The sequence below is a fragment of the Bordetella genomosp. 9 genome, assembly GCF_002119725.1.
Classification (GTDB): domain Bacteria; phylum Pseudomonadota; class Gammaproteobacteria; order Burkholderiales; family Burkholderiaceae_B; genus Bordetella_C.
On record NZ_CP021109.1, the window covers coordinates 2,891,768 to 2,946,927 of the forward strand.

General features: G+C 66.3%; 55 protein-coding genes and 2 tRNA genes (2 of these 57 running past the window's edge). 27 read left to right on the forward strand and 30 right to left on the reverse strand.

Features of this window, described 5'->3' with window-relative positions:
• The 11 genes from CAL13_RS13235 to CAL13_RS13285 form a co-directional block, all read left to right on the forward strand.
• Positions 1-283, forward strand: partial view of an acyl-CoA thioesterase gene (locus CAL13_RS13235; RefSeq protein ID WP_086072639.1) — the 3' portion only. It extends 143 nt beyond the left edge of the window; only the last 283 of its 426 coding nucleotides appear in the window; the start codon falls outside the window, past its left edge; the stop codon is at positions 281-283.
• The gene (locus CAL13_RS13240; RefSeq protein WP_086072640.1) at positions 280-894 is read left to right on the forward strand and encodes a LolA family protein; all 615 of its coding nucleotides are present in this window, start codon (positions 280-282) and stop codon (positions 892-894) included. Before CAL13_RS13235 ends, CAL13_RS13240 begins: the two co-directional genes overlap by 4 nt.
• Positions 866-3,250 carry an MMPL family transporter gene (locus CAL13_RS13245; RefSeq protein ID WP_232467658.1) on the forward strand — a complete coding sequence of 795 codons (2,385 nt, stop codon included), beginning with the start codon at positions 866-868 and terminating at the stop codon, positions 3,248-3,250. Before CAL13_RS13240 ends, CAL13_RS13245 begins: the two co-directional genes overlap by 29 nt.
• Positions 3,247-4,524, forward strand: coding sequence for an NAD(P)/FAD-dependent oxidoreductase (locus CAL13_RS13250; RefSeq protein ID WP_086072641.1), 1,278 nt, complete (start codon positions 3,247-3,249; stop codon positions 4,522-4,524). The genes CAL13_RS13245 and CAL13_RS13250 overlap by 4 nt, the downstream gene beginning before the upstream one ends.
• Positions 4,521-5,081, forward strand: a complete 561-nt coding sequence (locus tag CAL13_RS13255) for a hypothetical protein (protein ID WP_086057815.1) — start codon at positions 4,521-4,523, stop codon at positions 5,079-5,081. The genes CAL13_RS13250 and CAL13_RS13255 overlap by 4 nt, the downstream gene beginning before the upstream one ends.
• The gene (locus tag CAL13_RS13260; protein ID WP_232467659.1) at positions 5,078-6,313 is read left to right on the forward strand and encodes a beta-ketoacyl-ACP synthase; all 1,236 of its coding nucleotides are present in this window, start codon (positions 5,078-5,080) and stop codon (positions 6,311-6,313) included. The genes CAL13_RS13255 and CAL13_RS13260 overlap by 4 nt, the downstream gene beginning before the upstream one ends.
• Positions 6,310-6,816 carry an ApeP family dehydratase gene (locus tag CAL13_RS13265; protein ID WP_086057817.1) on the forward strand — a complete coding sequence of 169 codons (507 nt, stop codon included), beginning with the start codon at positions 6,310-6,312 and terminating at the stop codon, positions 6,814-6,816. The genes CAL13_RS13260 and CAL13_RS13265 overlap by 4 nt, the downstream gene beginning before the upstream one ends.
• Complete coding sequence (gene fabG, locus CAL13_RS13270) at positions 6,813-7,559, forward strand: 3-oxoacyl-ACP reductase FabG (protein WP_086057818.1); 747 nt, start codon at positions 6,813-6,815, stop codon at positions 7,557-7,559. Before CAL13_RS13265 ends, fabG begins: the two co-directional genes overlap by 4 nt.
• Positions 7,559-8,785, forward strand: a complete 1,227-nt coding sequence (locus CAL13_RS13275) for a beta-ketoacyl-ACP synthase (RefSeq protein ID WP_086072643.1) — start codon at positions 7,559-7,561, stop codon at positions 8,783-8,785. The genes fabG and CAL13_RS13275 overlap by 1 nt, the downstream gene beginning before the upstream one ends.
• 33 nt (positions 8,786-8,818) lie before the next feature.
• Entirely contained in the window at positions 8,819-9,259 is a 441-nt protein-coding gene (locus CAL13_RS13280) for an excinuclease (RefSeq protein ID WP_086057820.1), read from the forward strand.
• Between the two features lie 100 nt (positions 9,260-9,359).
• Positions 9,360-9,821, forward strand: a complete 462-nt coding sequence (locus tag CAL13_RS13285) for a GatB/YqeY domain-containing protein (protein ID WP_086057821.1) — start codon at positions 9,360-9,362, stop codon at positions 9,819-9,821.
• Positions 9,822-9,831: 10 nt separating this feature from the next.
• Here CAL13_RS13285 and dinB read toward each other — a convergent pair whose 3' ends face one another.
• Positions 9,832-10,911: a DNA polymerase IV gene (gene dinB, locus CAL13_RS13290; protein ID WP_420042395.1), complete on the reverse strand. Its 1,080-nt coding sequence runs from the start codon at positions 10,909-10,911 to the stop codon at positions 9,832-9,834.
• Between the two features lie 95 nt (positions 10,912-11,006).
• Here dinB and CAL13_RS13295 point away from each other — a divergent pair, with 95 nt between their 5' ends.
• On the forward strand, positions 11,007-11,420 hold the full coding sequence (locus tag CAL13_RS13295; protein WP_086059454.1) for a PaaI family thioesterase: 414 nt from the start codon (positions 11,007-11,009) through the stop codon (positions 11,418-11,420).
• A 21-nt stretch (positions 11,421-11,441) separates the two neighbouring features.
• On the opposite strand, the gene CAL13_RS13300 is transcribed toward CAL13_RS13295, so the two are convergent.
• A complete protein-coding gene (locus CAL13_RS13300) occupies positions 11,442-11,882 on the reverse strand; it encodes a BPTD_2524 family lipoprotein (protein WP_086057822.1) in 441 nt (146 codons plus the stop codon).
• Positions 11,883-12,106: 224 nt separating this feature from the next.
• Between CAL13_RS13300 and CAL13_RS13305 the strand changes: the two genes are divergently transcribed.
• Positions 12,107-14,008, forward strand: coding sequence for an alpha/beta hydrolase family protein (locus CAL13_RS13305; protein WP_420042453.1), 1,902 nt, complete (start codon positions 12,107-12,109; stop codon positions 14,006-14,008).
• Positions 14,009-14,111: 103 nt separating this feature from the next.
• Here CAL13_RS13305 and CAL13_RS13310 read toward each other — a convergent pair whose 3' ends face one another.
• Positions 14,112-15,359, reverse strand: a complete 1,248-nt coding sequence (locus CAL13_RS13310; RefSeq protein ID WP_086072646.1) for an MFS transporter — start codon at positions 15,357-15,359, stop codon at positions 14,112-14,114.
• 219 nt (positions 15,360-15,578) lie between these two features.
• Here CAL13_RS13310 and CAL13_RS13315 point away from each other — a divergent pair, with 219 nt between their 5' ends.
• Entirely contained in the window at positions 15,579-16,388 is an 810-nt protein-coding gene (locus tag CAL13_RS13315; protein WP_086072647.1) for an AraC family transcriptional regulator, read from the forward strand.
• 149 nt (positions 16,389-16,537) lie between these two features.
• Positions 16,538-19,138 (forward strand): penicillin-binding protein 1A, encoded by a 2,601-nt coding sequence (locus CAL13_RS13320; RefSeq protein ID WP_086072648.1) that lies wholly within the window; start codon positions 16,538-16,540, stop codon positions 19,136-19,138.
• 3 nt (positions 19,139-19,141) lie between these two features.
• Here CAL13_RS13320 and CAL13_RS13325 read toward each other — a convergent pair whose 3' ends face one another.
• Positions 19,142-19,873, reverse strand: coding sequence for a metallophosphoesterase (locus CAL13_RS13325; RefSeq protein ID WP_086072649.1), 732 nt, complete (start codon positions 19,871-19,873; stop codon positions 19,142-19,144).
• 114 nt (positions 19,874-19,987) lie between these two features.
• On the opposite strand from CAL13_RS13325, the gene CAL13_RS13330 reads away from it, so the two are divergent.
• Positions 19,988-20,863 (forward strand): NAD(P)-dependent oxidoreductase, encoded by an 876-nt coding sequence (locus CAL13_RS13330; protein WP_086072650.1) that lies wholly within the window; start codon positions 19,988-19,990, stop codon positions 20,861-20,863.
• Between the two features lie 3 nt (positions 20,864-20,866).
• On the forward strand, positions 20,867-22,726 hold the full coding sequence (locus CAL13_RS13335; RefSeq protein ID WP_086072651.1) for an ABCB family ABC transporter ATP-binding protein/permease: 1,860 nt from the start codon (positions 20,867-20,869) through the stop codon (positions 22,724-22,726).
• Positions 22,727-22,823: 97 nt separating this feature from the next.
• Here CAL13_RS13335 and CAL13_RS13340 read toward each other — a convergent pair whose 3' ends face one another.
• The 4 genes from CAL13_RS13340 to CAL13_RS13355 form a co-directional block, all read right to left on the reverse strand.
• Entirely contained in the window at positions 22,824-23,504 is a 681-nt protein-coding gene (locus CAL13_RS13340) for a nucleotidyltransferase family protein (protein WP_198297848.1), read from the reverse strand.
• A gap of 82 nt (positions 23,505-23,586) precedes the next feature.
• Positions 23,587-23,832 carry a hypothetical protein gene (locus CAL13_RS13345; RefSeq protein WP_086072653.1) on the reverse strand — a complete coding sequence of 82 codons (246 nt, stop codon included), beginning with the start codon at positions 23,830-23,832 and terminating at the stop codon, positions 23,587-23,589.
• A 131-nt stretch (positions 23,833-23,963) separates the two neighbouring features.
• Positions 23,964-25,082, reverse strand: a complete 1,119-nt coding sequence (locus tag CAL13_RS13350; protein WP_086073645.1) for an AGE family epimerase/isomerase — start codon at positions 25,080-25,082, stop codon at positions 23,964-23,966.
• A gap of 10 nt (positions 25,083-25,092) precedes the next feature.
• Positions 25,093-25,317, reverse strand: a complete 225-nt coding sequence (locus tag CAL13_RS13355; RefSeq protein WP_086072654.1) for a hypothetical protein — start codon at positions 25,315-25,317, stop codon at positions 25,093-25,095.
• A 167-nt stretch (positions 25,318-25,484) separates the two neighbouring features.
• Here CAL13_RS13355 and hpaI point away from each other — a divergent pair, with 167 nt between their 5' ends.
• A complete protein-coding gene (gene hpaI, locus CAL13_RS13360) occupies positions 25,485-26,291 on the forward strand; it encodes a 4-hydroxy-2-oxoheptanedioate aldolase (protein ID WP_086072655.1) in 807 nt (268 codons plus the stop codon).
• Between the two features lie 38 nt (positions 26,292-26,329).
• Positions 26,330-26,740: a hypothetical protein gene (locus tag CAL13_RS13365; RefSeq protein ID WP_086072656.1), complete on the forward strand. Its 411-nt coding sequence runs from the start codon at positions 26,330-26,332 to the stop codon at positions 26,738-26,740.
• 33 nt (positions 26,741-26,773) lie between these two features.
• Here the strand turns inward: CAL13_RS13365 and CAL13_RS13370 are convergent, their stop codons facing one another.
• The gene (locus tag CAL13_RS13370; protein ID WP_086057835.1) at positions 26,774-26,995 is read right to left on the reverse strand and encodes a hypothetical protein; all 222 of its coding nucleotides are present in this window, start codon (positions 26,993-26,995) and stop codon (positions 26,774-26,776) included.
• A 600-nt stretch (positions 26,996-27,595) separates the two neighbouring features.
• Positions 27,596-27,781 carry a glycine zipper 2TM domain-containing protein gene (locus CAL13_RS13375; RefSeq protein WP_086072657.1) on the reverse strand — a complete coding sequence of 62 codons (186 nt, stop codon included), beginning with the start codon at positions 27,779-27,781 and terminating at the stop codon, positions 27,596-27,598.
• A gap of 168 nt (positions 27,782-27,949) precedes the next feature.
• Between CAL13_RS13375 and CAL13_RS13380 the strand changes: the two genes are divergently transcribed.
• The 3 genes from CAL13_RS13380 to CAL13_RS13390 all read left to right on the forward strand — a co-directional run bounded on the left by CAL13_RS13380 (position 27,950) and on the right by CAL13_RS13390 (position 31,074).
• Entirely contained in the window at positions 27,950-29,365 is a 1,416-nt protein-coding gene (locus CAL13_RS13380) for an RAD55 family ATPase (protein WP_198297643.1), read from the forward strand.
• 34 nt (positions 29,366-29,399) lie between these two features.
• Positions 29,400-29,762 (forward strand): response regulator, encoded by a 363-nt coding sequence (locus CAL13_RS13385; RefSeq protein ID WP_086072658.1) that lies wholly within the window; start codon positions 29,400-29,402, stop codon positions 29,760-29,762.
• A gap of 220 nt (positions 29,763-29,982) precedes the next feature.
• Positions 29,983-31,074, forward strand: a complete 1,092-nt coding sequence (locus CAL13_RS13390) for a porin (RefSeq protein WP_086057839.1) — start codon at positions 29,983-29,985, stop codon at positions 31,072-31,074.
• Positions 31,075-31,287: 213 nt separating this feature from the next.
• On the opposite strand, the gene CAL13_RS13395 is transcribed toward CAL13_RS13390, so the two are convergent.
• The 9 genes from CAL13_RS13395 to CAL13_RS13435 form a co-directional block, all read right to left on the reverse strand.
• Positions 31,288-31,364 (reverse strand) — tRNA-Pro (locus CAL13_RS13395).
• Between the two features lie 42 nt (positions 31,365-31,406).
• Complete coding sequence (locus CAL13_RS13400; RefSeq protein ID WP_086072659.1) at positions 31,407-31,853, reverse strand: MerR family transcriptional regulator; 447 nt, start codon at positions 31,851-31,853, stop codon at positions 31,407-31,409.
• 54 nt (positions 31,854-31,907) lie between these two features.
• Positions 31,908-32,237 (reverse strand): integration host factor subunit alpha, encoded by a 330-nt coding sequence (locus CAL13_RS13405; protein WP_086057840.1) that lies wholly within the window; start codon positions 32,235-32,237, stop codon positions 31,908-31,910.
• A gap of 25 nt (positions 32,238-32,262) precedes the next feature.
• The gene (gene pheT, locus CAL13_RS13410; RefSeq protein WP_086072660.1) at positions 32,263-34,680 is read right to left on the reverse strand and encodes a phenylalanine--tRNA ligase subunit beta; all 2,418 of its coding nucleotides are present in this window, start codon (positions 34,678-34,680) and stop codon (positions 32,263-32,265) included.
• 13 nt (positions 34,681-34,693) lie between these two features.
• Positions 34,694-35,716 (reverse strand): phenylalanine--tRNA ligase subunit alpha, encoded by a 1,023-nt coding sequence (gene pheS / locus CAL13_RS13415; RefSeq protein WP_086057842.1) that lies wholly within the window; start codon positions 35,714-35,716, stop codon positions 34,694-34,696.
• A 105-nt stretch (positions 35,717-35,821) separates the two neighbouring features.
• Complete coding sequence (gene rplT / locus CAL13_RS13420) at positions 35,822-36,181, reverse strand: 50S ribosomal protein L20 (RefSeq protein WP_086057843.1); 360 nt, start codon at positions 36,179-36,181, stop codon at positions 35,822-35,824.
• A 19-nt stretch (positions 36,182-36,200) separates the two neighbouring features.
• Entirely contained in the window at positions 36,201-36,398 is a 198-nt protein-coding gene (rpmI, locus tag CAL13_RS13425) for a 50S ribosomal protein L35 (protein ID WP_006387997.1), read from the reverse strand.
• Positions 36,399-36,846: 448 nt separating this feature from the next.
• The gene (locus tag CAL13_RS13430; RefSeq protein WP_086072661.1) at positions 36,847-38,364 is read right to left on the reverse strand and encodes a YifB family Mg chelatase-like AAA ATPase; all 1,518 of its coding nucleotides are present in this window, start codon (positions 38,362-38,364) and stop codon (positions 36,847-36,849) included.
• Positions 38,365-38,440: 76 nt separating this feature from the next.
• On the reverse strand, positions 38,441-38,728 hold the full coding sequence (locus CAL13_RS13435; protein ID WP_086057845.1) for an accessory factor UbiK family protein: 288 nt from the start codon (positions 38,726-38,728) through the stop codon (positions 38,441-38,443).
• 270 nt (positions 38,729-38,998) lie between these two features.
• On the opposite strand from CAL13_RS13435, the gene CAL13_RS13440 reads away from it, so the two are divergent.
• Both CAL13_RS13440 and amt read left to right on the forward strand, forming a co-directional pair.
• Positions 38,999-39,337, forward strand: a complete 339-nt coding sequence (locus CAL13_RS13440) for a P-II family nitrogen regulator (protein WP_086057846.1) — start codon at positions 38,999-39,001, stop codon at positions 39,335-39,337.
• Between the two features lie 33 nt (positions 39,338-39,370).
• On the forward strand, positions 39,371-40,609 hold the full coding sequence (gene amt / locus CAL13_RS13445) for an ammonium transporter (RefSeq protein WP_086057847.1): 1,239 nt from the start codon (positions 39,371-39,373) through the stop codon (positions 40,607-40,609).
• Between the two features lie 171 nt (positions 40,610-40,780).
• On the opposite strand, the gene ptsP is transcribed toward amt, so the two are convergent.
• The 6 genes from ptsP to thrS all read right to left on the reverse strand — a co-directional run bounded on the left by ptsP (position 40,781) and on the right by thrS (position 46,891).
• The gene (gene ptsP / locus CAL13_RS13450; protein WP_232462622.1) at positions 40,781-42,436 is read right to left on the reverse strand and encodes a phosphoenolpyruvate--protein phosphotransferase; all 1,656 of its coding nucleotides are present in this window, start codon (positions 42,434-42,436) and stop codon (positions 40,781-40,783) included.
• Between the two features lie 157 nt (positions 42,437-42,593).
• Positions 42,594-42,863: an HPr family phosphocarrier protein gene (locus CAL13_RS13455; RefSeq protein ID WP_086057848.1), complete on the reverse strand. Its 270-nt coding sequence runs from the start codon at positions 42,861-42,863 to the stop codon at positions 42,594-42,596.
• A 72-nt stretch (positions 42,864-42,935) separates the two neighbouring features.
• The gene (locus CAL13_RS13460) at positions 42,936-43,334 is read right to left on the reverse strand and encodes a PTS sugar transporter subunit IIA (protein WP_086057849.1); all 399 of its coding nucleotides are present in this window, start codon (positions 43,332-43,334) and stop codon (positions 42,936-42,938) included.
• 13 nt (positions 43,335-43,347) lie between these two features.
• Positions 43,348-44,307, reverse strand: a complete 960-nt coding sequence (gene gshB, locus CAL13_RS13465; protein WP_086072662.1) for a glutathione synthase — start codon at positions 44,305-44,307, stop codon at positions 43,348-43,350.
• A 65-nt stretch (positions 44,308-44,372) separates the two neighbouring features.
• Positions 44,373-44,921 (reverse strand): translation initiation factor IF-3, encoded by a 549-nt coding sequence (gene infC / locus CAL13_RS13470; protein WP_086057851.1) that lies wholly within the window; start codon positions 44,919-44,921, stop codon positions 44,373-44,375.
• Between the two features lie 20 nt (positions 44,922-44,941).
• Positions 44,942-46,891: a threonine--tRNA ligase gene (gene thrS, locus CAL13_RS13475; RefSeq protein WP_086057852.1), complete on the reverse strand. Its 1,950-nt coding sequence runs from the start codon at positions 46,889-46,891 to the stop codon at positions 44,942-44,944.
• Between the two features lie 462 nt (positions 46,892-47,353).
• Between thrS and CAL13_RS13480 the strand changes: the two genes are divergently transcribed.
• Genes CAL13_RS13480 through CAL13_RS13490 form a run of 3 tightly spaced genes read left to right on the forward strand, consistent with a single transcriptional unit; the run spans position 47,354 to position 50,288 of the window.
• On the forward strand, positions 47,354-48,097 hold the full coding sequence (locus tag CAL13_RS13480; RefSeq protein WP_086057853.1) for a response regulator transcription factor: 744 nt from the start codon (positions 47,354-47,356) through the stop codon (positions 48,095-48,097).
• A gap of 13 nt (positions 48,098-48,110) precedes the next feature.
• Positions 48,111-49,835: an ATP-binding protein gene (locus tag CAL13_RS13485; RefSeq protein WP_086072663.1), complete on the forward strand. Its 1,725-nt coding sequence runs from the start codon at positions 48,111-48,113 to the stop codon at positions 49,833-49,835.
• 21 nt (positions 49,836-49,856) lie between these two features.
• Positions 49,857-50,288, forward strand: a complete 432-nt coding sequence (locus CAL13_RS13490; RefSeq protein ID WP_086072664.1) for a hypothetical protein — start codon at positions 49,857-49,859, stop codon at positions 50,286-50,288.
• 38 nt (positions 50,289-50,326) lie between these two features.
• Here CAL13_RS13490 and CAL13_RS13495 read toward each other — a convergent pair whose 3' ends face one another.
• The 5 genes from CAL13_RS13495 to CAL13_RS13515 all read right to left on the reverse strand — a co-directional run.
• Positions 50,327-51,841, reverse strand: a complete 1,515-nt coding sequence (locus CAL13_RS13495; protein WP_157664875.1) for an EAL domain-containing protein — start codon at positions 51,839-51,841, stop codon at positions 50,327-50,329.
• Between the two features lie 458 nt (positions 51,842-52,299).
• Positions 52,300-52,376: transfer RNA gene (locus CAL13_RS13500), tRNA-Val, on the reverse strand.
• A gap of 67 nt (positions 52,377-52,443) precedes the next feature.
• The gene (locus tag CAL13_RS13505; protein WP_086073646.1) at positions 52,444-53,100 is read right to left on the reverse strand and encodes a phosphoribosylanthranilate isomerase; all 657 of its coding nucleotides are present in this window, start codon (positions 53,098-53,100) and stop codon (positions 52,444-52,446) included.
• 156 nt (positions 53,101-53,256) lie between these two features.
• Complete coding sequence (truA, locus tag CAL13_RS13510; RefSeq protein WP_086057857.1) at positions 53,257-54,051, reverse strand: tRNA pseudouridine(38-40) synthase TruA; 795 nt, start codon at positions 54,049-54,051, stop codon at positions 53,257-53,259.
• A gap of 3 nt (positions 54,052-54,054) precedes the next feature.
• Positions 54,055-55,160, reverse strand: the 3' portion of a protein-coding gene (locus CAL13_RS13515) for a FimV/HubP family polar landmark protein (protein WP_086072666.1). It continues 1,228 nt past the right edge of the window; the window shows 1,106 of its 2,334 coding nt (coding positions 1,229-2,334); its start codon lies off the right edge, out of view; its stop codon occupies positions 54,055-54,057.

Here is a 55,160-nt window from a genome sequence, read left to right on the forward strand (position 1 = left end):
CGGGTATGACGCCATGCTGGCTTCCGGCTATGCCTGGCCGGTCATCGATCTGCAATTGCGCTACATGAACCCCGCCGTTTTCGGCCAGCGCCTGACTGTGCGCGCCGATCTGGTGGAGTGGGAGAATCGCTTGAAAATCCATTACCTGATTACCGATGCGCAAAGCGGCACGCGTTTGACGCGCGCCAGTACCGTGCAAGTCGCCGTGCGGCTGGACAACCGCGAAATGCAGCTGGCGTCGCCGGCGCCGCTGCTCGAGGCCGTGCGCGGGGTGCTTGCATGACCCTGCCAAGCGTCATCCGCCGCATCGCGGCCGCCGCCCTGCTGGCGGCCTGCGCCCCCAATGCATGGGCGTTCGACCTGAGCGACCTGCAGTCGCAGCTGCGGGCCGCGCCCGTGGTGCGGGGCCAGTTCGTGCAGCAGAAATACCTGCGCTCGCTGCCCCAGCCGCTGACCAGTACGGGATTGTTCACGCTTTCGGCCGGCGACGGCCTGCTGCGGGGGCTGCGCGCGCCCTTGCATCAGGACCTGCTGCTGACGCCCGCCGGCGTGTTCCGCCGGGACGACGGCGGCAAATGGCAGGCCCTGCCGCAGGCCGTGGGAGCCAGCCGCGAAACCCGTATGTTCCTCACGGTACTGACCGGCGACACCCAGGCGCTGCAGGACAACTTCGACATTGCGCTGAGCGGCACGGCCGGCGACTGGCAATTGGTCTTGACGCCGAAGTCCGCCTTGCTCAAGCAAATCTTCACCGACATCCGCATTGCCGGCGGCAAGCTCGTCCAGCGCATCGAATTGCGCGAGACCCAGGGCGACCGAACCGTCATGGAAATGAAGAACGCGCGTGCCGACACCAAGCTGGACGATGATGAGAGCCGCGATTTCAACCCCTGAACGAGGCGCCGCGCGCGAAAAACGCCTGACCCTCCTGTTCCGCCTGGTCCTCGTCCTGGTCGTCGGCCTGGGACTGTGGCAATGCCGCCATGGCTGGCCCGTGTCCTCGAGCATGATGGACCTGGTCCCCGCCGCGCAGGGCGACGCGCTTCGCCAGCGCGCGGACGAACGCATACAAGCGCCGCTGCAGCGGGAAGTGATCGCGCTGGTCGGCGCGCCCGACCGCGAGCGCGCTGCGGAGCTGGCGCGCGGCGTGGGGCATCTATGGCGGCACAGCGGGCTGTTCGATGACGTGCAGGTCGATGTGGACGCGGACATAGACCAGATCCGCCGGCAGTTGCTCGCGCAGCCCCTGGCGCTGATTCCGCCCCACGCCCGCGAAAGGCTGGTCAAGGATCCTGCGGCATACGCGGCCCGACGGGTGCGGGAATTGGCGGATCCCTTCTCCACCACCGGTCTGGTTTCGGCCAATGACGATCTGCTGGGGCTGGCCCATGCCGCGGAACGGGCCCTGCGCCCTGCGGGCGCGGTGCAGCTGGACCCGGGCAGCGGCACGCTGGTGGCGCACGATGGCGGCAAGGACTGGGTGCTGGTGCGCGCGCGGACCCGCGGCGACGCATTCGACGGCGCATCGCCCCGGCAGGTCGCGCAATTGACCGGCCAGACCCGCGACGCCATCACGCGCGATGGCGGCCAGCTGCTCGTGGCCGGCGGGCCGCTGTACGCGGCCGAAGGGCGCGCGCGTGCCGCCGGCGAAAGCACCTGGATCGGCATCGTCTCGGTGCTCGGCATCATCGCCCTGCTGATGCTGACGCTGCGCGGCGCGCGATCCCTGCTTGCCTTCGTCCCCGTGGCGGTGGGGCTGCTGTGCGGCACGGTTGCCTGCGTGACGATATTCGGCGCCATCCACGTGCTGACGCTCGTCATCGGCGCCAGCCTGATCGGCATCGCCATCGATTTTCCTCTGCATCTGCTCAGCAAGCGGTACGGCATGCCGGATTGGGCAGCCTGGCCGGCGTTGCGCCGCGTGCTGCCGGGACTTACCGTCAGCCTTGCCGCCACGCTGGTGGGCTATCTGGCCCTGGTCTTCACGCCGTTTCCGGCATTGACGCAGACCGCCGTGTTTTCCGCGGCGGGTCTGCTGGGCGCATACGCCTGCACGGTATGCGAGCTGCCCAATTGGCTGCGGGGCTGGCAGCCGCGGCCTTTTCCGCCGCTGCTGCGTTTGGCCGACGCGCTGCTGCGCCGCCTTGCGGGCTGGCAGCGGTATCGCAGCCTGCCCTGGCTGGCCGCCGGCGTGGCGCTGGTCAGCCTGGCCGGCGTGCTGCATCTGCGCATGCATGACGATCTGCGGCAATGGCTGTCGCTGCCGGCCCCGTTGCTGCGGGACGCGCAGGAAGTCGCCCGCATCACCGGCATCCAGCCCACCAGCCAATATTTCTTTGTGCGGGCGCCGGACGCCGGCACGCTATGGCAACGCGGGCAGGCCTTGGACGCGCGGCTCGACGAACTGGTGAAAACAGGCGCGCTGCAATCCTATCTGTCGCTGAACCAGCTCGCGGCCCCGGAAGCGGCGCAACAGGCCGTGCGCAACGCCATGCGCGATGCCAACTGGCGGGCCCGCCTGACGCCTTCGTTCGAAGCCGTCGGCATTCCCTCCGAAGCCGTACTGGCGCAAGTTGACGCACTGGCCGATCGCCCGCCGGTCGGCATCGACGACGTGCTCGCGGGACCGGTCGGACAAAGCCGCCGCATGCTCTGGCTCGGCAGGCATGAAGGCGAGGTGGCCGCCATGGTGTCACTGCAGGGGCTGCGCGATACGGTGGCCGCCGCAAAGGCCGCCGATGGCCTGGAGGGCGTTTCCTACATCGACCGCAGCGGCGAACTCAACGACAGCTTCACTGCGACACGGATTCGCGCCGCTGAACTGAAGCTGCTGTCATACGTCGTGGCGGGCGCGCTGCTGTGGCTCATTCTGGGCCGCGCCGCCACCTGGCGGTTGCTGGCCGTGCCGCTGGCCGCCACGGGGTGCACGCTGGGCGCGCTGGGCCTGCTTGGACAGCCGCTGACCCTGTTCAGCCTGTTCGGGCTGCTGCTGGTGTCCGCGATCGGACTGGACTACGCCATCGCCATGTACGAACGGGTAGCGGGCGCGGCCGCCAGCTTCGTCGGCATTCTCCTGGCGGCGCTGACGACCATCCTGTCGTTCGGCCTGCTGGCCTTCAGCACCACCCCGGCGATCGCCAATTTTGGGCTGTCGGTGGGCATAGGCGTCGCCTTCTGTGTCCTGTGGGCGCCGTGGGTGCGCCCCGCCGGCGACGGCGCAACGGCTTTATCGGAGAGTGGATATCCATGAGTCCGGAAAGCCGCGAAGTCGTCATCATTGGGGCCGGCCCGGCCGGCGCCGTGGCCGCCGCCCTGTTGCGCCGGAAAGGACACCAGGTGCTGGTGCTGGAGAAACAGCATTTCCCCCGCTTTTCCATCGGTGAAAGCCTGCTGGCGCATTGCATGGAGTTCATTGACGAAGCCGGCATGCTGCCCGCCGTGCGGGCAGCCGGCTTTCAGGTCAAGAACGGCGCGGCCTTCGCTTGGGGCGACCGCTACACGGCTTTCGACTTCCGCGACAAATTTTCTCCGGGTCCCGGCACCACGTTCCAGGTGCCGCGCGCGCGATTCGACAAGATCCTTGCCGACGAGGCCGCGCGTCAGGGCGCGGAGATCCGCTACGGGCAGGACGTCATTGCGGCGGATTTCCGCGGGCCCGAGCCCGTGCTGGCGGTGCGCGAGGCCGCCGGCGATGACGCCGCGGTGCGGCATATCCGCGCGCGTTTCGTGCTCGACGCCAGTGGATACGGACGCGTGCTGGCGCGGCTGCTTCGCCTGGAGCGGCCCAGCGGCCTGCCGCCGCGCAAGGCCATCTTCACTCACGTGGAAGATCGCATCGACGATCCCGGTTTCGACCGCGAGAAGATCCTTGTCAGCGTACATCCCGGCGAACCTGGCATCTGGTACTGGCTGATCCCGTTCTCCGATGGCCGCTGTTCGCTCGGCGTGGTGGCAGGAGAAGCCTCGATCGCGGGAGCCGCCGATCCGATGGCGACGCTGCGCGCCCTGGTCGATGCCGCGCCCAACCTGCGGCGGATCCTGTCCAACGCGGTTTGGGACACCCCCGCCAAGGCCATCGGCGGCTATGCGGCCAGCGTGACGGCCCTGCACGGACGCGGCTATGCCCTGCTCGGCAACGCCGCGGAGTTTCTGGATCCCGTGTTTTCATCGGGCGTCACCATCGCGCTGCATTCCGCCCGGTTGGCCGTTGACGCGCTGCATCGGCAGCTGTGCGGCGAAACCGTGGACTGGGGCCGGGCCTTCGCGCAGCCGCTGATGCAAGGCGTGGAGACGTTCCGCACCTACGTGGAGGGCTGGTACAGCGGCGCCTTCCGCGACGTGGTGTTCTACGAACGCGCCCAGCCCGGCATCCGCCGGATGATTGCCTCCATCCTGGCCGGCTACGCCTGGGACCGCAACAACCCGTTCGTGGCCGAACATGCGCGGCGACTGCGCATGCTGGCCGAAATCTGCGGGCACGCGCCGCCCGCGCCCGCCGCAAGGCCGGAGCAGAGCTTGTCATGACGCATTTCCTTCATCACCTCCTGCGCCGTCTGGCCCGCCCTTGCGCGCTGCTGTGCCTGGCCTGGCTGGCCGGTTGCGCCAGCGCGCCGCCGGCGCCCGTCGCGCCGCGGGATCTCCATTTGCCGCGCCGCGCCCACGTCACCATGCAAAGCCCCGGCCAGCCGCGCCTGGACGGGCTGCTGATCGTGCAGGCCGAAGGCGGGGATGCGACCCGCTGGTCTCTTTTCGATCCCTTCGGCATGCCGATGGCGCGCCAGATCCTGCGGGATGGCAAATGGCGCAACGATGGCTTCATGCGTCCCAACGGCGAGGCCAGCGATATGTTCTCCGCCATTCTGTTCGCCTGGACGCCCGTGGCGTCCCTGCCGTCAGCCTATGCGGGCATGGATTGGCGCGACGAGCCGCTTGCAGGCGGCGGACGTGCGCGCGTGATGAACGAAGTCTGCAATCTGCGCTGGCGGGTGACCTGGCAGCCCGGCGCGCCCGCGGACCGCTTCACCATCGTTACGGCCGGCGGCGCGACATGGCAGGTCGAACCGCTGGGAGACGCCCCGTGACGGCCGATACCAAAGCCGCGGCCGGCGCACGGGCGACCGCCTGGCTGGGAAAGCCCGGCATCATCTGCGCCCTGGGCCGGGGCATCGGCGCCGTGGCCCAGGCCGCCCTGCGCGGCGACGCCGCCGGCATGCTGGCGCAGGACGGATGGATCGCGGGCAAGCGCATCGTCGTCGGCATGGCGGCGGCCGACCTGCCGGCGCTTCCCGCAGGGATGCCGTCGCATTACGACAGCCGCAACAACCGCCTGCTGATGGACGCCGCCATCCAGATCGAGCCCGCTTTGCGCGGCGCCATCCGGCGTCACGGCGCCTGCCGGGTCGCCATCGTGCTGGGCAGCAGCACCTCCGGCGTCAGCGAAAACGCCGCCGCCTACCGCACCCTGGCGGCCGAAGGCGTCTGGCCGCCGGAATACGATTACCGCCGCCAGGCGCTCGCCTCGCCGGCCGCATTTCTGTCGGATTGGCTGGGCACGACGGGACCGGCCTACACGCTTTCCACCGCATGCACTTCCAGCGCCCGCGCGCTGTTGTCGGCAAAACGCCTGCTCGCAATGGGGGCTTGCGATGCCGTGATCTGCGGCGGCGTGGATGCGCTGTGTCCGCTGACCATCAACGGCTTCGCCGCGCTGGAAGCCCTCGCGGCCGGGTTGTGCAACCCGTTCTCCGCGCACCGCGACGGCATCAACATCGGCGAAGGCGCCGCGTTGTTCCTCGTGGAGCGCGAACGCCCGGACACCGAAGCCGTGGCGCTGCTGGGCGGCGGCGGCAGCTCGGACGCCTGGCACATGTCGGCGCCCGACCCCACCGGCGCGGGCGCCGCGCGAGCCATGCGGGCGGCGCTGGCCGACGCCGGCATCGACGCCGGCCAGGTCGGCTGGATCAATCTGCATGGCACGGCCACGCCCCACAACGACGCCATGGAAAGCCAGGCGGTACGGGACGTCTTTCCCTCCGACGTCCTTTGCGCCTCCACGAAACCCCTGACCGGCCATACGCTGGCGGCGGCCGGCGCCATCGAGGCGGCACTGTGCTGGGCCGTGGTCGCCGGCAGTTGCCTGGACGGACGTTTGCCGCCGCATCGCTGGGACGGCGTGGCCGATCCCGCCTTGCCCGCCCTGCGCATGACGCAGCCGGGACAGCGCCTGCCCGCGGGCCGGCCGCGCATCGTTCTCAGCAACTCCTTCGCCTTCGGCGGCAGCAATGCCGCCCTCGTTTTCGGAGACCAGCCATGACCGCATGCGTATGGCCGGTCGCGCGGTTGCTGCCGCACGCCGGCGACGCCATCCTGATCGACGCGGTACAGGACTGGGATGCCGTCAGTGTGACCGCCAGCGCCGTCGTCCGGCCCGGCACCCCGTACAGCGACGAAGACGGCAGCCTGCCGCCGTGGATCGGGCTGGAGATCATGGCCCAGGCCATCGGCGCGTGGGCGGGCTGCCAGGCCCTGAGCGCAGGAACCGAGGCGGGGCTGGGCTTCCTTCTCGGCACGCGCCGCTACGACTGCCGCGTCGAGCGCTTTCTTCCCGGCACGCGGCTGGACGTGCGTGCCGTCCAATCGATGCATGACCCCGGCGGCATGGGCATATTCGAATGCGAACTGAGCGCCGGCGGCCAACGGCTGGCCCATGCGCGCTTGAATGTGTACCGCCCCGCCGACGGACGTGAGTTCACACGCGAGACCGCGCCCGGCGGCAATCCGCCGTCAGCCCGCCCCCAGGACCAGGCAGCGCCATGACCGACTCCCAGACACCTTCCCTGCCGGTCCTGGTGACCGGATCCAGCCGCGGCATCGGCCGCGCCATCGCGCTCACGCTGGCCCGCCAGGGCTACACGCCCGTCATCCATTGCCGTGCGCGCCGCGACGAAGCGGACGCGGTCTGCGCCGCCGCGCGCGACCTCGGCCAACCGGCGCGCGTGCTGCAGTTCGACGTGCGCGACCGCGCGGGCGCCGCGGCGGCGCTGGACGCCGACATCGCCGCGCATGGCGCCTACTACGGTGTCGTACTCAATGCCGGGCTCACGCGCGACGGCGCCTTCCCCGCACTCACCGGCGACGACTGGGACGACGTCCTGCGCACCAATCTGGACGGGTTCTACAACGTGCTGCATCCCGTCGTCATGCCGATGATCCGCCGACGCCAGCCCGGCCGCATCGTCTGCCTGACGTCCGTTTCGGGCGTCATGGGCAACCGCGGCCAGGTCAATTACAGCGCCTCCAAGGCCGGCCTGATCGGCGCGGCCAAGGCGTTGGCGCTGGAACTCGCCAAGCGCCGCATCACCGTCAACTGCGTTGCCCCCGGGCTGATCGGCACTGACATGATCGACGAACACGTTCCCGTGGACGAAATCCTCAAAGCCATACCGGCCCAGCGCATGGGTACGCCCGACGAAGTGGCGGCGGCCGTCGCCTTCTTCCTTTCACCGGCCGCCGCCTACATCACGCGCCAGGTGCTGGGCGTGAACGGAGGACTCTGCTGATGAAGCGCGTGGTCGTTACCGGCATGGCCGGCCTCTGCGCCCTGGGCGATGACTGGGCCACGGTGCGCGCGGCCTTCCAGCGCGGACGGAACGCCGTGCGGCGCATGCCCGAATGGGACCGCTTCACGGAAATGGGCACGCGGCTGGCGGCGCCCCTGCCTGCTTTCGCGCCGCCGGCGCATTGGACCCGCAAGCAACTGCGCAGTATGGGGCGTGTATCGCAGCTTGCGGTGCGCGGCGCCGAGCTGGCGCTGACCGATGCCGGCCTGCTGGACGACGCGAACATCGCCGACGGCCGCATGGGCGTCGCCTGCGGTTCGTCCACCGGCAGCACCGCCGAGATCAAGGCATTCGGGAACATGCTTCTGAATGGCGTCACGGACGACCTCAGCGCCAACTCCTACGTCCGTATGATGCCCCACACCACCGCAGCGAACATCGGCATCTTCTTCGGCCTGAAAGGCCGCATCATCCCGACCTCCAGCGCCTGCACCTCCGGCAGCCAGGGCATCGGCTATGCGTACGAGGCCATCCGCTATGGCAAGCAGGCGCTGATGCTCGCCGGCGGCGCCGAAGAGCTCTGCCCCAGCGAGGCGCTGGTGTTCGACGCCCTTTACGCGACCAGCCAGCAGAACGAAGCGCCCGAGCGCACGCCCCGGCCCTACGACGTCGCCCGCGACGGATTGGTGATCGGCGAAGGCGCCGGCATGCTCGTGCTGGAAGACCTCGATCACGCACTGGCCCGCGGCGCGCGCATTCACGCGGAAATCGTCGGTTTCGGCTGCAATTCCGACGGCACGCACATTACCCGCCCCGAAGCCGCCACCATGCGCATCGCCATGGAGCTGGCCTTGCGCGATGCGGGCCTGCCGCCCACCGCCATCGGTTATGTGAACGGACACGGCACCGCCACCGAACAGGGCGACATCGCCGAAACCCAGGCCACCGAAGCCGTCTTTGGCGAAGGCATGGCGATCAGCTCGCAGAAAAGCTATCTCGGCCATACGTTGGGCGCCTGCGGCGCGCTGGAGTCCTGGTTCAGCATCGAGATGCTGAAGAGCGATTGGTACGCGCCCACGCTGAACCTCGACACCCCCGATCCGCGTTGCGGCAGGCTCGACTATCTGCGCGGCCAGGGGCGCACGCTCGCCAACGAGTTCGTCATGAACAACAACTTCGCCTTCGGCGGCATCAACACGTCCCTGATCTTCCGCCGCTGGCCCTGACTTTCCCTCACACCTGTCCAAGGAGCTTTGCCGATGTTCCCCAGCCTCAAACCCCTGGCCTGCCTGGCGCTCGCGCTCGCGATCGTGCCCGCGGCGCACGCCAACGACCGCAAGGTGATGAAGCCTTTCCAGGAAGCGGTCCGGAACGCGACGGCGGCGGGTAAGCTGGACGGCACGGTCAAGTTCTACCTGGCCGGGTCCGGCCCCAGCGGCCAGGTGGTGCAGGCGAACGTCGTGACCAACCGAAAAACCAACGCCTTCGGCAAGAGCGACGACAAAGCCTGCGATTGGGCCGCGCAATCCGCGCTGATTTCGCTGCAGGACGCTGCGAAGAAAGCCGGCGCCAATGCGGTTGTCAACATCGTTAGCTACTACAAGAAAGACGTGAATGACGACCCGGCGAACTATGAATGCCATGCGGGCGCCGTGATCGCCGGCGTGGCGCTCAAGGGCGATCTGGCCATCGTCAAGTAGCGGCCATGGCGGCGGCGCCACGCAGCGCCGGTTTACACTGACGCCTGTCGAACGGCCTGCACGGCCCTCCCTGTACTCACGCTTTCCACGAGGTTTTCCCATGAGCAATTCCTCGCTCAAAGACACCCTGGCCGCGGCCGTCAAGGACGCGATGCGCGCCAAGGCCACGGCCAGGCTCGCCACGCTGCGCTTCCTGTCCGCGGCGATCAAGCAGAAGGAAGTGGACGAGCGCCGCGAACTGAGCGACGCCGAGATCACCGCCATCATCGAAAAACAGGTGAAACAGCGCCGCGAATCCATCGCGGCGTTCGAGCAGGCCGGACGGACGGAAACCGCGGAACAGGAAAAGGCCGAACTCGCGGTATTGCAGGAATTCCTGCCGCAGGCGGCCTCGCCCGCCGAAATCGAGGCCGCGATCGCCGCCGCCATCGAGCAGGTGAACCAGCAGGGGGTGACCGGCCCGGCCGCCATGGGCAAGATCATGGCGATCCTGAAGCCCGCCCTGGCCGGCAAGGCCGACATGTCGGCCGTGTCCCAGCAGGTGAAGAGCCGGTTGGCGTAGGAAGTCGTCTTCAGTAGGGGGCGTCCGCGTCGAACAACGCCGCCTGGCGCTCCATCGTGTCTTGCTCGTCGGGGAAATTGCTCATCCCCACCCCCACCAGCCGGTAGCGCGTGCCGGCCGGCAGATCGACCCGGCCGCGCAGTTGCTTCGCCATCTCCGCCAGCATGTGCGCCGATCCCGGTGCGCGCGTCACCGTCTGGCTGCGCGTCAGTATCCGGAAGCGGTCGGTCTTCAACTTCAAGGTAATCGTGCGGCCGATGCCGCGCTTGCGCGTCGCCTGCTGCCACACCCGCTCGGCCAGCCGTCCGATGGCCTCATCCAGATCTCCCAGCAGCAGGTCGGTCTCGAAGGTCGTCTCCGCGCTCACCTGCTGGGCAAGCTGGTCCGCTTCCACCTGACGGTCATCGATGCCATGCGCCAGCTCGTGCAAGCGCCTGCCGTAGCGGCCGAAGTGATGCTCCAGCTCCGCCACCGGCCGCGTCTCCAGGTCGCCCACGGTGTGGATGCCCAGCTGCTCCAGCCGGGACTGGGTCACCTTGCCCACGCCCGGCACCTTGCGCACGGGCAAGGGGCGCAGAAAGGCCATGACGTCACGCGGCCGCACGACGAAGATGCCGTCGGGCTTGTTCCAATCCGAAGCAATCTTCGCCAGGAATTTGTTCGGCGCCACGCCGGCCGATGCCGTCAGGCCGACTTCTTCGCGGATCTGCCGGCGGATGGCCTGCGCGACCTCGGTGGCCGAGGCCAGCCCGGCCTTGTTCGTCGTGACGTCCAGATAGGCCTCGTCCAGCGACAGCGGCTCCACAATGTCCGTGTACCGGACGAAGATGTCCCGCACCTGCCGGGATACTTCGCGGTAGCGCGTAAAATCCGGCGGCACGTACACGGCCTGCGGACACAGGCGCAGGGCGCGGGCCACCGACATCGCCGAATGCACCCCGTACCGGCGCGCCTCGTAGGAAGCCGCGCAGACGACCGAACGCGGACCTTTCCAGGCGACCACCACCGGCAGCCCCTTCAGCGTAGGGTCATCGCGCTGCTCGACCGACGCATAGAACGCGTCCATGTCGATATGTACGATCTTGCGCATGGTGGAAGTCACCGTGTCGACGACTGTGTGTACGAATGCCGAAGTAAAGAACCCGCCATGGCGGCCTTGCCACAACCCGACCGAAAATGGACACGATGCACCGCGATACCCCGGCCTTCACGATGGATTATTTCGGGGCCACCATACCGCTGATGGAATTCCTGGGGCTCGTGCCCGAGCACATCGAGCCCGGCCTCGCGCGCACGCGATTGCCCTGGCGCGTGGAGCTTACCAATAGCCGCGGCGACGTGCACGGCGGCACGCTGATGAGCGTGCTGGACTTTACGCTGAGCGCCGCGGCGCGCGGCGGCCTGGAAGCCGGCACCAGCATGGCGACCATCGACATGACAACCAGCTTCTTCGCGCCGGCCACCGGCGAGCTTGCGATCGAAGCACGCTGCCTGAAACTCGGCCGTTCGATCGCCTTCTGCGAAGGCGAAATCCGCAACGCGGACGGCGAGATGGTCTGCAAGGCTTCCGGCACCTTTCGGGTCATCCGCCCGAAATAAAGAGGGTGGCCGCTGCCCGGGTCAGCGCCGGCTCCTCGCGGCGCGCTCGGCGTCCGTCGGCATGTACGACACGCAGGCCGGGATCTGGAACTGGATGGCATCGCGCATGGCGATCACCGCGTCCGCATTCCAGATGCCCTCGCCCCACATCGCGATGTGCACGTCGGTGTTGCCATCGTCGATGGCCGTCATGTCCACGCGGGCGATATCGTTGTCGGTGAACGGCGCCAGCACCTTCACCTGGGCCTTGCGGCCGACCGTATCCAGATTGCCCACCACCCGGTAGGCGTCGCGGCCCGTCAGGCATTCCTCGGCCTGCGCGCGCGCAACCTTGTAAGCCGCCTGATAATTGACCGCCAGCTTGTAGTCGCCGGAAGGCGACTGGCGGCCGGATGCGATGCCGAACGTGCAGCCGGCCAGGCCGGACGCCAGAATGGCGGCCGCGGCAAATCTCCTGAACATAGATCCTCCGATCAAGGGACGCGCAATTATCCCCCATCCGTCGCTGGCAGACCGCGCGGCGGCCGGTTCGACATCGCCGGCGCCGCTATGGCATCATCGGCCGTATATCCGGCTACGGCCGATTCGCGCCGCGCCGACCACGGGCCACATGCGCCCGGGCCGCGATCCGCCTGGGGCGGCGCGGCCACCGCTCCACATCCTGGGAGACCGCTTTGCTCAAGTTCATGACGCGCACCCTGCTGGCCGCTGCGCTGATCGGCGCCGCCGCCGGTGCCCCCGCCGCCACGCCGCGCCAATATCCCCTGAAGGATTTTTTCCGCAATCCCGACCGCGGTTTCTTCCGCCTTTCCGATGATGGCAAGATGCTCGCCTTCATGCGGCCCGTCAGCGTCGATGGACAGCCGCCGCGCATGAATATCTTCGTGCAATCGCTCGAGGGCGCCACGCCGGTGGGCGAGGCCCGCAAGATCACCAGCGAAAGCGCCCGCGACATCAGCGGCTATGTATGGAAGGGCTCGGATACCATCCTCTACGCCAAGGACTTCGGCGGCGACGAAAACTTCCACGTGCTGGCCGTCAATGTCCACAACGGCAAGGTGCTGGACCTGACGCCCTACGAGCATGTGCGCGCGGGCATCGAGGACGACCTGGAGGACGACCCCGACCACATACTGATCGGCCACAACCGCCGCGATCCCCAGGTGTTCGACGTGTATCGCGTCAACGTCCATACCGGCGAGTCGGTGCAGGTCGCGCAGAATCCCGGCAACGTGGTGGGCTGGCAGACCGATCATGCCGGCAAGGTGCGGGCGGCGCTAACCAGCGACGGCCTGAACACGACCCTGCTCTACCGCGACGACGAAGAACAGCCTTTCCGCCCGCTCATCACGACCGATTACCGCACCACCGTCAATCCGATCCTGTTCACCTTCGACAACAAGCAACTGTATGCCGTGAGCAATCGCGGCCGCGATACGGCGGCGCTCGTGCGCATCGATCCGTCGCAGCCGGACGTCGAGGAAATGCTGTTCGATCCGCGCCGCGCCGACCTGGGCGGCGTCGACTATTCGCGCCGCCGCAAGGTACTGACGGTCGCCACGTACGAAACCGACAAGCCGCAGCGCAAGTTCTTCGATATGCAGACCGAAGCCATCTACCGCAAGCTGGGCGAACGGCTGAAAGGCTACGAGTTCACGCTGCAGGGCCATTCGCGCGACGAAGACAAGTACATCGTCGCGGCCTACAACGACCGCACGCCGGGATCGCGCTACCTGTATGACGTCGAGACGGATGCCCTGGTCAAGCTGGCCGACATCAACCCGGCGCTGCCGGAGCAGGACATGGCGCCAATGCAGCCGGTCAGCTTCCAGAGCCGCGACGGCCTGACCCTGCACGGCTATCTCACCGTGCCGCTCGGCCGCGAACCGCGCAACCTGCCCTGCATCGTCAATCCGCACGGCGGGCCCTGGGCGCGCGACAGCTGGGGCTACAACCCCGAAGTGCAGTTTTTGGCCAATCGCGGCTTTTGCGTGCTGCAGATCAACTTCCGTGGCTCCACGGGTTACGGCCGCAAGTTCTGGGAGGCCGGCTTCGGCCAATGGGGCCTGTCCATGCAGGACGACATTACCGACGGCGTGCAGTGGCTGATCGCGCAAGGCATCGCGGATCCCAAGCGCATCGGCATCTATGGCGGCAGTTACGGCGGCTACGCCACGCTGGCCGGCGTCGCCTTCACGCCGGACCTCTACGCCGCCGCGGTGGACTACGTCGGCGTGTCCAATCTGTTCACTTTCATGAACACGATCCCGCCGTACTGGAAGCCCTTGCTGGAAAAAATGTACGACATGGTGGGGCATCCGGAAAAAGACAAGGAACGCCTCGCCGCCACATCGCCCGCGCTGCACGTGGACCGGATCAAAACGCCCCTGTTCATCGCTCAGGGCGCGAAGGATCCTCGCGTGAACAAGGGCGAGAGCGACCAGGTGGTGCAGGCCCTGCGCGCTCGCGGGGTGGAAGTGCAATACATGGTGAAGGACAACGAAGGCCACGGCTTCCATAACGACGAGAACAAATTCGAGTTCTACGCCGCGATGGAGAAATTCCTGACGCAGCACCTCAAGCCCTGAACCAGACGGGCGCCCGGCGGCATACCGCCGCCGGAGCGATTGCCTGGCGGCCGCCCGCCGGGGCGCTCGGCGCCCTAGGACCTGTCAACGCTAGGAGGAACCCCTAGCGCTTGTGTTCCTCCATATTCGGAAGAAATATCGCGGCCATCCCAAGAAAGGGCAGGAAGGAGCACAGCTTGTAGACGAATGCGATGCTGGTCATATCCGCGATATGCCCCAGCACCGCGGCGCCCACGCCGCCCATGCCGAAAGCGAAACCGAAGAACAGTCCCGCGATGGTCCCCACCTTGCCGGGCACCAGTTCCTGCGCGTACACCACGATGGCGGCGAAGGCGGACGCCAGCACCAGACCGATGATGGCCACCAGCACGGCGGTCCAGAACAGGTTGGCGTACGGCAGCATCAGCGTGAACGGCGCCACGCCCAGAATCGACGTCCAGATCACCGCCTTGCGTCCGACGCGGTCGCCGATCGGGCCCCCCGCCACCGTACCCACGGCCACCGCGGCAAGGAAAATGAACAGGTACAGCTGCGCGGAGCGCACCGGCAGCCCGAACTTATCCATCAGGTAGAAGGTGAAATAGCTGTTCAGGCTGGCCAGGTAGAAGTACTTGGAGAAAATCAGCACGGCCAGCACACCGAGCGCGCCGGCCACGCGTGCGCGGCTCAATGGCGCGGCCCCCCCAGCGCCCCGCGCCTTCGGCTTCAGGCGCCAGCGGTTGGCACCATACCAGCGGCCGATCCCGATCAGCACCAGCATGCCGAACAGGGCCGCGAGCGAAAACCAGGCCACGCTGCCCTGCCCGTGCGGGATGATCACCAGCGCGGCCAGCAACGGCCCCAGCGCGGAGCCGACGTTGCCGCCCACCTGGAACAAGGACTGCGCCAATCCGTGCCGTCCACCCGATGCCATGCGCGCCACGCGCGAAGACTCAGGATGGAACACGGAAGACCCCGTTCCCACGAGCACCGCTGCGATCAGCAGGAAAGGGTACGAAGGCGCCACGGACAGGAGCAGCAGCCCGACCAGCGTGAAGCCCATCCCGACCGGCAGCGAATAAGGCAGGGGCCGCTTATCGGTGTAAAGGCCCACGCAGGGTTGCAGCAGGGATGCGGCGATCTGGTAGGTCAGCGTGATCATGCCGATCTGGCTGAAGCTCAGCGAAAACCCGTCCTTGAGCATCGGGTAGATGGCCAACAGGATCGACTGGATCATGTCGTTCATCAGGTGCGCGATGCTGATGGCGCCCAGCACCTTGAAGGCGGTTTTATCCGAGGCCGGGGGCGAAGCGGCGGGCGCGCCGAGCGAGGCCGCGGGTGCGGGTGCGGCGTTGGAAGAGGAAGGGCTCATATTGGTGGCGGAGGGGAATGAAGAAAAGGGGTTCCATGGAAGTGTAATAAGTCATGCCCTCGCCGAAGTGACATTCATCGTCGAATAAGTGACACTAGCGGGTCGGGCGCATACGAAGGGGCGGCCGCGCCTGCCAGCGTGCCGCGCCTGCCAGCGTGCCGCGCCGCCCCCGCGGCCCAAGCCTGTCCTGCATACGTCCACGATTGCCTGCTCATCGCCATGCCCGCACGTTCGCCCGCCAGCCTGCCCGGCCGCAGTATCGACCCCGAGTACTACCAGGGCGTGCCGCGGCAGGTCACGGCCATGGCGAAGGAATTTCCCCCCGACGAGCGCACGCCGTTCCATCACCATGCGCGCAGCCAGCTGATCTACGCCGTGCGCGGCGTGATGCGCGTCAGCACCGCCCAAGGCGTCTGGGCGCTGCCTCCCCTGCGCGCGCTATGGATGCCGGCAGGCGTCGAACACCAGGTTGAGATGATCGGCGCGGTGTCCATGCGCACCCTTTTCGTCGCGCCGGACGCTGCCCAGGGCCTGTGGCGGGACTGTCGCGTGATCGAAGTCAGTCCCTTGCTACGGGAACTGATACTGAGCCTGGTGATGCTGCCCGTCGAATACCCCACGGACGGGCGCGCCGGCCATATCGCCGCGCTGACGCTGGCCGAATTGGCGGAAGCCAAGGTGCTTCCCATCCACATTCCCTGGCCCGCCGACCGGCGCCTGCAGGCGGTTTGCCGCGCGATCCTGGCGCGCCCCGGCCTTGAACGGACGATAGACGAATGGGGAGAGGAAGTGGGCGCCAGCGGCAGAACCCTGATCCGTCTTTTCCAGGCCGAACTGGGGCTGAACTATCGCCAATGGCTCCAGCAGGTGCGGCTGGCCGACGCGCTAGGCCGCCTGTCGCTGGGGCAGCCTGTCGCTCGGATCGCGGCGGATTTGGGCTACCGCAGCCCCAGCGCGTTCGCGGCAATGTTCCGCCGCGCCATGGGGGCCCCGCCCAACGCCTATCTGAACCAGGCCGCTTCGGACTGATCCGTTCCGATGCGGCTTGTAAGGCGCCGGTCAGCCAACCATCCGTCCCCGTTGAAGGACCGCGCCGCCGCGTCGGCGATAATGCGGGATCTTGAAACCTTCACCGGCAAGGGCGGGTCTATGCACCTCCGTCCCATTATCGCGAGCGAATGAGCAACAACGCGCAATCCAACCAGCACGCCCCTGGAAACGGCCCCGACAAAGGCCCCCGCTTCCGGCTGTCACGCCTGGCCGTGAAGGCCCTTATCGTGCTGGGCGGTCTTGGCGCATGCGGCGTGATCGCCCTGTGCCTGGCCATCGCGCTGGCCTGGCCCAGCCTGCCCGACCTGCACGCCATGACGGACTACCGGCCCCGCATCCCGTTGCGCGTTTACACCGCCGACAACGTCCTGATCGGCGAGTTCGGCGAAGAGCATCGCAACGTGCTGCGCTTCGATGAGATTCCCGACGTGATGAAGCACGCCGTGCTGGCGGCCGAGGACGACCGCTTCTACCAGCACGGCGGGGTCGATTGGACAGGCGTGCTGCGCGCCGTGCTGACCAACGCGCTCAGCCTTTCGAAGTCGCAGGGCGCCAGCACCATCACGATGCAGGTGGCGCGCAACTTCTATCTGTCGTCCGAGAAGACCTACACGCGCAAGCTCTACGAATTGCTGCTGACGTTCAAGATCGAGTCCGCGCTGACCAAGGACCAGATCCTCGAGCTGTACATGAACCAGATCTATCTGGGCCATCGCGCGTACGGCTTCGCGGCCGCGGCGCGCACGTACTTCGGCAAACCGCTGGCCGACGTGACGCCGGCCGAAGCGGCCATCCTCGCCGGCATTCCGAAGGCGCCGTCGCGCTACAACCCCATCACCAATCTGCCGCGCGCACAGGCGCGCCAGCACTACGTCCTGGCGCGCATGCGCGCGCTGGGCTATCTGGACGATGCCCAGTACCAGGCGGCGCTTGCCCAGCCGCTGAACGTGCGCGGCATGTCCTCGGAAGGCAACGGCAATGCCTTCCACGTGCACGGCGAGTATCCCGCCGAGCTGGCGCGCCAGCTGATGTACGGCATGTTCGGCGACAGCACCTATTCGCGCGGCCTGAACGTGTACACGACGATCAACTCCAAGGACCAGGAGGCGGCCTACCAGGCGGTGCGCGCCGGGATCCTGGACTACACGCGGCGCGCCCGCTACCCCGGCCCCGAAGACCAGATCGACCTGCCCGCCGATATCGAGAAGGATCCCCAGGCGCTGGACGACCTGATCGACGGTCTGCAGGACAAGTATCCCGACAGCGGCGACCTGTACTTGGGCGTAGTCCTGGCCGCCAGCCCCACGTCGATCACGGTGGCACGCGGCTCGCACGACATCATCACCATCGACGATAAGAAATCGCTGGCGGTGGTGGCGCGCGCGCTCAATCCCAAGGCCAAGGACGAAGAGCGCCTGCGCCGCGGTTCCGTGGTCTACGTGCACAAGAACGGCGACGAGTGGGAAGTCATCAACATGCCCACCCTGCAGGGCGCACTGGTGTCGCTGGCGCCGGACGACGGCGCCATCCGCGCGCTCATCGGGGGATTCGATTTCTACCGCGGCAGCTTCAACCGCGCGGTCCAGGCATGGCGGCAACCCGGCTCGAACATCAAGCCCTTCATCTACGCGGCGGGATTGGAACGCGGCCTCACGCCGGCCACGCAGATTTCGGACATGCCGTTCTCGCTCACCGCCGAGCAGACCGGATCCCGGCCATGGAATCCGAAGAACGACGGCAACGCCTACGAGCCCATGCTCACGCTGCGCCAGGCGCTGTACAAGTCGAAGAACATGGTCTCCATTCGGATCCTGCAGGCCATCACGCCCGCATACGGGCAGGAATTCCTGACCCGCTTCGGGTTCGAGAAAGACCGCTGGCCGGCCGTGCTGCCCATCGCGCTCGGCGCGGGTTCGGCCACGCCGCTGCAGGTCGCCAATGCCTATTCTGTATGGGCCAACGGCGGCTATCGGCTGACGCCTTTCCTGATCGACCGCGTCACGGACAGCAGCGGCAAGGTGCTGATGCAGGCCCAGCCGCAACACGCCGGCAACGAATCGAACCGGGTCATCGACCCCCGCGTGGCTTGGATCATGGACGACATGCTGCGCGGCGTGGCCACCTACGGCACGGCGGCGCGCGCGCACAAAGTCCTCAAGCGCGATGACGTGGGCGGCAAAACCGGCACAACCAACGATTCCGTGGACGTCTGGTTCTCCGGCTATACGCCCGCCCTCGCGACAACGGTGTGGATGGGCTTCGACCAGCCGAAATCGCTGGGCAATAACGAGTTCGGCGCTGGCCTGACCCTGTCGGCCTGGCTGGAGTACATGCAGACGGCGTTGAAAGGCGTGCCGGTCGCCCCGCGGCGCCCGATGCCGCCCAATATCCTGGTGGCCGACGGCGACTACTACCTGTCGGAGTTTCCGCCCGGCCAGGCCGTGGCTTCGCTGGACCTGCCCACCAACGACCCGCTGGGCGACTTCCTGAATCGCGGCGGAACGGGCGGCGTGCCGATGATGAATCCGCCTCAGCCCGCCCCCGCGCCGGCGCCCTCGCCCTCCGGCTCCGCGTTCCCGCCGATTCCGGTTCCCCAGGCGGACCGCTCCCCCGCCCCTGCGCCCAGGCCTGCGCCGGCCTCGGCCCCCGCCGCGCCGGCGATTCCGCCGATCCCCGTGCCCCGCGCGGACGGGCCGGCGCCGGCCACGGCCATGGCCGTGCGCCCCTAGGGCCTACACGGTTACGCGCGGCCGCACTTCGGGCTCGCGGTCCACCGATTCGGTGGGCCGCGTACGCAGCGTCGCCAGGTCCAGCAAGGTGAAATAGCCGCCCGGCATCCATCCGCCCGTGTCGATGTGATAGACGTTGCCCAGCACCACAGGCGCCGTCAGGGGCGTATGCCCGACCACCACGGCCCGCACGCCGCGCACCCCCGACGCATCGCGGTGCGCGAGCCTTTCGCGCGACCATTGGCAGACGCTGCGCGCCCGCTTGTAGCGGTCCTGGATGTAGCGCGCCAGCTTGCTCCAATCCCGCACGGGACAATCCGCGTGCACGATACCGACCACGCCGCCGTCGGTTTCCACCTCGATCGCCAGCGGCATCCTTGCATAGGTTTCGGCGTGGGTGCGCTGGGCTTCGGGCGACATCTCCAGGAACCAGCCGCCGCCGTTCACGCGCCAGTTGTCCGCGTCCACCATGCCTGTGCGCACATAGCGCACCGCGTAGTCCTCGTGGTTGCCCTGCACCGCGTGAAACCATGGCTGCGCCAGCCATTGCGGCGCTTCCTCGCATTCCGGGCCCCGGTCCGTCAGATCGCCTACCGAAAACAGGCGGTCGCGCGACGGATCGAAACCGACCTCGCGCAGCGCCCGGCGCAGGCGCGAAAAATGGCCGTGTATGTCTCCAACGGCCCAATCCCTGCCCGCGGTATTGCGGGGAAATCGCATGACATCGATCGGCATGGCCTTATTCCGTGCTTCGGCACGCCAGGGTACCGGCTTTCCGGTCCGTCCATCCCGGCGGCAAGGCGTGTACAGTCATCGGAATCCGGCCCAAACCGCAAGGAGGCTTTCCCGATGAAACCACGCGTCGCAATCGTCGCGCCCGGCGCCATGGGCAGCGCCATCGCGCAGCGGCTGAACGAACACGGATTCCAGGTATATACGTCGCTGACAGGCCGCAGCGCCGCCAGCGTGGCGCGCGCCCGGCAATGCGGTATGCACCATCGTCCGGATCCGGAATTGGCGCATGCCGACATTTTTCTGTCCATCGTCCCGCCGGCCGAAGCCATCGGTCTGGCGCGCCGCTTCGCGCCGCTGTTCCAGGCGCAAGGCCGCGCCCCGGTCTACGTCGATTGCAATGCCATCAACCCCGTCAACGCCCGCGAAGTCGGCCGCCTCATCCAGGAAAGCGGCGCGGCCTTCGTCGATGGCGGCATCATTGGCGGCCCGCCCCGCCCCGGCACGCCGGGGCCCGCGTTGTACTGTTCCGGCGCCGCCGCGCCCGCGGTGACCGCCTTGCGCGAAGGCGGCCTGCGCGTGCGCGTGCTTTCCGGCAACGCGGGCGATGCCTCCGCGCTCAAGATGTCGTATGCCGGGATCACCAAGGGCCTCGTGGCGCTTGCATCCACGATGATGCTGGGCGCCGTACGCAACGGGACCGCGCAAGCGCTGTACGACGAACTCGCCGAAAGCCAGCCGCACCTGCTCAAGCACTTCGCCCGCGCCGTGCCCGACATGTACGGCAAGGCCTATCGCTGGGTGGCCGAAATGGAGGAGATCGCCGGTTTTCTGGCGCCGGACGACACGGGACAGGACTTTTTCCGCAGCGCGGCCCGGCTGTACGAACGCCTGTCCCGCGACGATGGCCGAGGCGCGCAGGAGGTGGCCGCGCTCAGCGCCTTCCTGGCCGGCGGCGATGCCCCGGAACGCTCCCCCGCCGCCCCCGCCTGAGCCATGCCTCTATCCTTCTCCCGCGACGCATCCGGACGCGCCCCACGGGGCAGCATCGCCACGCTGCGGGCCCTCGGCCCTTATCTGTGGCCCGCCGGACACGCCAATCTCAAGGCGCGGGTGGTCGGCGCGGTCGTCTGCCTCATCCTGGCCAAGGCCGCTACCGTCTACACGCCGCTGCTTTACAAATCCGCGATCGACGCCCTCAGCCACGGCCGCGAAGCGGGCGCGGCGGCGCTTCCCGTCGGGCTGATCCTGGCTTATGGCGCCGCGCGCATCCTGTCGCTGCTGTTCTCGGAGCTGCGCGACGCGCTGTTCGCCAGGGTGGGGCAGCATGCGGTGCGCGAAGTCGGCCTGCAGGTGTTCCGCCATCTGCACGCCCTGTCGCTGCGTTTTCATCTGGGCCGGCATACCGGGGGCCTGACGCGCGCCATCGAGCGGGGCACGCGCGGCATCCAATCGCTGCTGCAATACCTGCTGTTCAGCGTATTGCCCACCTTTTTCGAGATCGGCCTCGTGTGCCTGCTGCTGTGGCATATGTTCGATGCCTGGCTGGCGCTGGCCACGGGCGTTACGGTGATCCTGTATCTGGCGTACACGTTGCTGATCACCGAGTGGCGCACCAAGTTCCGGCGCCGGATGAACGAGACCGATGCCGAGGCCAATACCAAGGCCGTGGAAAGTCTTTTGAACTACGAGACCGTCAAATACTTCGGCAACGAGGAACATGAAGCCCGGCGCTACGATGCGTCGCTTCAGCAATACCAGCGCGCCGCGGTCAAAAGCCAGGTCAGCCTGTCGCTGCTGAACACCGGCCAGGCGGTCATCATTTCCGTCGGCCTGACGCTGGTCATGTGGATGGCCGCGCGCGGCATCGCGCGCGGCCAATACACGCTGGGCGATTTCGTCCTGGTCAACACCTACCTGCTGCAGCTTTACGATCCGCTCAGCTTCTTCGGCTTCATCTATCGCGAGGTCAAGCAATCGCTCATCGACATGGAGCGCATGTTCGAACTGTTGGCCGAGGATCGCGAAATCCAGGATTTGCCCGGAGCGCCGGCGCTGCGGGTGCAAGGCGGGCAAGTGGAGTTCCGCCACGTGCGCTTCGGGTACGACCCGCGCCGGCCCATTCTGAAAGGGGTGGACTTCACCATTCCCGCGGGACGGACGTTGGCCGTGGTGGGACCCTCGGGCGCCGGCAAGTCGACCATCGCGCGCCTGTTGTTCCGCTTTTACGATGTGAACGACGGCGCCATTCTCATCGACGGGCAGGACATCCGCCAGGTGGCCCAGGCCAGCGTCCGCGCGGCGATCGGCATCGTGCCGCAGGACACGGTGCTGTTCAACGACACGATCCGCTACAACATCGCATACGGCCGCCCCGGCGCCACGCAGGCGGAGGTGGAAACGGCCGCACGCATGGCGCACGTGCATACGCTCGTCTCAAATATGCCCGATGGCTACGACACCATCGTGGGCGAGCGCGGCCTGAAGCTGTCCGGCGGCGAAAAGCAGCGGGTCGCCATCGCGCGCACCCTGCTGAAGAGACCGGCGCTGTTCGTCTTCGATGAAGCGACGAGCGCGCTGGACACGCATACCGAGCGTGAGATCCAGGCCAATCTGCGAGAGGTCAGCACGGGCCGCACGACGCTCATCATCGCGCACCGGCTGTCCACCATTGTGGATGCCGACGAAATCATCGTGCTGGACGATGGGCGCGTCGCGGAACGGGGCACGCATGCCTCCTTGCTGGCGCGCGACGGCGTGTACGCAAGCATGTGGCAGCGGCAGCAGCGCAGTGCGCTGCTCGCCCCGGCAGAGGGCCCGGCCTCCGGCGGGCGCACGGAAGACGCTGCGGCATGAATGAAGCACCGCGGGGATCAGATTTCCGGCACGGGTGCCGACGATGCCGCCGCCCAGGATCCGGTGGTTCTCCGCCCCGGCGGCCCTTGACGATTGCCTAGCGGAGGTCGCCGACCGTATCGACGTCGCGCAGCACGCCGGGGTCGTCGCATGACACCTCATGCACGCCTAGGCTGCGCAACAAGGCCCGCGCCCCTTCGTCGCCATCGAGCAAGGCGAGTTGCGGCAACAGGTCCCAGGCGAAAGCGACGGGATGGCCGCGCCGGCCGTGATGGACAGGCGCCGCGATGCGGTGGGCAGCGGCGGCCGTCGCCACCGCGCGCACGGCTCGAACCGGCACCCAGGGCATGTCGGCCAGCGCCACCACCACCCCGGCGGGGCGGCTCGAGGCCGATGCATCCGCCGCCGTGCCGTGCGTTTCCCCCACGGGGCCCGGTTGACGCTGTGCCGGGGGCATCGATGCCCCCGCAGCCTGGAGTGCGCGTGCCGCGCAGGCCAGGCTTGCCCCCATGCCGCGCACGGCGTCCGGCGTTTCCAGCACATCGCAACCCGCGTCCTCGAGCACCGCGCGCAACGCCGGCGCGCCGGGGCGGATCACCGCTATTACGGCGGGCAACGCCCGCAACAGGGTTTGGGCCGCGGCCGCGGCCACGGCACGCCCGTCCGGCAGCGTGGCAAGCAGCTTGTCCCCATCCGCCCCGCCAGCCGACGCGCGGAAGCGTTCACCCCGTCCGCCGGCAAGCAGCACGCCTGTAAAGCCGCTGGATAGTCGAATCATGTGCGCCGCGTCCATGCGGCGCAGTTTACTTGCGCCCGCCGGTGGCGGGGCCGCCCGCCCGGCAAGGCTTGCCGTCCAGCGGCTACTCGGGCAGGTGGTCCGGGATCCCGTTCTCGTCCACCCATTTCACGCTCGCCAGCGCGTTGCGCGCCGCGGACATGGCCTCGACGCCGCTGCGAAAGCGCCGGGACAAGTAGATCTCGAACGTCCGGGGCTCGGCGTCCGCGCCTTCCTTACGCGTTTCCATGAAGGCCCTGGCGGGTTCCCGCCCCTGAGGGGGGACCGAATACGCGTAAACGGTATAGCCGTTGATCAACTTCGGAGTCATCGCTGCTCCTGTTGGAACGAACCGGCCCGCGCCGGCGATGGCGCGCAGGATCGCAGAAAATCCAATAATCCGCAAGATTTCTCAACAAATAGAAACGCGCCCATCGCCATGGGCCGTGCCGCCCGCAGCGGTCAGCCCAATCCCGCTCCCGGCAGCGCGGCGTAGCAGGTCGCCAGGTGGTACGGCGTGGTCGATGGCATGTCGGTGCGCGCGAGACCTCCGGCAGCGTCCAGGGACTCATACCAGCCGCGTGCATGCAGGAAACGCTCGCGAAACCGTTCAAGCTGCCGCTTCAGATCCTGCAGCGATGCGGCATCCCCGCGCACCGCCAGGCTGCGCGCATATTCCGTCTGCGCCCAGATCCGTTGGGCGCCGTCAAGCACGCCCCCATCCAGGCCCAGGCTCGCGCACACCCCTTCCACGCCGGCCGACACGCCGTGCAGCCGCGCGTAATCCATGGCCCGCTCGCGCGAATGCCCCAACGGCGTCGCATCGAAAATGTCGGGCGCGCTTCTGGTCAGCGCATACCACTCGAACTGATGCCCCGGCTCGATGCGATTGTCCGGCTCGCGCACGGGAAGCTCGCAGATGCAACGCGACACCGGATCCTCGAAATGCCCGACGACCGCCTGGGCAATGCGGCGCAGCGCGGCCTCGTACTCGTGCGCGTCGTCCACCTCGCGCGCCGCCAGATACGCCTCGGTCAGATGCATGATCGGGTTCTGCAGTGCGCCTTGCCTGCCGCGGACGCCATCCGCCTCCAGCTGAGACCGGTACAGGCCTCCGGGCACGCCGAAGCGCGATTCGATCAGCGCCGTCGTTTCGCGCAACGATGCCAGCGCCCGGGCGTCCCGCGACCGCTTGTAATACGCCGCGCATGCGAACACGACGAAGGCATAGGTGTACAGGTCGTGATGCGTTTCCAGGGGCGCAGCGTCCGGGCCGATGCTATAGACCCAGCCGCCCGCCGCATGGCGGAAGCGCCGGTGCAGCGACTCGAACAAACGGCAGGCATGACCGAGGGCCGCCGGCGCCCGGCTGATGGAAAACACATACAGTTGGCGCGCGCACGCCATGGTGCGATAGCGTTGCGGCGGCAGGGGACGGCCGTCGGCGCTGTCCAGCGCCTCGTACGGCAGTCCCAATTCCGCGTTGAAGCCGCGGTCCAGCCACATCGGCAATATGACGCCGTCATAGTGCGCGCGCAGATTGTCGGCGATGGCCAGCAGCCCGGCGTCGTTAGGCCCCATGGCCAGCGGTTCAGGACGCACCGTACAGACCGCCGTGTTCCATATGCAGGGCCAGCCGGCCCTTATCGGTCACCACCAGCTCGCCGGCCGGACCGACTTCGATGCACCGCAAAGTGAGCAGCGCGTCGATGAAGCGCTGCGGAACGGCCTCGCCGCTTTCCTCGCCGCCCTGCTTTGCGGCGATCACGCCCAGCCAGTAGCCCAGCTCGCCCTTCTTGAATTGATGCAGCGCCATGCGGCTGCCTCCTGTCGCCGCCCACGCGGCATCCTGCAGTCCTCGACATCGTCCCGCCCGGCGGCCGGCGCGGCTCGGCCGCCGCGGCCTCGCGCCGGAGCGGCGCGGGTATCGCGTATTATCGTCGATCTCTTCCAACCCACACGGAGACAAGGGGTAGAGCCGGCATGGATATTCTCAGCAATTCGTTCAAACAGGCGCTGCGTGCGCGCAAACCGCAGATCGGTCTGTGGGCGACCCTGGCCCATCCCTATACCGCCGAGATCTGCGCCGGCGCCGGCTTCGATTGGCTGCTGATCGACGGCGAACACGCGCCCAACGAACTACAGAGCATGCTGGTCCAGCTGCAGGCCATCGCGCCCTATCCGGTCGCCCCGGTCATCCGCCCCCCCTGGAACGACTTCGTTCGCATCAAGCAGATCCTCGACATCGGTGCGCAGAATCTGTTGATCCCAATGATCCAGTCCGCCGAAGAGGCCGCTGCCGCGGTGGCGGCGGTGCGCTACCCGCCCGCGGGCATCCGTGGCATGGGAAGCGCCATCGCCCGCTCATCGCGCTGGAACCGCATACCCGACTATGTCCAGCGCGCCAACGATGAAATCTGCCTGCTGCTGCAGATCGAAACGCCGGCCGGCCTTGCCGCGCTGGACGACATCCTCGCCGTGGACGGTGTGGACGGCGTCTTCATCGGGCCGGCGGACCTGTCCGCCAGCATGGGACATTTGAACAACCCGGAACATCCGGAGGTGGCCGCCGCCATCGATGACGCCATCGGCCGCATCACGGCCGCCGGCAAAGCCGCGGGAATCCTGCACACCCGTCCCGAGCGGGCCAAGCACTTCCTTTCGCTGGGCGCCACCTTCGTCGCGGTCGGCGTCGATGCAAGTCTGCTTGCCCGCGCTGGCGAAGCGCTGGCCGCGCAGTTCGACCGCCAGCCGCGCTCGCCGGCCAGCCCTCAGGGCGGCCCGTATTGAATGCAATAATGCTGCCCTCTCGCCGCTTCGGAGGATTCATGAGTATTCGCACCAGGGGAGCAACGTCCTGCGCCGCCGCACGCGGCGCCGCGGCGCTTCCCGCGGCCCTGCTCGCTGGCGCGACGGCCGTGCTGCTGGCCGGATGCACCGCCGCCAACAGTCCTATCATCCCCACCGGGGAGCCCGGTCAATACACCCTGACCAGCCGGTCCGGGGGACTCTATACGTCCTGGGTCGAGCTCAAGCGCCAGGCCCTGGAACGGGCCAGATCCTATTGTGAATCGCAAGGTCAGAAAATGACCAAGCCGCAGGTGGCCTCCAACCACGCCACCGGCCTCGCGCGGGCGGAAACCTACATCACGTTCAACTGCGAGCCGATTCCGCAACCGAGGAACGCCGGCAAGGAAGAACAGGAAGGCGGCAACGCGGGGGCCGCCGGTTCGCGCTGAACGGCGGGCGGCGCCAGCCGCGCCCCGGCGCCGCTACGTGTCGAAGTTTTCGTCGATCCAATCCCTGGCCCACTGCTCGGCGTCCTTGCGCGCCAGTGTGGCGGTCTGAATGGATGCCCCCGGGTACGGCGGAAAGGCGAAGCCATTTACCGGTGTTCCGTCCTCGAGCATAGAGATGAAGATACGCGTCTGGTACAGGCCGTTCTTCGACGTTTCCACGCCGCACTCGATGATGAAGTTCTTGTACTGGATCATGGCTCGCTCCGTCGGGACAGGGGCAAGCGGCATGGCAACTGGATAATCCGGCGGGGCCCGCGACCTGCCCGCTATCCATGCCCGACGTGCCGGCGCTCACCCCTCCACACGCCGGACGCCTTAGTGCGCAACGCAATATTGCACCGCAAAGCCAATGCGCGGCTAGGCTGTAAATCCTTGCAAATGAAAGCGTCCCTGACAGACGACGCGCGCCCGCAAGCCCGGGCGCAAGGATGAACCATGCATCACCGGTTCTGCACATTGGGCTGATAGGAAACGGCAAAATCCGGGCGGCGGGGCGACACCGCGCCAGTCGAACTAATGTTTTGGTGGGCGCGGTCGGGGCGGCATATCCGTCGAACGGTGCAGGTGGAGTCGCGCCGTGAACCATACATTGGAATTAATACGGCATCGCGGCCGCCCGTCCATGGGATGACGCCGCGCGGCGTGGCGCCACGGCGGCCGCCGTCCGACGGCACCCGTGTTCCGCCATCCAAACGCCAGCCGGATAACGGGCGATCACCCGTATGTACGGCCACCGCGCTGCCCCGAATGGTTGCATTGCCCCGGCGCGGCTGGGCGCTCGCCCGCCAAAAGCGGTCAATCCTTGCCGATTTCGTGGCCGATCACCCCGCCCAGTACGGCGCCTCCGACCGTGCCCGCGGTGCTATGCGTGGTTTCGTGTCCGATGTAGCCGCCGGCCGCCGCACCTCCAACGGTACAGCCCCCGACAACCGTGGCGCTGACGGCCAGGGCCAGCGCCGCAAGGATACGCAATCGCTTCATATCAACCTCCTGATGACCAAGGGACCTCTTCCGTGCAAACGACGTTCCTACGCATCAGTTGATCAACAATCGTTTCACTTGACGTCCAATTCCAACATGCGGGAAACTTGCCCGGTCCGCCATTGCGCGGTGACGACTTGGAGGAAGGCAGTGCAGCATCTCGCACGTATGGCGAGTGGCATCGAAGGACTGGATCGGATATTGAACGGCGGGTTCATCGAAGGGGCGTCCTATATCATCCAGGGCCGTCCCGGGGCCGGCAAAACCATACTTTCCAACCAGATTGCTTTCGCCCACGCCGCCTCGGGCGCAAAGGTCCTGTACGTCACCCTGCTCGCGGAAAGCCATGAACGCCTGTTCCAGGCGATGTCCACGCTGGACTTCTTCGAGAAGGAGCGGCTGGGGCAGGAAATCATCTACGTCAGCGTTTTCCACGCCCTGCGTGAGGAAGGCCTTGGCGCCGTAGTGAAGCTGCTGCGCGAAGAAACGCGCCGCCACAACGCCACGCTGCTTATCTTCGACGGCCTGCTCAATGCGCGCGAACGCGCTGAGACCGATCTCGACGTCAAGACCTTCGTGGCCGAAGTGCAGGGGCAGGCCGGTTTCGTGGGCTGCACAGTGCTTTTCCTGACCAGCACCCGGCTTGACGACAGCAGTCCCGAACACACGATGGTCGATGGCGTGATCGACCTCAGCGAGGACATCTTCGGCGTACGCACCGTCCGCCAACTGCAGGTCCGCAAATCCCGCGGCAGCGCGGCCGTCGGCGGCTTGCATCAATACGAAATCAGCCAGCGCGGCATCACGATCTTTCCACGCCTGGAAGCGATGGAGTGGCCCCTAGTCGCGCCCTCCCCCATCACCCTTGCGAGCCGCGTGACCACGGGCAATGCCGGCCTGGATGCCCTGATCGGCGGCGGCCTGCCGCGCGGGTCGGTCACCATGCTGGCGGGCCCCACCGGGACGGGGAAGACGTCGCTGGGACTGCATTTCCTGAGCGCTGCAAGCCGCGATGAACCGGCCCTGCATTTCGGTTTCTTCGAAACGCAATCGTTGCTGCGGCGCAAGGCCGAGGCGTTGAACATCCGCTTGCCGGACGAACAGGGCCTGCACTTCGTCTGGAATCCGCTTGGGGAAAACCTGCTCGACAAACTGGGCCATCAACTGCTGGGGCACGTCACGGAGTACGGTGTCACGCGGGTCTTCATCGATGGAATTGGCGGGTTCGAGCGCGCGACCACCCAACCGGCGCGGCTGATCGAATTTTTCGCCACTCTCGCCAACCGATTGCGCGCACTGGGCGTGACCACGGTATTCACCTGCGAAGTCCGGGAAATCATCCAGAACGATCTGCACGCACCGTCGGCGCATCTTTCCGCCACCTTCGATAATCTCATCCTGCTTCGCGAACTCGAACAGGACCACGATTTGAAGCGGACGATCGCCGTACAGAAGATGCGGGACAGCGCCTTCGTTTCCAGCACGCGCCTGCTGCACATCACCGACCATGGCTTGCAGATTGGCGACCGCTTCGCCGACGCAGGTAAAACGGACGCGGCAGCCGACAACGTCAATGGGGCGTGACGATGATCGCTAACGCCGCGCGAGGCCTGTCGTCATGGCTTTGATCGTCGTCGCGGACGACGAGGTCCTGCTCGCCGAAATGCTGGCCGACCTCCTTGAGGACGCCGGCCACGAGACCGTTACGGCGCCGCACGGCAAGGCAGCGCTGGAGATCATGCGCGCGCGGCGGCCCGATCTTCTCATCACCGACTTCATGATGCCCCTGATGACGGGCCTCGAGCTGGCCGAAGCGGTGCGCGCCGACGGCGCAATGCAGAATCTGCCGATCGTACTGGTCACCGGCGCGCAAGGATTGCTGGCGCGGCAATCGCCCCGCCTGTTCAACGTCGTGGTGGACAAACCCTACGATCCGCGCGAATTGCTCGAACTGATCGAAGCCCTGCTGTCCACACCATAGAAACGCAAAACGGTTTGCGTTATCCACGCAACAGAATAGGGCTAACCCTGAAAGGCTGGCCCGGTTGTTTCCCCTATACTGCCCGCCGCTGCGGTAACTATTCTTGTCCAAGCCGGACGCGCAGCGACGAATCGAAAGATGACGCCACGGCCGCATGCCGTGCGCGCACGGCTCTGGAAACCGGCACAATCCGTGTCGTTGCCTGGGAGAGGGAGAAGCAATGAAGCATCCGACAATATCAAAAACCGCGATCGGCCTGGCCATCGCATGCGGGGCGGCCGCCGCCGCCCACGCCGAAACGAGCGTCACGCTGTATGGCATCGCCGACGCGAGCGTCCGCTATCTCAGCACCGGAGACGGCGGCCAGGGCGAAGGCAGCCGCGTGTCCATGGAAAACGGCGCGGTCACCAACAGCCGCTGGGGCCTGAGGGGCACCGAAGACCTGGGCAACGGCAATACCGCCTTCTTCCGCCTGGAAAGCGGTTTCAATCTGCAGAACGGCAACGAAAGCGATTCCGGCCGCCTGTTCAACCGGCATGCGTACGTGGGCTTGGACGGCGGCGAAGTCGGCGCCATCTCCCTGGGCCGCCAGGACACTCCCCTGTTCACCATCCTGGGCGACACGTTCGATCCGCTCACCGTGGGCAACTACGCGCAGAACTCCTGGCTGCCGGTCGCCATGTCGCGCGGCCGCTCCTCCGACGCCGTGCGCTATCGCAACAACAAGCTGGGCGGCTTCGATGTCATTCTGTCGTACGCCTTCGGCGACTCCTTCGAAGACCACAAGCTGGGGCAGCAGTACGCAGGCACCCTCACCTACACCACCGGTCCGTTGACCGTGGGCGGCGGCTACCAGTTGACCCGTTCCGAGACCAACTCAGATTACTCGCAGCGCGTCTGGAACCTGAATGCCGCCTACCGGCTGTTCGACAATACCCGTCTGTTCGTCGGCTACTTCAATGGCCGCGACGAAACCGGCTTCGTCAACGCCGTCATGGGCAATCCCAACGGCCCCACCAACGGCCTGGAGCGCAAGGACAACGGCTATTACGCCGGTGTGACCTGGCAACCCATGGGTACGCAATGGACCCTTACTGGCGCCGCCTATTTCGACACCAGCAAGAACCTGATGGAAGAAGGCGACAAGGGCAAGCGTTACGCCCTTGTCGCGCTGGCGGAATACGCGCTTTCCAAGCGCACCCAGCTGTACGGCACCGTGGACTACAACAAGGTCTACGACGCCGCGTCGGCGGAGATCTCCGGCCATTCCTCGCAACTTGGCGTGGCCACAGGCATCCGCCACATTTTCTGATCGGATCCGGCGCTCAAGAAACAAAGGCCTGCACAACGTGCAGGCCTTTGTTTTTGCGTGGAACCTGGCGGCACCGGAGGGCAAGCCGGCGCCGCGACTTGCCGGCATGATGGCCGCAACAGGCGGAGCCGCAATGAAAAAATGCGGCGAACCGACAACAGGAATGGAAAAGGAAAAGGGCTTACAGACCGAGATCTGTAAGCCCTTCATTTTTGGTCGGGACGGCGGGATTCGAACTCGCGACCCCTTGCACCCCATGCAAGTGCGCTACCAGGCTGCGCTACGCCCCGAAAGACCGAAAGTATATCAGATGTGGCGAGAACGTGCGCTGATCAGTTTGCGTCGCCAGCGGATATCGCGTCGGCTTCGCTGGCCCGATCGTCCGCATGCGGCTTGACGGTCGCCAATGCTTCGGCGAGCACGGCCGACACGCCGCACAACTCCGTACGCAAGGCCTGCATTTCAGCGCCGCTGAACCGCACGGCCGCATCCTGATCGTGAACGGCGTCACGGGCATCACCGAGCCGGTTGCGGGCGCCGCTGATCGTAAAGCCTTGCTCGTACAGCAGCGAACGGATGCGCCGTATCAGGAGCACTTCGTGATGCTGGTAATAGCGCCGGTTGCCGCGCCGCTTTACCGGCTTCAGTTGCGTGAATTCCTGCTCCCAATACCGCAGCACGTGCGGCTTGACGCCGCACAGCTCGCTGACTTCCCCGATCGTGAAGTAGCGCTTGGCTGGAATCGGAGGCAAGGTAACGGCAGGTTCTGTTCGAGTCATGTTTGGAACGTTGGCGGCAAGGCGGGGACGCGCAGGTCAGGCGGGACGGGCGTCTTATTCGGCCGGGGACGGCTCGGACGGCATCGGCGTGCGTTCGACGATACTCTTCAGCTTCTGGCTGGCATGGAACGTCACCACGCGGCGGGCGGCGATCGGTATGGTCTCGCCCGTCTTGGGATTGCGTCCCGGACGGGGCGGCTTGTCGCGCACCTGGAAGTTGCCGAAGCCCGACAACTTCACGGAGTCGCCGCGCGCCAGCGCGTCGCGGATCTCCTCGAAAAAGGTGTCGACGATGTCCTTGGCCTCGCGCTTGTTCAAACCTACCCGTTCGAACAGCAATTCGGCGAGTTCCGCCTTGGTCAAAGTGCGTGGCTCGGAAAGCATGGCTTCACATCCCCCTTCTTATCCCCTAGGCGCGCTGCCGCGCCCCATGGTCCTGCACCAGTCTGTCCCTCAGACGGGCCAGGCAGTCGGCGACGCGCGCCTCGTCCAGCGTTGCGTCAGTGTCCTGTAGCCAGAAGCGGAAAGCAAGGCTTTTTTCCTTAACAGAATCATCGACTTGCGACTTATCCCGCCATACGTCGAAGAGCCGGACGTCCTGCACGATCGCCAGCTGCGGGTCGGTGGCGACGGCTTGCGCCAGACTATCGAGCAGGGCCTGCGCCGGCAGCGCGGCATCCACCCACATTGCCAGATCGCGCACCACGACCGGTTGCCGCGAAAGCTCGCGCACAGCAGGCATGCGTCCCTGCAATAGCGTGTCCACATCCAGCTCGAACAGCACAGGCGCATGCGAAAGCTCTGCCTGTTGGGCCCAGCGGGGATGCAATTCGCCCAGCCAGCCCACCGGCTTGCCGTCCAGCGAAATACGCGCGCTGCGCCCGGGATGCAGGGCCGGATGCGCCGCGGCTTCAAATCGCAAGCCGCCCGCACGCACGCCGAACAGCGCTTCCACGTCCATCTTCACGTCGTAGAAATCGACCTGCCGCGTAGGCGCGCCCCACTGCTCTTCGACCGCCGGCCCCCAGGCAGCACCAGCCAGCTTTAGCGGCTGGCGTACCCCGGCCACTTCGAGCTCGCCATCGCGCACGTCCGCGTCGCGCAAGAACACCTTGCCCAATTCGAATACGCGCACGCGGGCCTGCTTGCGATTGGCGTTGTGCACGATGTTCGCGATCAGGCCGCCCAGCAGGCTGGACCGCATCACCGCCAATTGGCTTGCGATGGGATTGAGCAGCTTGATGGGATCGGTATTGCCCGCGTAGTCACGTTCCCAGTCGGCTTCGACGAAGCTGAAATTGATGACTTCCTGGTAGTCCAGCGCGGCCATGTGCCGTCGCAGAACGTGCGGGCTGCGCCGCGTTTCCGGCTGCATCCGCATCTTGGCCAGCGCCATGGGCGGCCGCGCCGGGATGCGTTCGAAACCATGGACGCGTGCCACTTCCTCGATCAGGTCTTCTTCGATATGGAGATCGAAGCGATACGACGGCGGCTGAACGACGAAGGTATCGCCTTCGACCGTATGCGGCAGGCCCAGGCGCGTGAAAATCTGCGCGACTTCCTCGCGCGGGACTTCGATGCCCAGCACGCGATGGCAGCGCGCCAGCCGCATGCGCACGGGTTGGCGCCACGGCACGTTGACGATACGGTCGTCGATGGGTCCGCAGGCGCCGCCGCAGATATCGACGATCAGGCGGGTAATGAATTCCAAATGTTCGGGAATGTGCTCGTAGTCCACGCCCCGTTCGAACCGGTGGCTGGCTTCGGAGCCGAACTTGTACCGGCGCGCCCGGCCCGCAATGGCTTCGGGCCACCAGAAGGCGGCCTCGACATACACGTTTTGCGTGTCGAGGCTGACCGCCGTGGCGTCGCCGCCCATGATTCCCGCGAGGCTTTCCACGGCATCGCCGGCGGCGATCACGCCGACGTCCTTGTCCAGCGCGATGGTCTGCCCATTCAGCAGCGTCAGCGACTCGCCTTCGCGCGCCCAGCGCACGGTCAGGCCGCCGGAAATCTTGTCCAGGTCGAATACGTGGGTCGGCCGCCCCAGCTCGAGCATCACGTAGTTGGAGATATCCACCAATGCCGAGACGGAGCGCTGTCCCGCGCGCTCCAGGCGTGTCTTCATCCACTGCGGTGTCGCGGCGCGCGCGTTGACGCCGCGAATGATGCGGCCGGCAAACCGGCCGCACAGATCCGGCGCCTGGATATCGACGGGAAGCACGTCGTCGAACTTCGGCGGCACCGGTTGCGCCGCCGGCGTCTTGAGTTCCGCGCCGGTCAGCGCCGCGACCTCGCGCGCCACGCCCAGGATCGACAGGCAGTCGGCCCGATTGGGAGTAAGTTTCAGCGTGATCAGGGTGTCGTCCAGATCCAGCGCCTCGCGCAGAGGCGTACCCGGCACGCTGTCGGCTGCCAGCTCCAGCAGTCCGGCGTGGTCCTGAGACAGGCCCAGTTCACGCGCGGAGCACAGCATGCCTGCGGATTCCACACCGCGCATCTTGGCCATGCCGATCTTCATGCCGCCCGGCAAGGCGGCGCCCACGCGCGCCAGCGGGACCTTCAAGCCGGCCGCCGCGTTCGGCGCGCCGCACACGATCTGCAGCCGCTGCCCGGAGCCGTCGTCCACCTGGCAGACGCGCAGCTTGTCGGCATTCGGGTGCGGGGCGATCTCGACGATGTGCGCCACCACGACGCCGGAGAAAGGCGGCGCGGCGGGTTGCAGTTCTTCGACTTCCAGCCCCGCCATGGTCAGGCGGTGCGCCAGTTCTTCGGTGTCGATAGCGGGATTGACCAGCGTACGCAGCCAGGATTCGGGAAATTGCATGATCGGCCGTAGGTTATTCGTTGAACTGGCGCAGGAAGCGCAGGTCGCCTTCGTAGAACTGGCGCAAGTCGTTCACGCCATAGCGAAGCATGGTCAGGCGCTCCAGCCCCGAGCCGAATGCGAAACCGATGTAGCGCTCCGGATCGAGGCCGAAGTTGCGCACCACTTCGGGATGAACCTGCCCGGCGCCGGAAATCTCGAGCCAGCGGCCGCGGTTGGGCCCGCTGGTGAACATCATGTCGATCTCCGCCGAGGGTTCCGTGAAGGGGAAGAAGGACGGCCGGAAACGAACGGCCAGGTCGTCGCTTTCGAAGAAGCAGCGCAGGAAGTCCGTATAGACCCCCTTCAGGTCGGCGAAGGAAATGTCCTCGGCGATCCACAGACCCTCGACCTGGTGGAACATCGGCGAGTGCGTGGCGTCGCTATCGACGCGGTACGTGCGTCCGGGGGCGATAACCTTGATCGGCGGCTGGTGCATGCGGGCGTAGCGCACCTGCATGGGGCTGGTATGCGTGCGCAGCAACAGCGGCAAACCCTGGGCGTCGTTCATGTCCACGTAGAACGTGTCCTGCATGGAACGCGCGGGATGGTTCTCGGGGTTGTTCAGAGCCGTGAAGTTGGTCCAGTCGTTTTCGATCTCCGGGCCGTCGGCCACGTCGAAGCCGATGGAACGGAAGATGGCCTCCACGCGCTCCCAGGTGCGGATGACGGGATGGATGCCCCCCATGCCGCGCCCCCGCCCCGGCAGCGTCACGTCGATGGTTTCGGACGCCAGCCGGGCATCCAGCTCGGCCTGCGCAAGTTCGGCGCGGCGCTGGTTCAACAGGCCTTCGATCTGCTGCTTCGCCTGATTGACCCGCGCCCCCATTTCGCGCTTTTCCTCGGGGCTGAGCTTGGCCAGGCCCTTGAGCAGAACGGTCAGCGCCCCGTCCTTGCCGAGGAAACGCGCCTTGGCGTTTTCCAGCGTGGCGGCATCCGGCGCGGCCGCGAATCGTTCTTTTGCCTGGGAGATGAGGTCGTCGACCATCGGTGTCATGGAATCAGCAGCCTAGGAAACGCGGCGCGGAACGCGGCCGTCAAAAACGCAAACAGGGCCATGACAGCCCCGTTTGCAGCATTGCGCGATACTTCCGGAAAACGATCAGGCGGACAGGGCTGCCTTGGCCTGTTGGACCACGGCGGCGAAACCGGCCTTGTCGCGCACGGCCAGGTCGGCCAGCACCTTGCGGTCCAGATCGATGGAAGCCTTCTTCAGACCGGCGATGAACGCGCTGTAGGTCACGCCGTGCTCACGCACCGCGGCGTTGATACGCGTGATCCAGAGGGCGCGGAAGGTGCGCTTCTTGTTGCGGCGGTCGCGGTAGGCGTACTGGCCCGCGCGCATGACCGCCTGCTTGGCGATACGGAATACATTGCCGCGACGGCCACGGTAACCCTTGGCGGCGCTGATAACTTTCTTGTGACGGGCGCGGGCGGTAACGCCGCGTTTGACGCGAGGCATAGTGGATCTCCCTAATCTATCAAGCGAAAGGCATCATGGCCTTGACCGAGGCGACATTCGTCTCGTGCACCGCGGCCGAACCGCGCAGCTGGCGCTTGTTCTTGGTGGTCTTCTTGGTCAGGATGTGGCGCTTGAAAGCCTGGCCACGCTTGATCGATCCGCTGCCGCGAACCTGAAAGCGCTTGGCGGCGCTTTTCTTGGTCTTCATCTTGGGCATGATATGTCCCTTGCTTCCTTTCGGAGAAGCCGTCCGCTGCCGGACGGAGGTTGATTGACATTATGGTCACGCAGGTGCTTCCGACGGCAAAGATGCCGCCACGAAGGCTTCGCTGGCCTGAGGCCACCCGGACCACTTGTTGGGCACTTCCCGGAACGCGCGGAATACCCTTCCGCCGCTCTTGCGAAGTTCTTTCTTCCCGGTTGCCGCGGTACTGCTGCTGCGCGGTGACTGGCGACGATTGCTGAGGACCGCCATCCACATGACCCGCACGACCCGCACGTGGCCCGCACATAACTCGCACAGAGCCCGCTTGCGCCGGAAAGCCTTTGATTATATGGCATTTTTGGCCCGGCTGTCGAACCGGGCCGGCAAAGCCTGCGGCAAGGGGCGCCCGAGAGCCTGATCCGGCGCTGCCGCGCCCTGCAGATACGGCGCCGCCGCGTCCTCAGGTCAATGCCTGTCGATACTGCACCCCCTCCGCCACGTGCGGCGCCGCGATCGTCTGCTGCCCTTCCAGGTCCGCTGCTGTGCGCGCCACCCGCAGGATGCGATGGACCGCGCGCCCGGAGGCGTTCAGGGCGCCGATGGCCCGGCGCAGCAAGGCCCGCGCGTCCGGACCCAAAGGACAGTGCGCCTCCATCTCGCGGGCATCCAGCCAGGCGTTGAGCTTGCCCTGCCGGGCGTGCTGGCGCGTCCGGCAGGCCACCACCCTGTCGCGCACGCAAGCCGACGGCTCCCCCGGCGGCGCATCCATCCAGTCGGGATCGGGCGGCGGCAACGTGACGCCCAGATCGATGCGATCCAGCAGCGGGCCGGAAACGCGGCCGCGGTAGCGCGCGGCCTGGTCCGGCGTGCATCGGCAGGCCATGCGCGGGTGGCCCAGCCAGCCGCAGGGGCACGGATTCATGGCGGCGACCAGCTGGAAGCGCGCCGGGTACTGCACCGTGCAGGCGGCGCGCGCGATGGCAACGCGCCCGGTTTCCAGGGGCTCGCGCAAGCCCTCCAGCGCGCGCCGGTCGAATTCCGGCAGCTCGTCCAGGAACAGGACGCCGTGATGCGCCAGACTGATCTCGCCGGGGCGAGGGCGGCCGCCGCCGCCGACCAGCGCAGCCGCCGTCGCCCCATGGTGCGGCGCTCGAAATGGCGGCTGCAGACTGAAGGACGCATCGCCGGGCGCGAGCCCCGCGATGGCGGCGACTTCCAAGGCGTCCAGCCGCGACAGCGGGGGCAGCAATCCCGGCAGCCGGTGCGCCAGCATGCTTTTTCCCGCCCCCGGGGGGCCGATCATCAACATGCTGTGGCCGCCCGCGGCAGCCAGTTCGAGCGCCCGCCGGGCAGCGGGCTGCCCGCGAACCTCCGACAGACAGGGCGTTGGCGGCGCCGCCGGCCAGGCGGCAGGTTCTGCGCGTGGCAAAAAGGCGCTTCCGCACAGATGCGCCACGACTTCCGCCAGCGTCCGGGCGGCGAGCACGCACAGGTCCGGCACATGTGCCGCCTGCGCCGCGCTGACGGCCGGCAGGATCAGGGTGGCATCGGGCTGGTCGCGGGCGACTCCCAACGCGATGGCCAGAGGCGCGGCGACCGGAACCAGCACGCCGGTCAAGGACAATTCGCCGGCGAGCACCAACCTCGCAAGGCTGGAGCCGTCCGCGCCACGGTTGAGTTCGGGCATCGCGACCTGGCCGGAAGCCAGCAGCAGGCCAAGTGCGATGGGCAGGTCGAACCGCGCGGACTCCTTGCGCAGATCGGCCGGCGCCAGGTTGACGGTGATGCGCCCGGCGGGAAATTCGAACCCGCTGCTCTGGATCGCCGCGCGAACGCGTTCGCGGCTTTCGCGCACTTCCGCATCGGGCAGGCCGACCACGGTGAACGAGGGCAATCCGGCCGCCAAATGGGTTTCGACGCGCACCGGCGCGGCGCTCAATCCGACGAGGGCCCGGCTGCTCAGCACGGCGAGAGTCATGACTGCGTGGTTTCCGAGAGAAAAACGCAGTATGCGCAAGCCGGACGTCCCGAGGCGGCTCAGCGGGACGAATCGGTCACACCGGCAGTTCGGACCCGCCGCCGGATCGGCCCTGGCCCGCTTCCAGGGCGCTGACGCGCGCCTCCAACTGAGCCACCTGGGCCGCCAATTGATCGGCCCGCGCGATGGTCCGGGCCAACAGGTCCGCCTGGACGTCGAACTCCTCGCGCGTCACCAGGTCCAGGCGCGAAAACCCCTGCGTCAGCATGGCGCGAACGTTCCGCTCCAGGTCTGCCGCGGGGCTGCGCGCGATCAGGTCCGAAATGTTTTTCTGCAGGTCTTCCATCCACTGGGTGGCGTTCATGGCTTTCTCGAGGTTGACACGGATAGCGCCAGTTTAGAGCCTGCGGCAACTGTCGCGTAGGGCCCTTGAAGCGCGCCGCCGTCCGCACCCCCACGCACCCGAAAACGCACCAGGACCGCGCACGCCCCGTCTCGGTGCGCACCGGCGTGGTGCCCTGGCCCACCCGCGCCGGCGCCATACGGCGGTTCCCAGCCCGGGGCAGCGGGCCAAAACATGGCATCGATTTTGCTTTAACTGCGGGGCCAACGTGCAACCATGAGAGGAATCGCCATGAAACTCATCATCGCCATCATCAAGCCCTTCAAGCTCGACGAGGTGCGGGTGGCTCTGTCCGGAATCGGTGTCCAGGGACTTACCGTCACGGAGGTCAAGGGATTCGGCCGCCAAAAAGGCCATACCGAGCTTTACCGCGGAGCGGAATACGCCGTGGACTTCCTGCCCAAATTGCGCGTGGAAGCCGCCGTCCCCGACAGCCTCGTCGACCAGGCCATCGAGACCATCGAACAGGCCGCCCGTACCGGCAAGATCGGCGACGGCAAGATCTTCGTCGCTCCGCTCGAACAAGTCATTCGCATCCGCACGGGCGAAGCCGGCGAAGCGGCACTGTAAATACCAATAAAGACGCTACTGGAGCCATTTCAAATGGATAAAGCAGATATCTCGTGGATGCTGGTCTCGACACTGCTGGTGTTGATGATGGCCGTACCCGGCCTGGCGCTGTTCTATGGCGGGCTGGTCCGCAGCAAGAACGTGCTGTCGGTCCTGATGCAAGTCACGGCGACCTTCGTTCTCGGCCTCGTACTCTGGTTCATCTACGGTTATTCGCTTGCCTTCACCGAAGGCAATTCGTTCTTCGGCGGCTTCTCGCGCGTCTTTTTCTCCGGCATGTTCAACCCCGCTGACGGCAAATACGCCATGTCGGGGTCGCTTACCGAACTGCTTTTCGCCTCTTTCCAGGCCACGTTCGCCGGCATCACGTGCGCGCTGATCGTCGGCAGCTTCGCCGAACGCGCGCGCTTTTCCGCCGTGCTGCTGTTCACCGTCATCTGGTTCACCTTTGCCTACGTGCCCATCGCGCACATGGTCTGGTTCGCCTCGCAGACGGCGCCCGGCCTGATGAACGCCAAGGGCGCGCTGGACTTCGCCGGCGGCACCGTCGTGCACATCAACGCGGGCATTGCCGGCCTGGTGGGCGCCTATGTCATCGGCAAGCGGGTCGGCTATGGCCGTGAAGCCATGCAACCTCACAACTTGCCCATGGTCATGATCGGCGCCGCCCTGCTGTGGACCGGCTGGTTCGGCTTCAACGCGGGCTCCGCACTGATGGCGAACGAACAGGCGACGCTGGCCTTCTTCAACACCATGATCGCCACCGCCGCCGCCGTGCTGGCGTGGACCTTCACGGAATGGGCGGTGAAGGGCAAGCCGTCGATGCTGGGCGCCGCTTCCGGCGCCGTCGCGGGCCTGGTCGCCATCACACCCGCCGCGGGTCTGGTGGGCATGGTCGGCGCCTTCATCATCGGCATCGTGGCCGGCATCATCTGCGTGTGGGGCGTCACCGGCCTGAAGCGGCTTCTGAAAGCGGACGATGCGCTGGACGTTTTCGGCGTCCATGGCGTGGGCGGCATCACCGGCGCCTTGCTCACCGGTGTGTTCAACGCCCAGGTGCTGGGCGGCCCCGGGCTGAAGACGGCCGCCGAAATCGGCGGGCAAGTCTGGGTGCAATTGGAAGGCGTCATCCTGACGCTGGTCTGGTCCGGCATCGTAGCCTGGATCGCGTACAAGATCGCCGATATGGTCTGCGGCCTGCGCGTGCCGGAAGACGTGGAGCGCGAAGGCCTGGACACGACCTGCCACGGCGAATCCGCCTATCACAGCTGATCGGCGCCGCCGCGCCCATGCGGACCGATCCGCATGGGCGCATCAAGCCCCCTTCGCACACGAGAATCGGAAACAGCGAGGCCGCGCATCATTGCGCGGCCTTGCTGTTTGAGCCGTCGCTGTTTGAGCCGTCGCTGTTTGAGCCGTCGCTGTTTGAGCCGTCGCGCCCCACTACGACTGATCCAGGTTCGCCAGATCCACCGGGAGCGCGCGGTTCAGCGCTGCCGCCACCTTGACACGCAACGCGTTGGAATGGGCGCGGCGCACCTCGCGCTTCACGTCGAGCAACTGCTGCGGATGCATGGAAAATTCGGTCAGGCCCAGTCCCAGCAGCAGCCGGGTAAGACTGGCGTCGCCCGCCATCTCGCCGCACACCGCCACCGGTTTCCCCGCACGCTCGCCCGCATTGATGGTATGGGCCACCAGCCGCAATACGGCAGGATGCAGCGGGTCATAAAGCGAAGCCACCTGGCCATCGCCGCGGTCGATGGCCAGCGTGTACTGAATCAGGTCGTTGGTGCCGATGGACAGAAAGTCCAGCGCCTGGGCGAAGGGCTCTATGGCGATGGCGATGGCCGGCACTTCCACCATGGCCCCCAGCTCGATGTGCGCGGCATACGGCTGTCCCCGCGCATCCAGCTCGCGACGCGCGGCGTCCAGGGCCAGGCGCGTCGCCTGCACCTCGTGCATATGCGCGATCATCGGGATCAGGATACGCACCGGGCCATGGGCCGACGCCCGCAGGATTGCGCGCAGCTGCGTGGCGAACATCTCCGGATGCGCCAGGCAATACCGGATGGCGCGCAGCCCCAGCGCGGGGTTGGTCGCCACGGTGGCTTCATCGTCCAGGGTCTTGTCCGAGCCGATGTCCAGCGTGCGTATCGTCACCGGGCGCCCCGCCATAACCTTGACCACGGACGAATAGGCCTGGTATTGCTCTTCTTCCCCAGGCAGATCCGCCCGCCCCATGAAAAGAAACTCGCTCCGGAAAAGACCGATACCGTCCGCGCCCGAAGCCAGCGCCACCTCGGCTTCCTCGGGCAGCTCGATATTCGCATGCAGCACGATGCCGATGCCGTCCAGCGTGATCGCCGGCTCGTCGCGCAAAAGGGCCAGTTCCGCACGTTCGTTGGCGTAGGCGCGCTGGCGTTCGCGGTACTCGTCGAGAATGGCGGGCGACGGATTCACAATCACCGCGCCGGCCGCGCCGTCCACGATCAGCATGTCGCCATCGCGGACCAGTTCGCGCACATTGCCGGTTGCGACGACAGCCGGTACGCCCATGCTGCGCGCAACGATGGCGGTATGCGACGTGGCCCCGCCCAGGTCTGTCACAAAGGCGAGGAAACGCCCGCCACGCAGGCGCAGCATGTCGGCAGGCGAAATGTCGTGCGCCACCACCACAAGCGGATCGTCGCCGTCCATGGCGCTCGGATCGGGCATGGCCGACGTCCCGGACAAGGCATGCAGCACGCGTTCGATCACCTGGCGAACGTCGGCGCCGCGTTCGCGCAGGTAGTCGTCCTCCATGGCGTCGAACTGTTCGCCCAGTATCTGACCCTGGGTCGTCAACGCCCATTCGGCGTTGTAGTGGCGTTCGGTGATCAGAGACAGCGCCTGCTCCGCCAACAACGGGTCGGCCAGCAGCAACCGGTGCACGTTGAGCATGGCGCCGAGTTCGCGCGGCGCGTCGGCGGGCAACGTATCGGCCATCTGCAGCAGGTCGGCCTGCGCGGCCTCCAGCGCCGCGGTCAGGCGGTCACGCTCCGACTGCACATCTTCCGGCGCGATGCGATAGTGCGCGACTTCCAGCGCCGCGGCTCCCATGACCACCGCGCGGCCGATGGCGTAGCCGCGCGCGACGCCCTGCCCGTACAGGCAAATGACTGCGTTGGCCGGCCCGGCGTCATCGCCCTCGTTCACGACAGCGCTCCCGCGGGCCCGCGCAACTGCGGACCCAGGCAGCGTCTGCACGAGGAGCGACTTATTCGAGCTCACCAAATTTGCTGTCGAAAAGGGATTCGATTTCCTTCAGCGCGGCTTCCGCATCCGGACCGGAGGCATCCAGCTTCACCGTCACACCCAGGCCGGCGGCCAGCATCATCACGCCCATGATGCTCTTCGCGTTGACGCGCTGAGCGCCTCGCGAAATGTAGATATCGCTGTTGAATTTGCTGGCCAGTTGGGTGAGCTTCGCCGCGGCGCGCGCGTGCAGGCCGAGTTTATTGCTGATCGTGATTTCGGTGATAGGCATAGGGGAGTTCGGATGCGGAACCGCGGGCGATAGTACTGAAGATACCAGATGAGATGATAGGACAAATCTTCTTCAATCTACACGCAGAACCCCCTGCACACCTCCTGCCAGCGCCTTCTCGCGTGTCTCGGCAAGCTGAAGATTCCGGTAGGTCAATGCCCGCAGCAGCATCGGGGTATTGAGCCCCGCCAGCACGGCGCACTGAACGCCTTGCGCCTGGGCCTCGATCACTGCGCGTTTGGCGATATTCGACGGCGTCGCGCCGACCAGATCGGTCAGCACCAGCACCCCGTTGCCGTCCTGTCCCAGGCGCAGGATATCGGCGACGACGCCGGGCGTCTTTGCATCCGGCATATCGTCCGCCTGAATGTCGTGCACCGCCACTTCCTTGATCTGCCCCAGCACATGACTGGCGCAATCCATCATCGCCGAACCCAGCGGCGTGTGAACGACGATGACAATGCCGGTCATGGGATCGGTCCGCTTACGCGGCGACGGCGCGTTCCAGCGCCTGCACGAACATGCCCGGGACATCGAAGCCGGTCTGCTCGGTGATCTCGACGAAACAGGTGGGGCTGGTAACGTTGACTTCGGTGACGTAGTCGCCGATGACGTCCAGGCCGACCAGCAGCAGCCCGCGCGCCGCCAGACGGGGGCCGATCGCAGTCGCCAATTGGCGGTCGCGCTCGGATAGGGGCTGCGCGACCCCGCGCCCGCCCGCGGCCAGGTTGCCTCGGGTTTCCCCGGCCAGCGGAATCCGGGCCAGCGCATAGGGAACCGGTTCGCCGCCGATCAACAGAATGCGCTTGTCTCCCTTGACGATATCGGGGATGTAGCGCTGCGCCATGATCGTGCGCGTGCCGTCGTGCGTCAGGGTTTCGAGGATTGCATTCAGGTTCGGTTCTTCCTGACGCAGGCGGAAGATGCCGGTGCCGCCCATGCCGTCGAGCGGCTTGACGATGACGTCGCCGTGCCGCGCATGAAAGTCCTTCAGCCGCGCCATGTTGCGCGTGACCAGCGTCGGCGCAGTGAATTCGGCGAACTCGGTGATGGCCAACTTCTCCGGATGGTTGCGGATGGCGCCGCCGTCGTTGAAGACCTTCGCTCCCTGCCCCTGCGCGTACTCCAGCAAATGCGTGGAATAGACGTACTCCATGTCGAAGGGAGGGTCCTTGCGCATCAACACCGCGTCGAATGCAGCCAAGGGCTGTTCCACCGGCGCCCCGGCGTCCCGCCACCACGCATGCTCATGCAAGTCGGCGTCGGCGACCAATTCGATGGGCGTGGACGAAACCAGGACCTTGCCTTCGTCGATATAAAGGTCGCCCTGCAGCGCGACGCTCAACCGATGGCCACGCGCGGCCAGGGCGCGCATCATGGCAACGGAACTGTCCTTGTACGCTTTCAGCAGCGGCAAGGGATCGATAATGAAGAGGACATGCATCGCGACACCCGGAATGTACGCCGCCCTCCTTCAGGAGGGCGGAGGGGAGGAGGAAAGCGGGCTTCTCAGCCGCCCGCCGCTTCCTTGCCTTGCGTCGCTTTCTTGCGCGGCGCCAACACCATGATCATCTGGCGACCTTCCAGCTTGGGCATGGATTCCACCATGGCCAACTCCGTCAGATCGTCGCGCACTCGTTCGAGCACCCGCATGCCGAGTTCCTGGTGCGCCATTTCGCGTCCACGGAAACGCAGCGTCACTTTCGCCTTGTCGCCCTCTTCGAGGAAACGTCGAAGGTTGCGCAGTTTCACCTGATAGTCGCCCTCATCGGTCGCGGGCCGGAACTTCACTTCCTTGACTTGGATGACCTTCTGCTTGGCGCGGGCTTCCGCCTGGCGTTTCTGTTCCTGGTACTTGAACTTGCCGTAGTCCATCAGGCGGCACACCGGGGGATCGGCGTTGGGCGCGATTTCCACCAGGTCCAGATCGGCTTGCTCGGCAAGACGGAAAGCCTCGGCGATTTTGACGATACCGAGCTGCTCTCCTTCCTGACCTATCAGGCGCACCTCGGGGACACGAATTTCACCGTTGATGCGGTTGGCTTTTTCAGTGGCGATGTTGACGACTCCTAAAACGTTTACGAAATCTGCTCGGGATGTCCGATATCGCGACGTTGCGCGACTTCGGCCGCCAGCCGGGCGACAAAGTCGTCCAACGCCAACGTTCCCAGGTCCAGCCCGCCGCGCGCGCGCACGGCAACCGAACCGGCTTCCCGTTCCTTTTCGCCTACGACAAGGATATACGGGACTTTTTGCAGACTGTGCTCTCTGATTTTATAAGTGATTTTTTCTCCGCGCAAATCGGATTCGACCCTAAAGCCTTGTTTTTTCAGGGTTTGCGTGATTTGCGCCGCATATTCCGCCGACGGCTCGGAAATACAGCACACCACCGCCTGCACCGGCGCGAGCCAGGCCGGCATGGCGCCCGCGTGGTTCTCGATAAGCATCCCGATGAAGCGCTCCAGGGAACCGAGGATGGCGCGGTGGAGCATTACCGGGTGGCGGCGCTGGTCATCCGCGTCCACATACTCGGCTCCCAGGCGCACCGGCATGGAGAAATCGACCTGCAGCGTGCCGCATTGCCAGTGGCGGCCGATGGCGTCCTTGAGCGTGTACTCGATTTTGGGGCCGTAGAAGGCGCCCTCACCCGGCGAGATTTCAAACTCGCAGCCGGTACGCTTCAGGCTGTCCATAAGCGCCTGCTCGGCGGCATCCCAGGTGGCATCGTCGCCGATGCGCTTTTCCGGACGCGTCGCAATTTTGTAGAGCACCTGGTCGAAGCCGAAGTCGCGGTAGACCTTCTGCAGCAAGGCAGTGAAATTGGCGCACTCATCCTGCATCTGGTCCACGGTGCAGAAAATATGGCCATCGTCCTGAGTGAAGCCACGCACGCGCATCATGCCGTGCAGCGAACCGGACGGCTCATTGCGATGGCACTGGCCGAACTCGCCGTAGCGCAGCGGCAGGTCGCGATAGGACCGCAGCGCCGAATTGAAAATCTGCACATGACCCGGGCAGTTCATGGGTTTCAGCCCGTACACGCGATTCTCGGACTCCGTCGTGAACATGTTTTCACGATAGTTGTCCCAGTGCCCGGTTTTCTTCCAAAGGGAAAGGTCGAGGATTTGCGGCCCCTTGACTTCCTCGTAGCCGTTCTCGCGGAAGACCCCGCGCATGTACTGCTCGACCTGCTGCCAAAGCTGCCAGCCCTTGGGATGCCAGAAAATCAGCCCGGGAGCCTCGTCCTGGAAGTGGAACAGGTCCAGCTCGCGCCCGAGCTTGCGGTGATCGCGCTTTTCGGCTTCAGCGAGCATGTGCAGATACGCGTCCTGCTCTTCCTTCGTCGCCCACGCCGTACCGTAGATGCGCTGCAGCATCTCGTTCTTGCTATCGCCGCGCCAGTATGCGCCGGCAACCTTCATCAATTTGAAGACCTTCAGTTTGCCCGTCGACGGCACGTGGGGGCCGCGGCAAAGGTCGATGAAGTCGCCCTCGCGGTAAAGGCTGATCGTTTCGTTCGACGGGATCGAAGCGATGATCTCGGCCTTGTACTTCTCGCCGATGCGATCGAAAAAAGCCACGGCGTCATCGCGCGTCCACTCCTCGCGCGTGACGGGCAGGTCCTTTTTCGCAAGCTCCGCCATTTTCTTTTCGATGGCCTGGAGGTCTTCCGGCGTGAAGGGCCGCTTGTACGAGAAGTCGTAATAAAAGCCGTTTTCGATGACCGGACCGATCGTCACCTGGGCTTCCGGAAACAGCTCCTTGACGGCGTAGGCCAGCAGGTGGGCCGTGGAGTGGCGAATCAAGTCCAGGCCTTCGGGGTCCTTGGAGGTAACGATGCCCAGCTTCGCATCGCGCTCGATACGGTAGCTCGTGTCCACGAGACGGGCCGGCTCCCCATCCACCGTCACCTTCCCCGCCAGGGCGGCGCGCGCCAAGCCGGCGCCAATGGACTGCGCGACCTCGGCAACCGTGACGGGGCCCGGGAACTCGCGGCGGGAACCATCGGGCAAGGTGATTTGTACCATCTGAAGTTTCCTGAGTAACAAGTAAAAAAACGCGGCAGTCGGCCGCGTTTTTTAGTGATTTTGCTTGGTGTTGCGATCCCCGCGCGAGCGGGCGGAACACGAAACGGCGATCAACGCGGGAGCTGGGAGAGACTCCAGGTCGTGGTTCGCGTCGGCGTTCGCGCGGCCGGAACAGCGTGCTTGACTTGCATGGCGGCTGGGATCGGTGGGAATTTTCCGATTGTATCACCCTTCGGGAGCAAAATCCGCCGCCCCGGTTACGCAGAGCGGCCTCTCGGCCGGCAATGAAATCGGCAATGTCGCCGCTCTCGACCCGGTCTTATTTTTGCCTAAGGAATGGCTGATATGGGATTGCTTTCCATAAACTGCGTAACCACCCGCCGCCAGCGCCCGGTTGTCGTCCGCTGGCAAGCCGCCGCGCCACGTCGTCACGCGGTGCGCATCCAGCAAGCAAGGAAATGCATGACCTTCGCGCCCAGCATCCCGCCCCTGCCGCCCGCCGCCACGCAGACACTGATCTCAGGCGAGCCCTCCGTACGCCGGTATCTTCTTACCTCGCGTCCGCGCCACCGCATACGCGTCGCCGTTCTCGACGATCATCCCGTCATCGCCCTGGGCATGGCCTCTTTCCTCCAGCACCAGGCGGATTTCGAAGTCGTGCATACCGAAACATCCGCCGTCCGCTTTCTGGACGGCTTGAAACAGGTGCCGTGCGATGCCGTCATCGTCGATTTCTATCTTCCCCGGCAGCCATGGGAAGGGATTCATTTCATCAAGCGACTGCGGCGCCTCTATCCGGACCTGATCATCATCACGTTTTCCGCCGGCAAGATCATCGATACCGAATACGCCGCCTTCAAGGCCGGCGCCAATGGATATGCCCCCAAGGGCGAACGCCTGCCCTTCCTGGCCGACATGATCCGTCTCTCGATGAATACCCCGAGGGCGTTCTATTCGTGCACGGACGGCCACGTCCGCGACTGCCGGCCCAAACGGCCGGAGGACAAGCTCACCAACGCCGAACTGGAAATCCTGCGCAATATCGCGCTTGGCCTTTCGGTAACACAGATCGCAGCCAAGCTATTGCGCAGTAAAAAAACCGTCAGCACCCACAAACGGCGCGCCATGAAAAAGCTGGAGCTTGCCGATGACCTTGCGCTGGCGCTGTATCTGAAGGAACGATTCGACCAGTCGGACGGGGAGTAATCAACCCGCTCGTATGGCTTTTGCGCCTGACATCCTGACCGGGAATGCATCGCTTCTGCTGGCCGCGCTGGGCTTTGCACTCACCCTGATTGCCGTTTGCACCCTGCTTTGGACACAACGGCGCATGCGTATCGTGCGCCATACCGCCGAAAAGGCGCGCGCCGAAGCCATTTTGGCGCGTGAGCGCGCCGAGGCTGCGGACTCGGCCAAGTCCGCGTTCCTTGCCACGGTCAGCCACGAAATACGCACGCCGATGAACGGCGTGATCGGCGTACTCGACATCCTGCAGGAAACGCCGCTCAGCGCGGAACAGCGACACTACCTGGGCACGGCCATGCAATCGGCGCGGCTGCTGCTGCGCGTGATCAACGACATTCTGGACTACGCCAAGATCGAGTCCGGCGCGCTCCAGTTATGCAACGCGCCCTATGACTTCTACCTGGCCATGGACAACATGGCAGAACTGTACCTGCCCCTGGCCCGCCGCAAAGGACTGGTCCTGACGGTCGCCGTGATGCCGCATTTCGACCGGCGCCTGATCGGAGACGAAATACGCATCAGCCAGGTCGTAGCGAATCTGGTGAGCAACGCCATCGCCTTTACCGACCGGGGCGCGGTCACCCTTTCGGCGCGGCGGCGACTGAACGCCTACCGTGACGAGGTGGAAATCGACGTCATCGACACAGGCGCGGGAATGTCGGAAGAGTATCAACGCCGGTTGTTTTCGCCCTTTCAGCAGGAAGATACCTCCACGACCCGTCGGCATGGCGGCACCGGGCTCGGATTGTCCATCGTCAAACATCTCGTGGACCGCATGGGCGGCCACATCGACATCCGCAGCCGCCGCGGGGAAGGCACGCGCGCGCGCGTGCGCCTTCCGGCGCGCTGGCACCAGCCGGCATGCGTCTGGCCCCGCCATACCGGCCGCACGGCGACAGTGCACACCGACAATCCAGTCCTGAGGCCCATGCTGCTCGCGTGGTGCCGCAAGGCTGGTCTGCGGGTCGTGCCACCCAGCCAGCCCTCGGACATCCGTCTGATCACCGATGCCGGCGATGGGTTCTGGGTCATGACGGCGGTCGCGCGCCATGGCCCCGTCCATTCCGTGTATGGCTTCCTGCGCACGCTGGAGGCGCTATGGGCGCCATCCCCCGGCACCCCCCGCCCTGCCCTGCCTCGGGATCCAACAACGCAACTGCAACTGGGCGAGGACGGCTCGCGGGCGCAGGCCAAGGCATCGGATCCGCCGCCGGAGGGCGCTGCGCAGGATGTGGCAATCGCAAGCGCAGCCGGCCGCGAAACCCGGCCCCCGGCGGCCGGTATGGCAATAGGCGCCGATGAAGTTCTTGTGGTTGAAGACAACGAGATCAATCGGGATATCACGCTGCGGCAGCTCGCCTTGCTGAGTGTCCACGCCCATGCCGCCGAAGACGGCGAAGCAGGCTACTCGGCCTGGCTTGATCGCCGCCCTCGCGTCATGCTCGTCGATTGCCACATGCCCCGGCTGGACGGCTATGAGCTGGCAAGACGCATCCGCACGCAGGAGATGATCAATGGCTGGCCGCGGACGATTTTGATCGGGTTCAGCGCCAACGCCACTCAATCCGACGCACGAGCGTGCCTGGCAGCCGGGATGGACGACTACGTTTCCAAACCGACGACGCGGTCGAAACTGCTTCAGGCCCTGCGCCGGACAGGCTTTCTGCCTGTCCCCGAAGGCCCCATGCCGGATGCCTGATCACGTAATCGCCAAGACACCATGACACTGCAAATCGATCACGCCTCGCTGGCGGACCTTTATCCCGATCCTGAGGACCGTCGGGCATTCCTGCGGCGCGCCAACGAAATCCTGCGCCAGGACCGCTGCGCCCTGCAGGATGCGCTGACCAAGCATGCCTACCCCGTGGCGGCAGACGTGTCCCATCGCATACAGGGAACGCTTGCCTTCTTGACCGGCGATGCGGAAGGCGCCAGTGCGTTGCTCGCGCCTGTCGCCGATGCGGCCCGTCGGCATCGCAAAGAGAGCCCAGGTCGATGCCATCCCGATGATGCGCAAGCCCCTGACGGAATCGATGCCGATGCCGATGCTGATACTGATACGGTTCGCGCCATCACGAGCGCCATCGGCGGCATTGTGGAAATTGAGGCCTCGCTCGCCGCGCTGGTCCACGCAATCGGCAGGACCGGATGACCCATCCGGGCATTGCCGTGCGAACATGACCACGGCGGCTATAACCTGGCCAACAGGGAAATCGCCGGCACAGGCGCGGAAAACAGCGAGCCCTGGGCCAGCTTGACTCCTTTGGCCTTCAAGTACGCGGCCTGCGTTTCGGTGTCGATGCCCTCGCCGATCAGCGCGACGCCCAGCCGCGCGCCGAGTGAAATGATCAGCTCCAACACTGGCGCGTTGACTGCATCGGTATCGATGACGGACACGAATCCCTGTGCAATCTTGAGATAGTCCACGGTGATCTTCTCCAGACATGCCAGCGAGCTGTGCCCGGTCCCGAAATCGTCGATGGCGAAGGCCACGCCAATCGCCCGCAACGCGCGCATATTGCTCAGCACAGCCGCCGTGTCCGGCAGACCCTTGCGTTCGGTCAGTTCGAATACCAGTTTCGGCGACGACGCCTTGAAGCCGTGCAGGAAGCGCTCCACGTCGCCGACCAGCTCGCGCCGGCAGAGGTGCTCGGCGTTCAGGTTGATATTCAGATGAAAATCCGGCGGCAGCGATGCCGCACCCAGATCGCGCTGTATCAGGCAAAGCAGATGTCGCGTCAGCCGCATCGCCAGCGCGCTCTCGCCCACCAGGGGGAAAAACAGCTCGGGCTGCACGATGCCGTAGACGGGATGCTGCCAGCGGATGAGCGCTTCGGCGCCCACGCAGACACCCGTCGTCATATCGACGATGGGCTGGTAAAGCACACAGAACTCACGCCGCCTTATCCCCCTGCGGATCTCGGTGGCCATTGCCAGACGGCGCGTATTCAATCGATGAACGAAGTAGCCCAGCAGCCCAGCGGCGATGGCGAGGAACGGGGCGTATTGCCACCACAGGGCATGGCGGTAAGCGGCCAGGCGGTGCGCGCTGAGCGTCGCACGCGCTTCCACGGGATACAGCGCCGAGCGCTGGACAAGAGAAATCCCGGCATCGGGCGACGGCGCGCCCGCCGTCCAGGCCTGGATGCCCTTGGCGCTCAGCGCATCGCCTTCCCCGATACGCAGATGCACGGCGTAATGCCCTTGCTGATCGGCGGCACCGATGATATCGCTCAGATACTGGCCGTCAACGCTCGCGAGCACACCGCGCCCATCCGCGACCCCCAGGAAAACGAGCAACGCCGGACGAGTAGGCACCATGGGGGTCCCGGGCACGAGCCACAGCGTGATGCCGGGCGGCACCTTGGTCATGCCGGGAACCAGTTGTCCGATCGGCCGGTCCTGCCGGTGGGCGACCGACGAGCAGTAAACGACATTGCGGTCCACCACTGAAATGGTGCGGAAGTACGGGCGCAAGGAGCCGGCTTCCCTTAGCGGCACCGCAATCCGCTCGCAGGGTTGGCCGGCCAGGGTGTCGATCTCGATCGCGACTCGGATGGCATGGTCGACGATGCTTTCGGCTTGCGAGATCACCAGGTTGTTGACCACCCGCAATTGATCCTCGGCGCGGCGCTGCGCCTGATGATGGATGACCGGAATTGCGAGCAGAAATGGCAGTGCGACAGCAACGAGCGCATATACCATGTGCCATATGGAAAAGCGCGCGCGTTGCGCGGATCGATGCACGTAGGACCCCTCATTCCGAACGAAACGCGCCTCACCGGCAAGCCTGTACGGCCGTCCGCGAGACGTGGATTTCAGGATTCTGAATAGGCTGGCCTATACCTCCCGGTCAGCCCGGAGAAAAGTCGGACTGATTAACCGCCCTCAGCGCACGTCGATGACGATTGAAGGCGGCCGGCACCGGTTTTCGTAGGGCCGCGCACAAGATGCCCCGGGCGACGGCGGACGGAATACTGATGTCCCTGCGGCCGATCTTGAACCAGTCAGCCGAAGAAAGGAAAGGCCAATCGATTCCACGCTATTGGGAAAGAAACGTGACCGCGAACTTGCGGCGCAATGAGGCAGTGGCGGGAATAAAAAAACCCGCCACGGAAACCGGCGGGTTTTTTGCGCAGGGCGGGCCTGCTGCGTGTATTCGGTGGTAGGCGGTATTGGAATCGAACCAACGACCTCTACGATGTCAACGTAGCGCTCTAACCAGCTGAGCTAACCGCCTGCAAAGAAGAAGAATTATATAGACAGTTTTTTTGCTCGTCAAACCGACTGAGTCGTTGGCTGGACGCTCAAGTGGACTCGCAGTCGGCTTGGCGCACGGCGCGCAGGAACGCACGCACCCGGGCGGCAGACTTGATGCCGGGGGATTCTTCGACGCCGCTGCTGACATCGACGGCCCAGGGGCGAAGCGCCGTAACGGCGGCCTGGACGTTGTCCGGCGACAAGCCGCCGGACAACACCAATGGCGCGGCCTCGCGATCCGCGCGCACGTCTTTGAGGAGCGCGTGTTCGAACGACAGGCCGCTGCCGCCATAGCCGGCGGAATAGCTGTCGAAGAGCCAGGCGGCGGCATCCGGAAAGCGGCCGCAGGCTTCGGCCAGGCGCGCCGGCGTGTCGGCGCCAGGTCCGCCTACCCGGAAGGCTTTCATGTAGCGCTTGCCGTGGCGCGCGCAAGCTTCGGGAGTTTCCTCGCCATGAAATTGCAGCAGGTCCGGGCCCACTTCCTGCACCACCTGCCTGACTGCATCGTCATCGGCGTTGACGAACAGCGCGACGACATCGACGAAGGCCGGAACGGCGCGCCGCAACCGGGCGGCCTGTTCGACTGGCACATAGCGTTTGCTTTTGGGATAGAAAATCAACCCGATCGCGTCGGCGCCCGCCTCGATGGCGGTGTCGATGTCTTCGAGGCGGGTCATGCCGCAGATTTTGACGCGGGTGCGCATGGAAAGAAACCAGGATACGAAAGGACTTCCGGCGATGGCCGGCGCGGCGCGGCGTGCCAAGCCATGGCAATTGCGCCGCGACCGCGGAAACCAACAAGTTTACCCCTCGGTCGGGGCGATGAAGACTCGCGCATTCGTGGCGCGGCGGAACCCTGCTCAGTTGAAGGGCGCCAGCAGATGCTGCCGGCCGTCAAGATCGTCCAGCTCGAAGACCGCCGGATACTCGATGGCGGAGAGGTACAAGCCATCCGGCATGAAGGTAGGCGCGCCCTTCGTGCGGTCGCGGGCGGCGAGCAGTTCGCTCATCCACGCCACCGGCCGCCTGCCCTGCCCCACTTGCAGCAGAGCGCCCATGATGTTGCGCACCATGTGATGCAGAAACGCGTTGGCGCGCAAGGTGACAATCAAAAAACGGCCCTGCGTGGCGATGTCGAGCTGGTGCAACGCCCTGACGGGATGACGCGCCTGACATTGCGATGACCGAAAACTGCTGAAGTCGTGCTCGCCGAGCAGGCATGCGGCGGCGGCGCGCATGGCGTCCACATCCAAGGGCTGGAAACACCACCCCGCGCGCCCCGCCCATAACGCGGGCCGCACGCGGTCATGCCAGAGCAGATAGGTGTAGGTGCGGGACAGCGCGGAAAACCGCGCGTGGAAGGTGTCCGGCACCGGCTTCGCCCAACGGACCGCGATGCTGGCCGGCAAAAGGGCGTTCAGGCCGCGCACCCAGGATTCGGGCCGGCGGACCGCGTCCGTGTCCAGATGCACGACTTGCATGGCGGCGTGGACGCCCGCATCGGTCCGCCCCGCGCATACCGTGGCGGCAGGCGTCGCGAGGAACTGCGCCAGCGCGGACTCCAGCGTGTCCTGCACCGTGGCGCCGTGCGGTTGGGTCTGCCATCCCTGCCAGACCGCCCCGTCATAGGCCAGGCCTAGCGCGATTCGGGGCATCGTTCAGGTCCGCATGGTGCCGGACCGGTCCCGGGTGTCGCCGCCATGCGGCTCGTCCAGGTCCAGATTGATGCCCTGCAGGCGGCGGTCGATGGCTTCCTGGTCGATCTCGGCCATGTAGAGCTCGTCATCCAGATCGTCCTGGTCTTCGTCGCGCCTTGCCGCAGCGCGGCGCAGCAGCCACGCGATGACGAAGGCAATCACGGCCAGAACGGCGGTCAAGACGATCAGCAGATTGTCGGACAGCCACGCCGGCAGGCCTGAAGACGTACCCGCGGCCTTGGTCGTGGGCTCGCCGTTGCCTGCCGCACCTTGGTCAGCCTCCGGGCCGGCGGTCGCGCTGGGCTGCTTGCCGGGCTCCCCTTCTGACGGCGGCGTCATGCCAGCGCCCGGAACGGGTGTCGTCGCCGGCGTTCCCGGCGCGCCGCCAGCCCCGCCCGATGCGGAAGGCGACGACGGCGAGACCCCTGAGCCGGCGGCGCCAGGGGTGGACTGCGGCGTGCCCGCAGCCCCGGGGGCGCTGGACGGTCCGGCCTTTCCGCCGAGATTCGATGCATCTCCGGCGATTCCCGGCACGGCGGGCGCGCCTGACGCGCTGCCGGCGCGGCTGGCTGGATCCCCGGTCGAACCGTCCGAAGATGCAGCCGGCGCTGCGCCTTGACCACCCGGCGCAGCGCCTGGTGTGCCGCCCTGGGCGCTTTCCGTCGGCGCGCCCGGCGCGCTTCCCGCGGCGGCGCCCTGCCCATGGCCCGGCGTAGCGGCCGCCTCGCCTTGGGCGTTGCCCGGCGCGCCGCCCTGTCCGTTCTCCGGCTGATCGCCGGCCGGCGCGCCCTGAGGGTTGTCCGCCGCGCCGCCGTAAGCCCCGTTCGGCGCGTTGGCCGGCGTGGCGCCCGCCGCGGGAGCGGGTTCGCCTGCCGCGGCCCCTGATGCGCCGGCTGCTGCACTGCCGGCGGCACGGCCGCCTTCGCCGTCCGGCGCGGGGCCGCCTGTACCGCCTGCCGCGCTGCTGTCCACGCCGCCCGGCGCATTGCCGGCGCCGCTGCCCTGACCGCCCGCTGCGGGCTGTCCGCCTTGGCCGACCTGCGGGGCGCCGTTGGTTGCCGCGCCGC

What these genes read in the sequence shown, in the direction of transcription:
- CAL13_RS13385 (WP_086072658.1), top strand. Translation starts at nt 29,400, where the DNA reads ATGGCTTTGATCGTCGTCGCGGACGACGAGGTCCTGCTCGCCGAAATG.
- amt (WP_086057847.1), top strand. Translation starts at nt 39,371, where the DNA reads ATGGATAAAGCAGATATCTCGTGGATGCTGGTCTCGACACTGCTGGTG.
- CAL13_RS13405 (WP_086057840.1), bottom strand. Translation starts at nt 32,237, where the DNA reads ATGCTTTCCGAGCCACGCACTTTGACCAAGGCGGAACTCGCCGAATTG.
- CAL13_RS13285 (WP_086057821.1), top strand. Translation starts at nt 9,360, where the DNA reads ATGAGCAATTCCTCGCTCAAAGACACCCTGGCCGCGGCCGTCAAGGAC.
- CAL13_RS13400 (WP_086072659.1), bottom strand. Translation starts at nt 31,853, where the DNA reads ATGACTCGAACAGAACCTGCCGTTACCTTGCCTCCGATTCCAGCCAAG.
- CAL13_RS13350 (WP_086073645.1), bottom strand. Translation starts at nt 25,082, where the DNA reads ATGGGGCCTAACGACGCCGGGCTGCTGGCCATCGCCGACAATCTGCGC.
- rpmI (WP_006387997.1), bottom strand. Translation starts at nt 36,398, where the DNA reads ATGCCCAAGATGAAGACCAAGAAAAGCGCCGCCAAGCGCTTTCAGGTT.
- CAL13_RS13315 (WP_086072647.1), top strand. Translation starts at nt 15,579, where the DNA reads ATGCCCGCACGTTCGCCCGCCAGCCTGCCCGGCCGCAGTATCGACCCC.
- pheS (WP_086057842.1), bottom strand. Translation starts at nt 35,716, where the DNA reads ATGACACCGATGGTCGACGACCTCATCTCCCAGGCAAAAGAACGATTC.
- CAL13_RS13355 (WP_086072654.1), bottom strand. Translation starts at nt 25,317, where the DNA reads ATGGCGCTGCATCAATTCAAGAAGGGCGAGCTGGGCTACTGGCTGGGC.
- pheT (WP_086072660.1), bottom strand. Translation starts at nt 34,680, where the DNA reads ATGCAATTTCCCGAATCCTGGCTGCGTACGCTGGTCAATCCCGCTATC.
- CAL13_RS13310 (WP_086072646.1), bottom strand. Translation starts at nt 15,359, where the DNA reads ATGAGCCCTTCCTCTTCCAACGCCGCACCCGCACCCGCGGCCTCGCTC.
- fabG (WP_086057818.1), top strand. Translation starts at nt 6,813, where the DNA reads ATGACCGACTCCCAGACACCTTCCCTGCCGGTCCTGGTGACCGGATCC.
- CAL13_RS13390 (WP_086057839.1), top strand. Translation starts at nt 29,983, where the DNA reads ATGAAGCATCCGACAATATCAAAAACCGCGATCGGCCTGGCCATCGCA.
- CAL13_RS13455 (WP_086057848.1), bottom strand. Translation starts at nt 42,863, where the DNA reads ATGCCTATCACCGAAATCACGATCAGCAATAAACTCGGCCTGCACGCG.
- CAL13_RS13430 (WP_086072661.1), bottom strand. Translation starts at nt 38,364, where the DNA reads ATGACTCTCGCCGTGCTGAGCAGCCGGGCCCTCGTCGGATTGAGCGCC.
- CAL13_RS13330 (WP_086072650.1), top strand. Translation starts at nt 19,988, where the DNA reads ATGAAACCACGCGTCGCAATCGTCGCGCCCGGCGCCATGGGCAGCGCC.
- CAL13_RS13480 (WP_086057853.1), top strand. Translation starts at nt 47,354, where the DNA reads ATGACCTTCGCGCCCAGCATCCCGCCCCTGCCGCCCGCCGCCACGCAG.
- rplT (WP_086057843.1), bottom strand. Translation starts at nt 36,181, where the DNA reads ATGCCTCGCGTCAAACGCGGCGTTACCGCCCGCGCCCGTCACAAGAAA.
- CAL13_RS13495 (WP_157664875.1), bottom strand. Translation starts at nt 51,841, where the DNA reads ATGGTATATGCGCTCGTTGCTGTCGCACTGCCATTTCTGCTCGCAATT.
- ptsP (WP_232462622.1), bottom strand. Translation starts at nt 42,436, where the DNA reads ATGGGAGCCGCGGCGCTGGAAGTCGCGCACTATCGCATCGCGCCGGAA.
- CAL13_RS13300 (WP_086057822.1), bottom strand. Translation starts at nt 11,882, where the DNA reads ATGTTCAGGAGATTTGCCGCGGCCGCCATTCTGGCGTCCGGCCTGGCC.
- CAL13_RS13325 (WP_086072649.1), bottom strand. Translation starts at nt 19,873, where the DNA reads ATGCCGATCGATGTCATGCGATTTCCCCGCAATACCGCGGGCAGGGAT.
- CAL13_RS13305 (WP_420042453.1), top strand. Translation starts at nt 12,107, where the DNA reads ATGACGCGCACCCTGCTGGCCGCTGCGCTGATCGGCGCCGCCGCCGGT.
- CAL13_RS13505 (WP_086073646.1), bottom strand. Translation starts at nt 53,100, where the DNA reads ATGCGCACCCGCGTCAAAATCTGCGGCATGACCCGCCTCGAAGACATC.
- CAL13_RS13335 (WP_086072651.1), top strand. Translation starts at nt 20,867, where the DNA reads ATGCCTCTATCCTTCTCCCGCGACGCATCCGGACGCGCCCCACGGGGC.
- CAL13_RS13320 (WP_086072648.1), top strand. Translation starts at nt 16,538, where the DNA reads ATGAGCAACAACGCGCAATCCAACCAGCACGCCCCTGGAAACGGCCCC.
- gshB (WP_086072662.1), bottom strand. Translation starts at nt 44,307, where the DNA reads ATGCATGTCCTCTTCATTATCGATCCCTTGCCGCTGCTGAAAGCGTAC.
- hpaI (WP_086072655.1), top strand. Translation starts at nt 25,485, where the DNA reads ATGGATATTCTCAGCAATTCGTTCAAACAGGCGCTGCGTGCGCGCAAA.
- CAL13_RS13345 (WP_086072653.1), bottom strand. Translation starts at nt 23,832, where the DNA reads ATGACTCCGAAGTTGATCAACGGCTATACCGTTTACGCGTATTCGGTC.
- CAL13_RS13370 (WP_086057835.1), bottom strand. Translation starts at nt 26,995, where the DNA reads ATGATCCAGTACAAGAACTTCATCATCGAGTGCGGCGTGGAAACGTCG.
- truA (WP_086057857.1), bottom strand. Translation starts at nt 54,051, where the DNA reads ATGCCCCGAATCGCGCTAGGCCTGGCCTATGACGGGGCGGTCTGGCAG.
- CAL13_RS13295 (WP_086059454.1), top strand. Translation starts at nt 11,007, where the DNA reads ATGCACCGCGATACCCCGGCCTTCACGATGGATTATTTCGGGGCCACC.
- CAL13_RS13240 (WP_086072640.1), top strand. Translation starts at nt 280, where the DNA reads ATGACCCTGCCAAGCGTCATCCGCCGCATCGCGGCCGCCGCCCTGCTG.
- CAL13_RS13435 (WP_086057845.1), bottom strand. Translation starts at nt 38,728, where the DNA reads ATGAACGCCACCCAGTGGATGGAAGACCTGCAGAAAAACATTTCGGAC.
- CAL13_RS13490 (WP_086072664.1), top strand. Translation starts at nt 49,857, where the DNA reads ATGACACTGCAAATCGATCACGCCTCGCTGGCGGACCTTTATCCCGAT.
- CAL13_RS13255 (WP_086057815.1), top strand. Translation starts at nt 4,521, where the DNA reads ATGACGCATTTCCTTCATCACCTCCTGCGCCGTCTGGCCCGCCCTTGC.
- CAL13_RS13340 (WP_198297848.1), bottom strand. Translation starts at nt 23,504, where the DNA reads ATGATTCGACTATCCAGCGGCTTTACAGGCGTGCTGCTTGCCGGCGGA.
- dinB (WP_420042395.1), bottom strand. Translation starts at nt 10,911, where the DNA reads ATGCGCAAGATCGTACATATCGACATGGACGCGTTCTATGCGTCGGTC.
- CAL13_RS13365 (WP_086072656.1), top strand. Translation starts at nt 26,330, where the DNA reads ATGAGTATTCGCACCAGGGGAGCAACGTCCTGCGCCGCCGCACGCGGC.
- thrS (WP_086057852.1), bottom strand. Translation starts at nt 46,891, where the DNA reads ATGGTACAAATCACCTTGCCCGATGGTTCCCGCCGCGAGTTCCCGGGC.
- CAL13_RS13265 (WP_086057817.1), top strand. Translation starts at nt 6,310, where the DNA reads ATGACCGCATGCGTATGGCCGGTCGCGCGGTTGCTGCCGCACGCCGGC.
- CAL13_RS13250 (WP_086072641.1), top strand. Translation starts at nt 3,247, where the DNA reads ATGAGTCCGGAAAGCCGCGAAGTCGTCATCATTGGGGCCGGCCCGGCC.
- CAL13_RS13380 (WP_198297643.1), top strand. Translation starts at nt 27,950, where the DNA reads ATGGCGAGTGGCATCGAAGGACTGGATCGGATATTGAACGGCGGGTTC.
- CAL13_RS13460 (WP_086057849.1), bottom strand. Translation starts at nt 43,334, where the DNA reads ATGACCGGCATTGTCATCGTCGTTCACACGCCGCTGGGTTCGGCGATG.
- CAL13_RS13440 (WP_086057846.1), top strand. Translation starts at nt 38,999, where the DNA reads ATGAAACTCATCATCGCCATCATCAAGCCCTTCAAGCTCGACGAGGTG.
- CAL13_RS13375 (WP_086072657.1), bottom strand. Translation starts at nt 27,781, where the DNA reads ATGAAGCGATTGCGTATCCTTGCGGCGCTGGCCCTGGCCGTCAGCGCC.
- CAL13_RS13275 (WP_086072643.1), top strand. Translation starts at nt 7,559, where the DNA reads ATGAAGCGCGTGGTCGTTACCGGCATGGCCGGCCTCTGCGCCCTGGGC.
- CAL13_RS13485 (WP_086072663.1), top strand. Translation starts at nt 48,111, where the DNA reads ATGGCTTTTGCGCCTGACATCCTGACCGGGAATGCATCGCTTCTGCTG.
- CAL13_RS13280 (WP_086057820.1), top strand. Translation starts at nt 8,819, where the DNA reads ATGTTCCCCAGCCTCAAACCCCTGGCCTGCCTGGCGCTCGCGCTCGCG.
- CAL13_RS13245 (WP_232467658.1), top strand. Translation starts at nt 866, where the DNA reads ATGATGAGAGCCGCGATTTCAACCCCTGAACGAGGCGCCGCGCGCGAA.